Origin of the sequence: Bradyrhizobium sp. YCK136, from assembly GCF_044570075.1 — a bacterium.
GTDB classification, from domain to species: domain Bacteria; phylum Pseudomonadota; class Alphaproteobacteria; order Rhizobiales; family Xanthobacteraceae; genus Bradyrhizobium; species Bradyrhizobium diazoefficiens.
The window spans coordinates 57,672-115,342 of sequence record NZ_CP172426.1 but is presented as its reverse complement, the minus strand read 5'-3'; the positions used below and the strand labels follow the sequence as shown (position 1 = coordinate 115,342).

The following is a 57,671-nucleotide window of genomic DNA, read 5'->3' as shown; positions in this document are numbered from 1 at the left end:
TCGTCTGGTCGCGCTGACCTGGGCTTGCGGCGTCTCGCCTCGCGCGAGGCGCCGCGGCTCTCCTCAACGATATTATGCGGAGCGCCGCCATCCAAAACCCGCTGAAAAACCTGCGCTCAAATCACGCTACTCCGCATAACGCCACGCTCCGCATAATCGACGTTGCCGGAGTAGATGCGGAAGTGCGGTCCCTTGTCGGAAGGGGTGTCGACGCGGATCAGCTTGGCCTTGACGTTGAGGTTGAGCGTCTTGATCGCGCCGGAGAAGCCATTGCCCGTGGACGTGAAGGTGCCGATGGTAGCCATTGTCTCATTCCCTTGGTTTTCTCGGGCCGCGCCGATCGCGACCTCGATGGCGGTCGTGAGACCGGAGGCGATCGACCTGCACCCAAAGGGCCGAAATGAAATGGAGGGCGGCCGGCAGCGACTTTCTTGGACCGCGAGGAATGGTGCGCAGCGCCAGGTGAAGAAAGTCGAGGACGGACGTTGCAGGGACAAGATCGAGAGCCCGCGAAGCGGGATCGGCCTTCGGTCAGACCAGCCTCTATCGAGGATGGTGATGGGTGCGCCCGTCGCTAAACCACATGGAATGAAGACAGGCGGCCCCGATCCGTTCGGCCATTCGGATCTCAGGCAATGGGCGCGGCAAGCAAAATGCAGCTCACCTTAATAGGTCACCTGGACGGCGCGCATCACCCGCAATGGAGATCGTCACCGTCAGCATTTCGGCGTAGCCGTCGAAGTTGCCAGCGCAAGATCGATAACGAGGCTGGCAACGTACTCGCCATGTGGATGCAACCCGCCCACCGCATCCATGCGACCGAGCGCCCCGCGAGGCGTAAAACAGATGCTACCGTCGCTTGGCATGCCGGCCTCCGAGTCCGGGACGATTCCGCCGGCACGCGCGATGGAACGAAGCTGGGCGTTCGGGTTGCCACTCCACATCGTCGGAGAGGGTTGTGAGCGCAATCGGCCTCTGCAGCAATCCGGCTGCCGGGCTCGATTCAACCCGAACGTTATTTGGCCGGCGGTCGCAGCGGGCTTTCCGACTACTTCCGGGCGAGGGGATCGCGCAGCGGATCGTCCTCGCAGACCACGCAGACGTAGCGCGGCCCGCCGGGCGCGAGGTCGTCGGGCACGGCCGTCATCGGCTTACCGCACTTCGGGCCCAGCTTCCGGCTGAGGTAGAGCGGAGTCATGATTTTTGCCTGCCGGGACCAGCTTAGTTCCCCGTGCGCCGCGAGCACAAGTAAATCGCCGAAAATTGTCCGCATGCACCAGGCCGCTTGACGCGGAGTGCGTCTCACGTTGAAATCCGATTTTCAGTGATGTTGCGGGGGTTGCGTCGTGGAAGAATTTTATAGAGGCTTCGCACAGCGGGCGCGCGATCTGGCGGAGTACGCGGACCCGTTCACCAAGCGGCGGCTACTCGACCTGGCCCAGCGATACGATCTCAAGAGCAAACCGGGAGCCCCGGGCGCTCGGACTCTCCCGCCGCCGCGCGCGACGCCACCGACGGTGCTGTTTTCCGGCTCCGGCGAAGCTTAAGACTAATCGGAGCCAGGCCCGGTCGTCGGTTTTCTTGTTTCATCGACCGGTCCGGGTATCGGCCGCGCGCGGTCGCGGTGCTCGCGTTAGTACAAGCTGACCCTACAGCACTGAACCGCGCTGACTGCGGCGCGAGGAGTCAGCGCCTGCGCCGCGCGATCTCGTCAGCGACCATGCCCTGCGCCCGCACCAGCCGCTCATGCAGGGTCTCGAACATATCGAGGATGTCATCATTGGGTTCATTCTTGCCCTGCTCGATGGCTTCGGCGACGAGCTCATCGAGGGGCGTCTCCTTCAATTGATCTTTCTCCAGAAGATCCTCAAAAACGCTATCGCTGGTCGGCTGCGATTGGATGCGTCCGTCGGAATTGCACCAGACGGTGAAAGTCTGTTGCCCCAGAATGGCGTGCTCGACCATCTCCGCATCCAACGGAATCAGCGTCCCCCAGGCCTCGCCCGCCTCGTCCGCGAACCCTGCCACGTACATCCGTTGCTCCGCGGCGCCTTCATCGCCAGGCTGGAAAAATGGCGCGAGCGTGATTGGAGGGTGTTTTGCCATGACGAATCTCTCCGAACGGCCTTGCATCGACACAGCGCAGAAGCCGGGTCAGTGGGGGTGTTTCGATCACACGAAGAGACAAAGTCTGGGAACGGCGCCTCATCGACTCACGCCCTCTGCTTGTCTCGCCGGCGAGAATTGATCTGCGCCATCAGGATTGGACCAAGCGAAAATTCGCCGACCTCGGCTTTTCGCGTTAGACCGCGCAGATAACCGCCAGCGGAATTGATCGCCGTCCCGCGCTGCAGGATACACGCGACGACGATGGCTGCAGGCACCTCGCCCATAACCTTTTGCGCCTCCTCCCAGGCGCTCGGACTGATCCCCAGCATCGATCGTACAACGGCCGCTGTGGCCAGGAAATCGCGCCAGTTCGAAAGCCCGCCCTTCGCATAGTCGACGATGTCCGGGCATGCACTCAGGACCATTCCCAACGGATACGTCCCCTCCCCGACTCGCGATGGTTGAGGCCTTGGCTCAGCTCCCGCCGCCCTGCCTTCTCGAAGGCTAGGTTCAAGGTCAATGAGGGTATCTGGATTTGAATTCTGTATGTGGTGCTCAGAATGGGACTCATTGGCGCTCGGATTCTTGGATTTGACATGTGTTTCCAGAAGATTGAGTACGTCGTCGGCGAGCTGAGACAACTCGTCGGCGATCGGCTCGAGCTCCTGGCGCGTCGCGGTGCGCGGAATCTGATCGACGATCGCGCGGAAGGCAGCGTGCACGACCTTCCAATCGGCAGGCCCCTGCCCTCCCCTTCGCGTCGGGACGGCTTCCTCCATGCCAGTTGCAATCATCTTCCCGATGTCGCGCCGGCACAGTGTAATCCGCTCACGCACGAGCTTGAGTGCGCGGGCCTCGGCTTCGATATCCGCCGCCAGGCTCTCGAACTCTTCAGAGCGCACGACCAGCGGCGACAGATCAAAGCCGAAGGCGAGTTCAATCTCGCCGGCATCGTCCTTCCGCGCATACCGCTTGCCATTTGGACTGTCGCGCCGAACGATGAGCCCCGCGTCGACCAGCACAGCGAGATGGCGCCGCAGCGTCGATGCCGGCATGCCGTGCGCCCGCCGGGTCAGCTGATGGTTCGAGGGGAAGACAATCAGATCATCCTCCCCTGTCAGCGCGGTCTCGGGATGGAAGGTCAAGAGCGCGTTCAATACGGAGAGCGAACGCTCCGACACCCCAAGGCGCGGCCGTGCCGTGCAGATGGCGTGGAAGATCTTCCATTTGTGCACGATCTTTTCGGGAGGACGTTCCGTTGCGACCATCTGGCTTGCCACATGGGCAAGCGTCAGCGATCGCCGCCCAAAGGGCGTCGTTGGAGAGTGTGACTGCATGTCTTTGCCTCAGTTGGGCAAAGAAAATCCGCTCGCCGAAACGACGATAAAATCGTGTAGAAACTCTTGACTGCGATTCGCGAAAGTGATTCTCTGTCAGTCGCCAAACTTGAAGAGAAGGGCTTCCGGAACTCCGTTTCGGGGGCCTTTTTCTTTTGCCTTGTCTGCTCCTGGTTCGTGTTTACGGACGAGACCGTCAGGCCTCGGTACTTTCCTGACCACTGCTCTTCTTGGAAAAGGCGTCGAACAGGGCCGGGAGTTGGTCCACAAGAAATGCCGCGAATGTCGTCGAGACATTCTTGTCGATGGTAAGCTTCAATTCGCGCTCGGCCTGACGCACGTGCGCAATCTTTTCCCCGGACACGGAAAAGACCGGCTTCTCGTCCGGCTCTTTCGAGGGCTCCCCGCGAGATGGACGGGTTGCCGCGGAGAATGCTGCAAGAAATCGTGCGTCGGTTTCGCGCTCTGCAAATTTAGGTTCGGCGATCGCCGCTCTGACCCGTTTGAGCGCCGCGGAATCCTTGATCAATTCAGCGAATGACTGCCAACGGCCGCGGCCAACTTTCGGAGCTTTCCCGATCGCTTGAATGACCTCGGCAGGAACCGATCGAGCCACGGCAAGAAGTTTCGAGGCCTCCGCCCGATCGACCGACAACGCATCCTGCACGACTGAGCGGCTATGCCCGGCATCCTCGATATGCATCGCGAAGCTGGCGCGCTCAATGAAACTCAAATCTTCGCGCGGTGCGTTCTCGAGTCCTTGCGCCACGACAAGCGCTTCATCTGACAACGATCGCAGAATCGCTTTGACGGAAATACCTAGTTCGCGCGTGGCGCGGACGCGGCGATGACCATAGGCGCTCTGATAGCGCCCTTTCGCTTCAGGATGCTCCCGAACGAGAATGGGCACCTCTTGGCCACGCTGTGCGATCGACTGTTTGAGCGCTTCGAACGAGCTATCATCCTGATCGCGAAAACGGTCGGCCAGCGGTGACGGATCGACGAGCGAGGGGTCGATTTCAAGTATCACCGCCCCGGATGCAATTCGTTCGCGAAGTTCCTCGTTCTCTTTCTCCACTTCGGAGAAAGAGTCTTTCAACGAGCGAACCGAGCCCGACGAGACCCGCGGCAAGGCAGCGGGCATGTTGTCAGCTGACAACGCACTTGATTGCGGGGCCGTGAAAAGGCTCTTGATCGTGTCAGTACGTTTGCTCATCGACCCCACACCTTCTTAAGAAGTTGCGCGATTTCGGCATTGACCGCGTCGACCGATTCTAATGCCCGGTCGTAGGCGCCCCGCCCTACGGCGCCGCGCTCCAGCTCATAAAGTGATTGCTTGGTGAGACCAGCATTGGCGATCGCGGTCGATTTCCACACAGTCGCCTGGAGCACATCTGAACCAAAGAGGGTGCGGAGGAGAGCCACGATTTGAGCTTCAGGCACGTCATTGGGATCGTGACGCGTGATGACGTACCGGATGAAATCGTGATCGAGGCGCCCGCCAGCTTCTTCGATGACGGACATGAGATCCGACGTCATGAGAAGAAATTGGCTCATGGATGCGACATCGACCATCTGCGGATGGATGGTCACGAGCATAGCGGTCGCCGCGTTTAGCGCGCCCATGGTCAGGTAACCAAGTTGGGGTGGGCAGTCGATAACAACGACGTCGTATTCGTCTGCAACCTGGTCGATGGCACTGGCGACGCGGCGAAAGAACAGGTCGTGTCCGCGTTCTCGCCGCTCGACCATTGCTCGAGGCGTAGTGTGCTCAAACTCCATAAGCTCGAGATTGCCTGGAACGAGCCCTATCCCGTCAAAATAGGTCGGCCGGACAATCTCGCGCAGTGGCCGGCGATGTTCGTCATATCGGATGGCCCCGTACAGGGTTTCGTTCGCCCCAATGTCAAACTCGGGTTGGTACCCGAACATTGCTGAAAGCGAAGCTTGCGGATCGAGGTCAATCGCGAGGACCCGAAAGCCGGCAAGGGCGAGGTATTGCGACAGATACAATGCCGTCGTCGTCTTGGCGGAGCCGCCTTTGAAGTTTGCGACGGTGATGATTTGGAGCTTGTCGCCTGGGCGCCGGCGCGGAAGGAATTCCATTGCTTCGCGCGGCCGCGCAGTGGCTAGATACTCGCGCAACTCATGAATCTGACCCAGAGTGTAAGACCGTCGCCCCCCGGTTCCTGTCGCTGGCGTCGGTCCAAGTCCGTCAAGAGAGAGCTGCCGAAGGTACCCATCGGACACGCCCGCAATTCGCGCAACCTCTCCAGAGGTGAACGACCGGAGCGACTTGCTCGCCGAAGGCGGGAAAAGAGTTGTCGCGAGCGAGCGAAGCTGGCCGGAAAGAATGCCCGCGTGCCGAGTGATCCGCGCAGACGCAGTCTCGCTGATGGTAGCCGAATCTTCCGCTAAGATCGCCATTTGCCTTCTCAAGACGGTTTCTGCTCGTCAGACGCCTAGTCTCCGTCTTGAGAGATGGCCACGATTCTGTGATTTGAGCAAGAATTAAAGGGTTAACGAGTTATTAACGCTCGATGACGTGCCAAACGGCGCGCAGGCCCTTTTTTTGGTGCACCGCCCTGTTGTTGTCAGCTGACAACAACGGCTCGGCGCGAATGGGATGAGCCTCGACTATGGCGTGAGTCGGCTCGCCTTACGAGTCCCCAGAGCGTCATTTGTAGCTCGCCAACCGCTGCACTGAACGGTGCTGCCACGGCTGGAGTCCGGGCGACGGGACACGCCCCGGCTTGTAGCCTCCGTTCAGTGCTCTGATCTCAGGTCATGTAGGGCAAATTCTAGAGAATCGCGCCGCCATGTAGCGTCGGCTCCTGCCCGCCATTGCCCAACGTCTTTCGCCGCGGTCCCGCGAGAAGCACCCTCCCCGCCTCGTTCACGACAACTGCCTCAGACGCCCGCGCTGAATGGCAAGACACCGTAAAGCGACGATGTCGTCTCGCTTGGATCGGCGGCGCGCCGGACCTTCCCGGGTGTTGATCGGGGGGCTGGCGCGTCACTTCGCTGCGCCGCCGCTCGCCCCAAAAAGGGCAAGCAGAAGAACCGCACTGTCGCAGGGGGTCCACCGGGGCCGGACGAACAGGTCGCAAGCAACCGAGCAGACACATTCCAGGTCATCCGCGCTGGCCCTTCTCTTGCACTTCCGTGTGGCCACACCGACGGATCGCCAGGCGCGACATCGACCTCAGGGCTCGGCGCTGCAACGGAGACCCTCCTGACCTTTTTCTTCATCCCGGGCGATGCGATCCGACGAAGGAACGGCAACGGGCCGCCACCTCGTCCGGGATGCCGTGGTGCGGCGACCGGGGCAACAATGGACCGCGTGAGGGGCTAAGCAGGCGAACCCATTCAGGACCTTTGGGCGAGGTCCAGGCCGAGCTCGCGGTTGAAGGCCCCGTTTAACGGGAAGTTGACCGAAGGCGTCCGGCGTGGGGGTGCTCCTTTGGCGAGGCGGCAAGGCCGCCGAATGAATACGATCTCTCGATGGTGGGTGCTGGCGCGGATATCGAGCTGCGTGGCTCTCGAACGAAGCCGATCTGCCCCATGGACGCCGTTGGATCATGGCAGACAGCAGCGACCCGCCTGGGCGATTGTTGTCAGCTGACAACAGGGCCCTACCAAGGATGGATGTTGTCAGCTGACAACAATTTGGGACCTGCGGTCGTCAGTCGCTTCAATTCGCCAAGGCGCGTCGCACCAGTCGAGTCACGATCGGTATCCCATCGGTAGTCGACATCGATCCGCGCCGCGCAGAATTCAAAGCGAGGAAGGAGCGCGCGAGGGTGGGATGGTCGTTATTGTCCCGACGACCAGATGATCTGCGAGGACAGCCCTGAGGGAAGCAGCATCCGGAGAGGGAGAGGGCAGGTGTTCATAGACAACTAACCATAAAAGTTGCCCTCACACGTCACGAAGGCCGCACGTCTTCGGGGCGCAAACGACGAGGCCGGCCCTTCCCATTGGTGTATCCGTGATGATATACAGGTATACACGATGCGGTCTAGAGGAGCGCGCCATGGCCTTCCACATCAAGAACCCTGAGACCGACGCGCTCGCTCGCAAGGTGGCCTCGCTAAAAAAACTCGGCCTCACCGAAGCAGTGCACGTGGCGCTCGCCCATGAGCTCGAGCGCGAGCAGGGCAAGCCGTCTTTGGTCGACCTTGGCGTCCAGTTCTGCCGGGATCTACGCGCGAGGGGCGACGCCGCCAAGGGACAGCCCGCCGATAAGGCGTTCCGCGACAGTTTGTATGAGGACACCTGATGTTCATCGACGCTTCGGCTTTGACCGCGCTCCTGACCGACGAGGAGGAGGCACGAGAGCTTTTGGCTCGCCTGCAGCAGACCGGAACGCGTCTGACGTCACCGTTGGCGGTATGGGAGGCGGCGGTCGCGGTCGCGCGCGTGCTGGATCTTTCGGTCAGCGCCGCCGCCGAAGCGATCGAAGAGTATTTGGCGCTAATGGAGATCGCCGTTGTCGCGGTGCCGGCTGAAACGGCAAGGCTCGCTCTCGACGCCTTCGACCGATTCGGCAAGGGCCGGCATCCGGCGAGCCTCAATTTCGGGGACTGTTTTGCCTACGCTTGCGCCCGGCATCTGGGGCAGCCCTTGATGTTCAAGGGCGGTGACTTTCCGCAAACCGATATCGAAGCCGCCTAAGCGACCCGGCTGGGGCGGCCGCGGCGCGCGGAAAGAAGGGGGCTTGTCCGGACCAGGGCAGGGAGTTTACCGGGCAGCGGCCCTCGGATCGCTGATGCGCTTTAACGGCCTGCTCAATCGATAAGCAGTGATTATTGACAGCGAGCGCCACTGGGAACCAGCCTGTCGCTATGACCGAAGTTATTCCCGTGATAGCTTCCGTTTGAACGATTCTTGTTAGGGTTATCAACACCTTGCAAAACGGTTACTCAATTCCCGATCCACTGCCTTGGGCTCAGCTAGCCGGCCCACTCGCCATCGCCGAGGACGCGCTTGCCCGGCTCGACGAACGCCTGGCCAAGAGCCCGATCCGCGACGGCTGGATTGCGCGCACACATTATACTGACGCCTGCGCCAGTCTGTGGCTGGAAGGCGAATTGGTCCATCTCGAAGATCTGGTTCTCCACGACGCCGGCAGGGACATCCGCGCCCCGACCCACGAACTCACCCGCGCCCACGCCGTGCTACGGACCCGGCGCCGCATCGCCGACGCGAAGCCGGATTGGGCGCCATCGCCGGCGGGGCTCGACAGCCTGCGCGGCCGCACCGGGCAGGGCGAGTGGGAGGAGGGCAGGGGCATCCGAAAGGAAGGGGAGCGAAGCTTCGTCGGCGGCTACGATAGCGGAGACGCTGATCTCGACACGTCGCTTGGCGGCATCGAGTCCGACCCGCACCTAGCCGCCGCCTTCGCCGCGGTCGACGCCGCGAATGCCAAGGCGGAGCGGACACTCACCGGCGGGAGTCGCACCCAGTCCGAGCGGGACCCGGTGGTCTACGACCCCGACTGGGACGAGGACGCGCGTCTCGACGACTGGCGCGCCGTGGTCGAGCAGACCCGCATATTGCCGCCGACGCTCGCGGCCGCGCTTGCGACTGAGGCTTGGGACGCCATCGCCCCGCTGCAGCACACGCCCTGGCTCGGCCGGCTGCTGGCAGCCAGCGTGTTGCGCGCGCGGGCCAAGACCCGCTGGCATCTGCCCTGCCTGCATGACGGGTTGAAGGCCATCCCCCGCGAACGCCGGCGGCCGCGCGACGCGGCGGCGCGACTCGCCGTGCAACTCGAGGCCATCACCGCTGCCGCGGCGGCCGGTCTCAAGGACCACGACCGCTGGCTTAACCAGCGAACCCTGCTCGCCCGAAAACTCGCCGGCCGTCGCGCCACGTCAAAACTGCCGGCGCTGCTCGACTATATGCTGACCCGGCCGATCGCCTCGGCCGGTATGATCGCGAAGGAGCTTAAGATCACGCCGCGCGCCGCTCAGGACCTGGTCGGCGAGCTTGACCTGCGGGAGGTGACCGGCAGGGGACGATATCGGGCTTGGGGGATTCTGTAGGCGCCCTCAGTTCGGTGCCCCGCCCCGCAGCAGATCCCGGTAGCCATGCTCGGTGATCCAGCGGGCACGGGCGAGATGGGTTTCCCACGCCCGGCGCGCCCGATCCGGCTCGCGCGCGACGTCAATATGCAGCACGGTCCGCGCGACCTCTTTCCAGTCGGAGCCATTGGCTGCGGCATCGAGCAGACGGAGATAGGTGACCAGGTGCTGCTCGTCATAGTCGGTCAGAATCGGCGCGGTCGGCGCGGCATCGGCGACATCAAGATCGGCCGCTGACTTCTGCATGGGGTGTATTCGCCGGCAAGGTTTCTTGTCAGCGGAGAGTAGGCGCGTTCGTGCACCGGTGAGTAGACCCGAATTGCGCACCACGTGGTGCCTAGCGGGTATCACCGAGCACAGCGCAACCGCAGCTGACGAGTTCTTGGCCGATCTAGGGTTAGCTTAATCCGGGTTATCGTAGCCTGACTGCGACTTCGACTCCCAATTCAAGCTTGCAGAACTTTGATATTATTCTTACTATCGTAGTATGGCTACGACCCAAAGAAACAAGCTAAGAAGGCTGTACACCCGCTTGGCGCCGGGGGCGCCGCTGACCTCCGGTGACCTCGCCGCCCTCGGGATATCGGCTGACCTTGCCGTCCACTATGTCCGTGCCGGCTGGTTGCAACGGTTGGCACGCGGCGTCTATTGCCGGCCAAACGATCCGCCCACTTTGCACCCGAGCCTCGTCCTGCTGCAGCGGAGCTTCGAAGGATTGCATGTCGGCGGCAAGTCGGCCTTCGACTGGCACGGCATCCGCCAGTACATCCCCCAGCGGCCCGTCCTCCATCTATACGGCTGGAAAGCCGGACGCCTTCCGGAGTGGTTCACCCAGCGCTTCCCGGCCGAGTACCACCGCAAGCGACTCTTCAAGGAAGAACCCGGCGCGCTGCTTCATGTCCGGCCCTTCGAGAGCCGCAAGGGCGGCCCGCTCGTCTCGGCGCCGGAACGCGCATTGCTGGAGGTGCTGAGCGAAGTCGGCGTCCGGCAGCCGCTGCAAGAAGCGCGCGAGCTGGTCGAAAGCACTTACAGCCTGCGTGCCGATCTGCTGCGAGACCTGCTCAAGCGCTGCACCAGCGTCAAGACCGTGCGCCTGTGCCTGCAGCTTGGCCGCGAACTCTCTCAGCCCTGGGCCAGCAAGCTCGATCCGTCTCAACTGCCCAAGGGCAGCGACCGGGCCTGGGTGTCCCGCTCCGCTGATGGGCTCCTGGTGCTGAAGCCATGAACCAGGTCTACCTCGACAGCGCGCGGTTGCTGACGCGCGTGGCGCCGCTGGTGCTCGTCGACGATACGTTCGCACTCAAGGGCGGCACGGCGATCAACCTGTTCGTGCGCGACATGCCGCGGCTCTCGGTCGATCTCGATCTGGTGTTTCCCGACCACACACTGCCGCGCGAGCAGGCTCTGCGGCGCATCAACGAGGCCATCCGTCAGTCGGCCGCGCGCCTGCAGAAGCAGGGCTTTCTGACCCATGCGCCGGCCGCGACGGAATCCGGCGAGACAAAGCTGATGGTGCGGCGAGGGGGCATTGAGGTCAAGATCGAGGTCAACTTCGTCATGCGCGGCACCGTCCATCCGGTGCACATGGCGTCGCTGACAGAGGCCGCGCGCGACACGCTGCAGGCGGATCTCGAAATCCCGGTGGTGTCGTTCGAAGACGTATATGGCGGCAAACTGGTTGCGGCGATGGACCGGCAGCATCCCCGCGATCTGTTCGATGTCACGCAGCTTTTTGTGCACGAGGGAATCACGGCGGGCATTCGCCGCGCTTTCGTCGTCTATCTCGCGAGCCATAACCGGCCGGTGCACGAGGTTCTGTTTCCATCGCTGCGGGATCTCCGCCAGGAGTTCGAACACAATTTCGCGGGCATGACCACCGAGCCCGTTGAACTCGACGCGCTCTTGGCAGCGCGCGAGCGAATGATGCGCGAACTGCAGCAAGGTCTGAACGCCGACGAGCGCCGCTTCCTGCTGTCGCTGGTTGCCGCAGAGCCCGAATGGTCGCTACTGGGCGTGCCGCACTTGGAGCAGCTTCCCGGCCTGCGATGGAAGCTCCAAAATTTGGAACGGCTTCGGAAGGCCAATGCCCGAAAATTCGCCGAGCAATCGAATGCGCTGGCCCGGCTATTTGGATGAGCGTAGGTGGGCCGTCGCCACGCGCCGCAGGTGATGCGGTGTGACTGCCGACGAGGCCCTTCCGGCCTCCCCATCAGCTATCCATGAAGGGATAGGCGGCACGATGAGGCAGCGCTTGTCGACTTTACGCGCGCGTTCAAAATCGTTTCTCACCGCCTACGGGTGAAGGCCCCGCCTCGCGGCGGGGCCACCTGCGCGGCGTCTCAGTCGCGACTCGGGCGAGACCAGATGAGCGAGTGGCCTTCCTCGCCGTCGACCTCGACCAGCGTCGCGTAGATCGGAGCCGGGAAGCTCGGGTCGTCCAGCTTGACCGAGTGGTACTCGCGGCCCGTATCCTGGGACTTCTTCTTCCACATGGCGCCGAACTCGATGTTCGCGCCCGCGAAGATGCGGTAGTCCGGGGCCTTGTCTGAAGTGCGTTCGGCCGGAACGATCTTGGTCTTGACGGTGCCTAGAGCGAGGGTCTTGACGGTGCCGACGAAGCCGTTGCCGTTGACGGTGAAGTTGCCGATGGTAGCCATGTTCGTGTCCTCTTTCGTTCTCGGGCCGCGACCATCGCGACCTCGATGGCTGTCGTTGACCGGAGGCGATCGGACCGCACCCGAAGGGCCGCCACGCAGTAGAGGGCGGCCAGGGGGAGGCTTTCTTGTCTCGCGAGGAATGGACGCGCAGCAACCAGGGGAAGAAAGCCGAGAACGGCCGTTGCGGTCTTTTGATCGAGGCGGAGCGCAGCGACGACGGCCTTCGGTTAGACATGCCAAATCGAGGACGCATTGGGCGCGACAGGCCGAACGATGAGGATACGGCTGAGCGACAGGCAAGCCACACCGCACGACGACGGGCGCATCGGTGAAAGGCACTCGCGCGCGTCGCGTAAGCTTTCCGCCAGTCCAGCGGACGCAATAACAACCCCGGACTGTCGTATCGTGATGACACCAGCCTTCTGCGGCTTCGGAAAGACGCTCGCCCAGAAACAGACGGGCATCTCGGAAGCCAGAAGAACCCGCCCGGCGCATCTCGCCTATGCCGTCGGGATGGGAAGCGCCGCCTCTCCAGTCGCCGGCACAGGCATGACGCCGCACAAAAGAGCGGCCCCCGCCGTGAGATGAGGCCTTCGTCATTGTCTAGAAAGGTGAACGATGAGCGCAAGCGGCCGAGACACGGATCGTTGCGCCTCATGCCGCTTGGTCGATCTCGGCCGGCTCGGGCTGAAGACCGTGCAGGTAAGTCACCGCGCGTTGCGCGTGGGCGGCCGCGCTGAAGATAAAACGCCTGTCGTTGGCCAGCACCTCCAACCACGATGCAAGGTAACTCGCATGATCGGCACGCGGCTCGAGTTCGGGCACGATACCAAGGTCCGCGCTGAGGAAGCACGCGCCAAGTTCCGCAACCAGCTCTTCACGGGCGCGCTCGCTGCGATCCTTTGCGTAGCGGCTGAGATCGCGATTGACGCGATGCGCTGGCGCAGTCCAATGCACGCATTCATGCGCGAGCGTGGCGGCATAGCTCTCGGCGTCACGAAAACTTTCGAACAGCGGCATCTGGATGATGTCGAGCGATGGTGCGAAGAAAGCCTTGTCACCGCCATGCCGGATGGTCGCGCCGGTGTTGGCGAAGAAGGCGTCCACATGCGCGATGCGCTGCGCCGGCGCGATGGTCGGCGCCGGGCGCCCGTAATAGTGATCCGGCAGGTCGTCGATCTGATCGACGCAAAACACGGTATAGGCGCGCAGGAACAGAACGGTCCGTTCGACGTCGTCGCCATGCTCGTCGGTCTCGGTCTTGGTGATCTTGTTGGCGTAGACCACCATCGTTCCGCTCTCGCCCTTGCGGATATGGCCGCCGAGCTCGAGTGATTGCTTGAACGTCATCCAGATCGATGACGTGAAGCCGCGCGCGACCGCTTCCGACCACAGCAGCACGACGTTAATGCCCTGGTAGGGCATGCCGTTGTGACGCAGCGGGCGCGTGATGCGCCCAGCCGCGTTGGCCGCATTCCACGGCTTGACCCACGGACGCACACCGCGCTCAAGGTCTGCGACGATGCGATCGGTGATGCGCGCATAGATGTCGGCGCGGGGTTTGGTTTCCTTACCAGTCATAATCCTAACCTCCGTTGGAGGCCGCGCCCGCTGCGCGCGCAGCAATTGCGGGACGCCCAACAGCGGCCCGAGCTTGTCGAGCAGATGCGGCTCGACCTGCGGCGGACGGAGATGGGCTTCACCACGCTCGAATTCATCCGGGTGGCGCTCGCCAAGCATGAGGTGAGCAAGAAGGGTAGCAAGAAGCCAATCGCGTTCGCGCCGGGTCTTGCGCGTCCGAACCGCTGGTGCGGCTCGATGGAATATGAGTTGAGCAATGGTGGTGCGATCATCAGCTACGTCACGCGCCGCGACATCGCCGAGACGATCCGGTTCATTCCAGAGGCGGAGAATCCGAGCGACGAGGATCTGGCCGGCTTCCGAGCCTATATGAACCCGCCCGATGTCGAGGCGCTGGGCGGCTGATGGGATCATGAGCGACCAGCTACCACCACGACCCGGGAAGACCAAGGCCTTCGACTTGCTCGCGTCGGTGGCCGCTTTTGCGCGCGAACACGCCATCGCGCTGAACGATCGGTCGCTGGTGGAGCGATTCATCGCCGACGCTGGCCCCAAGCTGATGGAGGCATTGGCAGACCCGACTCTGATCCATGGCTCGCGAACCGAACGCCTGTTCGAGGCGACGGTCCTCAGCCTGGGGCGTTTTCGTTTACTGAAGACTGAGGACGCCGGCCGCGTTCATGCCGCTGGCACCTTCCGCGCTCCGGATTTCCGGGTGGTCCTCGACGAGGGCGAGCAGTGGCTGGTCGAGGTCAAGAATGTCCGGATCAAGGAGCCGTTCAAGCAGGAGACGCGGATGTCCGCGGCCTATCTGGCTTCGCTGCAGGCCTATGCGGACATGGTCGGAACGCCGCTGAAGCTGGCGATATTCTGGTCACTGTGGAACATCTGGACGGTCATTTCGCCGGATCGCTTTCGCACTCAAAATGGCGGTCTTCGAGTCACGATGAAGGATGCGGTTCTCGCGAACGAGTCCGAGCGGCTCGGCGAGGTAATCATCATGACCAAGCCACCGCTGCGGCTTGTGCTTGGGGCGGCGACCGATATGCCGCGTTCGCTGAGCCCGGAGGGGCTTGCCAACTTCATCATCGGATCAGCGAAACTCTTCAGCGGTGACGTCGAGCTGACCGATCCCAGGGACCGAAAGCTCGCAGAGGTGCTTCTGTTCTATGGCGAGTGGTCCACCGAAGGTCCGCTTGCAGTTACCGACGGCGGCGAGTTCGCCGGTGTCGAGTTCGTCGCCACGCCGGAAGAACCTTCCGACCAGGGTTGGGATGGCATTGGCTGGGCGAGCCGGATTTTCAGCCGTTATTATGCCGCGCAGACTATCGATGGCGACCAGGTCATCCAGCTCCATGGCGAGGCGGCGCCGGAATGGTTTGCGCCGCTATCGGATTGGGATTTCAAGAATAGCAAGTTGCCGCTTTTGCTGGGGCGGGTTCAGGCGCCGGACGATCAGGCGGCCTGCGATCCGGAGCCGTCTGTATGACGCTCATTTCTGCGGGCATCGTCTGGCCGGGCTGCCCGCGTCGGCTTAGTCGTCATCAGCCGGCGGCTCAGGGGGCGGCGGCACCCAGCCGTCGGACTGTAGGAAGGTGAGAACGTCTTCGTATTTGTCGATCCGGCGCATCCGAACAATGTGTTGATAGAAGCGATTCCGTGCGTCACGGCTCGGCCGGTCGGCGCGCGTCGCGTTGCGCAGCAGAGCAAGCAGAAGCGTATCTGTCTCGGCTGCGTCCCAGTTCTGTCCGTTGTCGATCACGGCATCGAGAAGCTGGTCGAGTTGCTGGCCGTTGAGGCGGCCGGCGAACGGCGTGATGAGGTCGCTGAAGTTCGCTTCTGATCTACGCCAGCTACCAGAGCCTTGATATTCTTCGACTGCCCGGGGCCACAAGTCGGCGAGCGGCTGTGAGGCGACCGCGTTGACGAGGTGTTCTCGATCGAGGCCGGCGATGACGGCTAGCAGCGCTGCGCGGAATTGCGGGACGGTGACACCAGCAAGGATGCGATAGTCGGTGAGGGCGGCGGGGACGGCGTTGTTGACAGTCGCCTGCAGGGCTGTCCGTGTCGCCTCTTGAAGCTGAGGCCAGAAATCCGGAAAAGCAGCGATGAATGCAATGGCGCGAGGCCGGTTCGCCGGTTCGAGATTTCGATCAGCCTGACGATGGCCGCAAAGATGTCCGGCCAAGCCTGAGGGGCGCGGTCACGCACAGTGACCAGCGAGGGGATGATCTTGCGATGGAGCGGCTCCCACTGCGCCGGTACGCCCTTGAGAAGGGATTTTGCGAGCACCGTGCCGAAATTGCGGACGTTCTGCGCGCGAACCCGCGCGAGGTAGCGTTGCTCGACGTAGTCCAGGATGCGCTCATAGGCCGTCGGAAAGCCCGGTGACTGAACGTCGACGTCGTAGAGGTCGAAGATCGCCTTGCCCTGCAGTGGTTCCTGCGACAGCACGAGATCGACCGTGTTGACGAGATGGAGCCGCACCAGCTCCGGCGATGGCTCGAAGAGATCGGCCTCGGCTGAGAAAGCGGGGTGGGCGCAACGATGTCGATCCTCGCGAAGGCGCTCCAGATGCGTTCGGGCAATGCGGTTGACGACCTGCGTGTTTGCCGTCGCATCTTCGAGGATGCCTGCCTCGAGCTGCAGCAGCTTGGCGACGTCGCCCGCGGCAGTGGCGTTGTCCCATGATTGCAGAAAAGCCGTCGCGGCCGCATCGCCCATGGCGCTGAGCTCGCGGTATTTTGCGATCAGATCGTAGGCGAGAGCAACCCAGGCGGACGTGAGAGCGCCGCGCAACGCGCCTGCCTTGTAGGCCTTCACAGCGTCGAGAAAGTGCACCTTCGACGGGGGATGCCGAATTCGGGTGAGGAGTATGTCGAGATCTACAAATCCAGAGTCTACGGTTTTCTGTCCAGGGAGTGTAATGTGCTGAGATGACAACACCCTGTCATATGCTACCGAAAATCCCGCGTCTTCACCTAAATGGTATCGATGTGGAGGTCGAGGATGTAAATGTCGCGCGTTCGCAGGCACTTAGAGGGCGGCCCACGCGGATCGGGACCGGAGTCGCCGTTGCGGACCTGGTCGCCACGGCCGTGAGGCGCGGAAACGCCGCGTTGCGACTGTCGACGATGGCAAGATCGGCCGAGGTTGGTGATACGCTGAGCGACGAAGTGAACGACGTCGTCCTCGCGCTGGATACGGCCGCGAACCGCCATCATGCTGGCCGACAGGACGGCGCGGCCGCTGGCCTCGAGCACCTTCCCAGCTGCTACGGCGACCGCTCAGGCGGCAATTCTCTGTTCATTTCGGGCTGACCGGACGCGGGGAGTGGAAATCAAGCCTTGGGGCCTTCGCTAACCGCAGCCTGCGCGGATCGCCGTTTAAAGATCATCTTAGCCGGAGTGTCTGATGCGAGTTCGAATGGCGCCCACGTCATGTCATCGACGAGTCGGTCCCGTCCGCAGATCATGTGCCGGACCCTCGGAAAGTGCGCGAACTGGCCCGCGACGCTGCGGTTGAAGCCGTGCGCCAGCTCGATCGGCATCTCCCCGTTCACGAAGGCTCCGTCGAAGTCGCCGACGACGACCAGGATCAGCGTGTGCGGGTCGACCGCCAGCACCCGCTGGAACGGCACCATTCCCGGGAGGGGCAAATCCATCGTGGCATGTGCAGGAGCAGGCGCGGGCAGCACGGGCGTGGTCGAAGACCGGAGCGGGATCGGCGACCGTGCCACCTGGATCAGCGAACGGTCATAATCGTCTGCGAACGAGCGCAGGGCCATCGCGTTGAACATGAGCTTCGCAAAGTCCGGGTTCGCACGCAGCGTCGCGTACATCTCCCGCTCTTCCTCGGTGAACTCCGTCTCGGAAGAAGGATCGGCCGCCATCGCGGCGAGCTCTGCGCTCGTTTGAAGATAGTGGGGTGTGCGGGCCTCGAGATGCCGAACGAGCGAATAGAGAATAGGCCTGTCGGTCTGGTCGAGGTCGGCGGAGCGTCCAGCGACGATCTTGGCCCAGGTGTCGCTCCGACTGATCGGCGTCTCGACGGTCCGGTTGATATCCGTCTCGACCGAAATCGGGCGATTGCCCTGCATATGTACATAGAAGTCGCGCTCGTACCCGATGCTCTTGATCGAGCGCTCCATCCACACGGCGACGGTTCCCTCCTTAGCCAGAGTGGTTACCTTCGTGCGCGCCTCGTCGATGGCGAAGTTACGGAGGAAGAATTGCGGAACGACGTGATGGTCGCGTGGATCGTCCATCAGAAACTGCTCCTTTCATTCCGACTTCGGTAGGACTTCTCCTGACCGATCCCCGATCGGCCGCAGAAGGCCTGTTACTCCGGTCCCATTGCCCTCGAGCGGGAGCGTGGCTACGACAACCGCCGACTCTACGGCGAACGCACCATTGAGGGTGGGACCGGCATCGGTAAAGCCAAGTGGTCCCCGTGGGCGGTCGCGCTGTAAACTGTATATCTCGTCGCGACTGTGATTGCGCGAAGCACCAACCATTGGTTGAATAATCGAATGGTTATGCAACGTCTTACACTTGGCTACGTCTGGAAGCAGAAGCAGATTCCCGTCTTGCTCCGTCGAACCGGACGTGGTGAGAAGCTCCGAGTGCGACTGCCGTTCGCCGATGGTAATCGGCAATGGCTGCAGAACGGCCGGCGAACGGAGCCTGAATGGATCGGCGGCGATCACGCGTACTGGGAGCTGCCAAAGGCATGGTTCAACGACGGCGTCGATCGAGCTCTGCTGCGATACGGCAAAGTCTATATTATCCAGCCCTACCGCGAGCAGGAGATCTGCGCACTGGCGTGCCAGGAAGCACTGGGGCATGAATGCCAGTGTTCTTGCATGGGCGCCAATCATGGCATCGGCAATGATGGAAGCTGGTTTGAGGTTTCCGACACCTTCCCGATCCGTTGGGGGGAGCGCGAGCTCGCCTGCCGTTTGCTCACGGCCCGGTAAGGACGAGTGGCTAATGAGCCGCCTACGTCATCGGGCAACGGATGAATTTCTCGACCGCGCCGTCGAGAAACACTCGCTCGATGTGATGCCCGGCGCCTTCAACGAGACTGCGTGCCACCATCGGCAGCTCCCGAACCGACCGCTGCACGTCATCCATCGCAATCGGTGCGTCGCTTTCCGGCACATCGATCCGTGTGACGTTGTTCTTGCCGACCAGCAGATAGGCCTGGCCGAGCGCATTGCGGGATTGCGCGCGGGCGGCCGCATTGAATGAGCGCATGAACGCCCAATCCTTGATGCCGCCGTTGCGCGCCCGCTCATCGACAGTGAAAGTGGACTCACCTGTTCCCAGGCTCAGGATACGCACGTCCTCGCGCGAAATGTTGAAGCAGGCCAGGGCGTCGACCAGGGCATTCATGACCGGATTGTTGGCCCAAATGCCGCCATCGATCATGATGTACCCGTCGTCCTCGACACCGGGGTAGTAAGACGGGGCCGCTGTCGTATGGAGCGCCACATGGGCGAACTTCTTGTGGCGGTCCTTCTGGTAGTCCGGGTGGTGCGGCGTCTTGTATAGGAACGGCTCGCCGTGGCGCCCTTCGAAGCTCGGGATGACCAGGCGGGTGACGGCATCGTCGAGCACTTTGTCGCCAAAGATCCGCAGCAGCTCCTCTCTGAGCGCGGCCTGGTCGTGCTTCGGCTTGAACACCCAGCGCAGCGCCCTCGACACCTTGCCGAGCCCAGCCGCGGGCGGAAAGATACGCTCACCGCGCTCAAGATAGATGTTCAAGGCCAGCCTAGCCGTCATCCCATGGGCAAGGGCGAGCGCGATGATGCCGCCCGTCGAGGTGCCCGCGATCATGTCGAAGTGATTGGCGATGGAGGCGCCGCCCAGGAAGCGGCTTTCGAGTTCGGCCAAGACGGCCGCAGGGAATACGCCGCGAATTCCGCCACCGTCAATCGACAGGATGCGAAAGGGGCGGGCCTGCGGCCATGATTGCTTCAGGCGAGCATGTTGGATCGTGCCGTCGGACCGGCGCGGCGGAATATAATTCATCGGGTGGTCTCCACTACATCGGCGAGTTCTGATCCGGCGTGCCGCCCGCCGCCGGTCCAGCGCCCGGTCATCAACCAAAGTTCGTAGCAGGCGAGCCAGTCGAGCGCCCAAGGGACGGTCGTGCTGGCGATGGTCATCGCCGATGACCATTCCCTCTCGCGAGGATCGAACAGGCAAAGAGTCGGATCCTCGGCAGGCGGATAGACATGGGGCAGTTGCCCCTCGGAATTGCCGGGCAACCGAACCAGTTCAGGTGAGAGGACCCGCACCTCGGGGAACGACCCGAGCCCATAACGGATTTCCAGTGAGTAGCCTGAATATTGCGGCCTCACACTTCCCACCCACCGCGCTGACTGAGCGCGGCGGTCGACGCGGCGCGCAGCGAACTGCGGCCAGGTCGCCTTCATCGCGGCGATCTGCTCGTCGATAGAGAGGATCGCCGCCACCATCAGATCTTACGCCCGAAGAAGGTGTGCGGGCGCGCCACCGAAACCGCCGGATTGACGAGCGGCGCCGCGATGGCGGCGGCCGAGGGCAACAGCACACCGCCCCGCCGTGTGTAGAGCTGACGGGATTGCTGGATGCCGCCACCGATCTCGGTGGCGATCTGGTCGGCGGCCCGGGTCACAACGCGGTCTCCGAAGTTCTCGCGCAACGCGTCCATCGTCGTGTTGGGGAACATCTCGCCCTTGCGCATCGCCTCAAGCGAACGGACCATCTCGCGCAGATGCCCGGCGAAGTCGTCCTGCTGAGCAATGGATTCCGGCCAGCGGTCGGTAAAGACGTCGGCCTCGCACACCGGATTGGCGATATGCAGGAGCCGTCCGTAAAGCGAATCCTGCTCAATGTCGCGGATGATCCAGCTCGCAAGGCGAACAAGCATGGCGCCGAGCGACATGTTCGGCTGCGCGGCGAGCCCGGCGTAGTAGGAGAGTATCACCGACGGCGGAATGCGGCCGGTGTAGCTGGCGTAGCGAATGTTGCGGAAGCGCTTGAGGAGCTGGAGGGCGAGCGTCGCAGTGTTCTTGACGATGAAGTCGCACTGATCGGGAACATCGTCCACATCTGCGTCGGCGCGAGCGGCAAGGAGCTATGGCTGATTTTGGGTGACGCGGCCTGATCAGGCGGCGTGGCTTTCAGTGTTCGGAATGACTTCGATTCCGTCGATGAACTTTACACCGGCGATGACTTTCGGCAACTGGTTCGTGCTCTTCAATCGCCGCCAGGTCTTCGATGCGGCGTCGATGAGCTTGAACACCATCAGCTTCGCAGTTTGTTGCGACAGCGATCCCTTGGTCCGCACCGTTCGGTGGCGCACCGTGGCGAAGACGCTCTCGATCGGGTTCGAGCTGCGTAGGTGGATCCAGTGCTCAGCAGGGAAGTCGAAGAAGGCGAGCAGCGCATGGCGATCCTTGATCAGGCACTCCACCGCACGTCCGTATTTGACGTGGTATTTCTCTTCCTGCCGCACCACTCCATTGATGAGCCATGTATCTGGATGCAGCGAGTAAGTGCCCATCGCGAGTAGCATTCCCTTTTTCGGCAACTCTTCACCGAATACTCGCTGCATTTCACTTAGAGCTTTGCTTTCGCCATAGAGCCGCGACCACTTATGGAATGTTGCTTCAATCTCCCAGTCCTGGCAGGTGCCCTCGCGAAGACCGTCATCCGTTCGGTATCGGTATTTGAAGAGATATGGGCAGGGAATGTAGCTGCGAACGACCTGCTTCGAGAAGAGATCGCTTTGAGCGCGTATTGCGTCGAACGTTTCCTTCTCGTCATCGATGTCCTTCTGGCCCTTTTTCTCATAGCGGAATGACGTCACCTCGAGCGGCTTGAGCAACGCAAAACTCTTCCCGGCCTGGCGCTCGCGATTGAGGCTGGTCACTATAGTCTTGGCAAGAATGTGAGTTGGCGCGGGGTCCCGGCGCCGATCGGCACGTTAAGCCGTTGACATCATTAATCTGGGCAAGGTCATTCCATCGCGCCGATTCACAAATCAATCCGCTTCGCGCTCCATCCGGCCACAAAAATCGCGGCGCTGGCTAACCCGTCTTATTCGCGAGAGGGCGCCTGAGAGGCTGGCGAGCGTGGTGTAAAGCGCTGATGCGGCGTAGGATTCGGTTGCGAAGCCACCCCATCACCTTCAACCGCGAACGCCACGCCCGCCATGACCGATGATACGATTTCAGACCACTATCGAGAAGCAAGAATTCAACACAAATAAAACCTCTGCCTCGCGCTCGATCTCTTCATGCTTGATAGTCTCGTTTCGGATCACCTACCGCGTCTAATAGGCCGCTCGCGCCGGTTTCTTTGGACGCGGCACGACCGCGACTCCACGTTTCGGCACAGAAATGATCGGGAGTCACTCAATCTTTCTTCAACTTAACCCGTCTTATTCGTAAGAGTGCGCCTGAGGGGTAAAGCGCTGATGCGGCGTAGGATTCGGTTGCGAAGCCAACCCCATCACCTCCAACCGCGAACGCCACGCCCGCCATGACCGACGATACGATTCCGCCCTTCTCGTTTCCAGCCATTCACGCCAAGAAAGTCACAGCTGCCTTCGATGGTGGGCGCCTAACCTCGAACGGGGGCGTGATGCTTCTGGCGATGGCCGAGCGGCGTCTCGGTTTGGCCAACAATCTGGCCCGGGTGTTCCCGGATCGGCGCGATCCGACGCGGGTCGTGCACAGCCTGGTCGATATGTTCCGCGCTCGCATGTTCGCGATCTGCTGCGGCTACGAGGACGCCGACGACCTCGATCATCTGAGGTCCGATCCGGCATTCAAACTGGCCTGCGGTCGCCTACCGGACACGGGCCGGGATTTGTGTTCCCAGCCGACGCTGTCGCGGCTGGAGAATGCTCCGCGCCTGCGCGACGTGATCCGGCTGACCTACACTTTGGTCGACGCATGGATGGATAGCTACCCGCGCGAGCCGGCATCCGTCACGCTCGACATCGATGATACCTGCGACGTCGTCCACGGCCATCAGCAGCTCTCGCTGTTCAACGCTCATTATGACGAACGCTGCTTCCTGCCGATCCACGTCTACGACACGGAGAAGAGCCGGCCCGTGGCCGTCGTGCTGCGGCCCGGCAAGACGCCGGGCGGCGTCGAGGTGCGTGCCCATCTGCGCCGTACGGCATATCCGGACGCGGTGGCACAACACGCAAATTACGTTCCGTGGCGACGGGCACTATGCCCGGCCGGAGGCCATGGCGTGGTGCGAGACCAACGGCATCGACTACATCTTCGGTCTGTCCGGCACCAAGCCTCTCGCCAGAAAAGTCGACGAGGTCGCCGACGACATCCGCACCCGACGCGCCATCGAGAACCTGCCGGTTCTGCGTGGCTATACCGAGACGCGCCACAAGGCAAAGTCCTGGGATCGCGAACGGCGCACCGTCGCCCGTATTGAGGCGACGATGCTCGGCCTCGACATCCGTTTCGTCGTCACCAGCCTCGATGTCGGCTCGGCCGAGTGGATCTACGACAGCCTGTATTGCGCGCGCGGCCAAGCCGAGAATCTGATCAAGCTGCATAAGACACAGCTCGCCTCCGACCGCACCAGCTGCCGTTCGGCGCTCGCCAACCAGGTCCGTCTCGTGCTCCATACGGCCGCTTATTGGCTGATGCTGACCGTGCGCGACGCCATTCCCAAAGCCCGGGAATTGGCCGCTGCCGAGTTCGCGACGCTGCGTCTTCGTCTCTTGAAACTCGCTGCCCGTGTGGTCGAGACCACGAGCCGCATTCGCCTTGCGTTCGCCGCGGCATGTCCCGAAGCCGACCTGATCCGCGGCTTGCCCGGCGCGCTGCTGCCGCTCAGTCCTTGACCGGCGGGGCGTCCGCCCCCGTTCGCCCAACCCATCCCTCAAGCGCGTTGCAAAGTACCGGTCGTCAGGCGGCGAAAAGCCGAAGGCAATCCTGTGCGCCTCGTCAGACAAGATGTGCGGCCGCATCAATCGGGCCCAAAAGCCGCACTCTCACGAATAGGACGGGCTAAGCAGCCCGAGACAATCGACGCGTGGCGCAACGAAGACGAGAACCCATGACGGGCTCTATATTTCCGCTGCAATAAACTACCTGTTGACACAGAATCGAATATGCCCCCTAAATGTAGCCGTCACGGTCTCTCGAATCACAAGATAGAGAGCTAAGAGGGAAGCCGGTACGGCCGAAAGCCAAAGCCGGCGCTGCCCCCGCAACTGTAAGCGGCGAGCCGATGTCGATAGAGTCACTGGCGCAAAATCTCCGCGTCGGGAAGGCCAGACAGCAGCAATAACCCGCGAGCCAGGAGACCTGCCGCGACAACAACAGAGTCCTCGGGCGGGGTGTCCCGGTGGTCGCTTGCCGGCAGTCGGCCGCCGAGGGCGGCTCGTTTTCCGCATGCGCCTACCTCGGCCCTGCCCCAACCCATATGGGATGCCGATGTCTGGTCTGGGTCAAAGCAATTCTTTGCAAGCCGCATTGCCGCGCTCGATCGTCAAACGCGATGGCGACACGGTTGTGTTCGATGCCGGCAAGATCCGTTCTGCGATCGCGCGCGCGGGACGGGCGACCGGCGAGTTCGACGACGAGGCGGCCGGCCGGCTCACGGGAGAGACTATCAAGGTCATCGCGCACCGCTTCGCCGGCGCAACGCCCCAAATTGAAGAGGTGCAGGATATTGTCGAGCAGGTGCTGATCGCGGCCGACTATTTCGCCACTGCGCGCGCCTACATCGTCTATCGTGAGAAACGCGGACAGGCGCGTCGGGACCACAAGACGATGGTTGATGTCGCCGCTTCCATCAACGAGTATCTCGAACGTACCGACTGGCGCGTGAATGCCAACGCCAACCAGGGCTATTCGCTGGGCGGCCTTATCCTGAACCTCTCGGGCAAGGTCGTCGCCAACTACTGGCTGTCGCACATCTACCCGCCGGAGATCGGCCACGCCCATCGTGAAGGCGACATCCATATCCATGACCTCGACATGCTCGCCGGTTATTGCGCCGGCTGGTCGCTGCGCACGCTCTTGACCGAGGGACTGAACGGCGTGCCCGGCAAGGTCGAGGCCGGCCCGCCGAAGCACATGTCGAGTGCGGTCGGGCAGATCGTCAATTTTCTCGGCACGTTGCAGAACGAGTGGGCGGGCGCGCAAGCCTTCAGTTCGTTCGACACCTATATGGCGCCGTTCATCCGGAGGGACGGCTTGAGCTACGGCGACGTACTGCAATCGATCCAGGAGCTCATCTACAACCTCAATGTCCCCTCGCGCTGGGGTACGCAGACGCCTTTCACCAATCTCACCTTCGACTGGACCTGCCCGGAGGACCTCCGCGATCAGGTGCCGGTGATCGGCGGAGAGGAGATGGATTTCACCTATGGCGACCTGCGTTCCGAAATGGACATGATCAACCGCGCCTATATGGAGGTGATGACGAAAGGTGACGCCAAGGGCCGTGTATTCACCTTTCCAATCCCGACCTACAACATCGCTGCGGATTTCCCCTGGGAGAGCGATAACGCTGATCGCCTGTTCGAGATGACGGCGAAATACGGCCTGCCCTACTTCCAGAACTTCATCAATTCCGAGCTCAAGCCGAACATGATCCGCTCGATGTGCTGCCGACTACAGCTCGATCTCACCGAGCTGCTCAAGCGCGGTAACGGCCTGTTCGGCAGCGCTGAGCAGACCGGCTCTATTGGTGTGGTTACCATTAATTGCGCTCGCCTCGGCTATCTGCATCGCGGCGACGAAGCGGGCCTATTCCATCGCCTCGACGCGCTGCTGGAAATCGGTCGCAACAGCCTGGACATCAAGCGCAAGGTCGTGCAACGCTACATGGACGACGGACTTTTTCCCTATAGCAAGCGCTATCTGGGCACGCTGCGCAACCATTTCTCGACGCTCGGCGTCAATGGCGTCAACGAGATGATCCGCAACCTCACCGCCGATTGCGAGAACATCAGCACACCCTGGGGCCATGCCTTTGCGGTACGGCTGCTCGACCATGTGCGCGCGCGCATCGCCGCGTTCCAGACCGAAACCGGCATCCTGTTCAACCTCGAAGCCACGCCCGCGGAGGGCACGACCTACCGCTTCGCGAAGGAAGACCGCAAGCGCTACCCCGGAATCTTGCAGGCGGGCACCGTCGATCTCCCCTATTACACCAATTCGAGCCAGCTTCCGGTCGGCCTCACCGACGATCCGTTCGAGGCCCTTGAGCGCCAAGACGAGCTGCAACGCAAATACACCGGCGGTACGGTGCTCCATCTCTACATGGGCTCACGCTTGTCCTCGGGCGCAGCGTGCAAGAAGCTCGTGCGGCGGGCGCTCTCAAATTTCCGCCTACCCTACGTCACCGTCACGCCGACATTCTCGATCTGTCCGACGCACGGCTATCTCGAAGGCGAGCATGCCTTCTGCCCGAAATGCGACGCCGAACGGCTCGCAGCCAAGCGGCATGCCGCCGCGCACTGAAAGGAGACCACAGATGAACGAATCCACTGCCCGTGCGACCAGCACCGATTCCGCGGTGACGCTCAGCGACGACGAGCGCCAGCCCTGTGAGGTCTGGACCCGCGTGATGGGTTATCACCGGCCGGTGTCGTCGTTCAATCGCGGCAAGAAAGGCGAGCACAATGAGCGCAGGTTCTTCGCTGAAGCGCGCGTCGCGCTCGGCTGAATTGCAGATTGGCGGGCTGGCCCGGCTGTCCACCTGCGACTGGCCGGGCGAGCTCGTGGCAACGGTGTTCTGCCAGGGCTGCCCTTGGTCGTGCGGCTATTGCCACAACCCGCATCTGATTCCGCCGAGGGGAGACTTCGAAATCGCGTGGCCGGACGTGCTGTCTTTTCTCGACAGCCGTCGCGGCCTGCTCGACGGCGTGGTGTTCTCTGGCGGCGAACCCACCCTCCAGGCGGCGCTGCCGGACGCGATGCGTGCTGTGCGACGCGAACTCGGCTTCCGCATCGGATTGCACACCGCCGGGCCCTATCCCACACGGCTGTCCGCCGTATTGCCGCTCGTCGACTGGATTGGCTTCGACGTCAAGGCTGCGTTCGATGATTACGCGCGGATCACTGGCGTCATTGGGAGCGGCATCAAGGCCAAGGCCAGCCTCGTGCGCCTGCTCGAAAGCGGCGTCGCGTGCGACATCCGCACGACGGTTCATGATGCCTTGCTGGATCGCTCCGACCTGGCGCGTCTGGCGTCCGACCTTGTCGCGCTTGGCGTTCCTGCCCATCGGCTTCAGCCGTTCCGCGCGGCCGGATGCACGACCGCGAGCCTGCTTTAGTCCCCGTGAGCCGCTGCAGTTCGGGGTGCTGGCTGCGGCACCTATCCTTCCACACTCCTTCCACCCGAGTTGCGGTCCGCCAGACACCAGGCCATTTGCGATTCCCGGACCGAAGATACCGAGACCCAACAACGAGAGTGCTGCGAGTACAGCGTCTTGTCGCGCGTCAACCGGGCAACGCCCTCCGCCATGAAACGCGCCTGCCAGCGCCACACCACTGGCTTCGATTTGCCCGACCGGCGCATGATCTCGGCAGTGCCACAACCGTCAGACAGGGGGGACTTGAGGCGATGGCCGCCTCGGTTTCGAAGTCCAGCCACTCGCAGAGGCCGCGATCAAGGCCGCCGATGGCCCGCTCGATGTCGCCCGCGGTGACGAGGCCTCTTCCGGCTCTTAAGCCAATTTCAGGATAAATGCGAACGCGCCGACGCCCCTCGCTTTCGTCCAGTTCTTCGTGGATTGCGAAATAGGTTGGCTGCCCAGCTTTCGGCATGATGCCCTGGCCTTCGAGGGCGCTGACAAGGTAAGCTATAGCTCGGCACTCCCAATCACCCGTAAGCGACGTTCGCGTCCCATTCGCAAAGGTTTGGCGTGGGGATTGCAGTCTGTTGATCAACGTGTTTGCAAATCGTTGGCGGGGGGTATGGAGGCGGCAACGACGGAGAATTACGAGGTGCGGCCGAACGACCAGGGCAGGAGCTCGTCGATCCGGGACTGCGGGTGACCGGTTGCGATCGCTTTGAGCGTCGCTTTCATCCAGACGTAGGGCTCCACGCTGTTGATTTTGCAGGTGGCGATGAGCGAAGCTATGCGCGCCCATGAACGACCACCTTCGTCGTGACCAGCAAATAAACTATTTTTACGCGTCAGAGTCAGCGGCCTGATTTGATTTTCGACGGGATTGGTGTCCATCTCAACGCAACCATCGTCGAGAAACAAGGTGAGGCCATCCCAATGGTTCAGGAGATAGGCGATCGCCTTGCCCATCTCGCTGCCCGGCGACAGGCGAGCGGCTTGCTCGCGCAGAAACCTCTCGAGTTCAGCGACGAGCGGCCGTGATCGCTCGTTACGGGTCGTTTGCCGAGCCGGGGCGTCGGCGCCACGGATCTCCTTCTCGATCGCATAGAGTGCGGCGATGCGCGCGAGAACGGCTTCGGCGATGGGTGAGCCGGCTTTCGGAGTCGCTGCGATGATCTTGCGCCTTGAGTGGGACCAACATGCGGCCAGCCGCAGCGGCACGCCGCCTTTGCGCTTGGGCCGTGCGAGCCGATGATAGCCCTGGTATCCGTCGACCTGAAGGATGCCGTCGAAGCCCTCGAGGATGCGCTCAGCATGGTCACCACCGCGTCCTGGCGCGTAGTGGTAGACCACGATTGGTGGATCAGCGCCGCCGTGGCCGCGATCGTCGCGCAGGACAGCCCACAGATAGCCGGTCTTCGTTCGGCCCCGGCCCGGATCGAGCACAGGCGCCCTGGTCTCGTCTATGAACAAGCGGCCCGATTGCTTCATCACGACGCTCATGCGCTCGACCAGCGGCGCGAGGTGGAAGGCGACCGTTCCCATCCAGTCTGCCAGAACGGCGCGATCGATGAAGATGCCATGCCGAGCCAGAACCTGCGACTGACGATAGAGTGGCATGTGCTCGCTGAACTTGGCGACCGCCACCTGCGCCAGCAGCGCCTCGGTGGGGATGCCACCCTCCACGAGATGGGCGGGCGCCGGCGCCTGAGCAACACCGGTGCAGCCCTTTGCGCAGGCGTAGCGCGGTCGCACCGTCTCGATCACACGATACTGGGCGGCCATGACATCGAGACGGCGGGAGCGATCCTCGCCGATCTGGACCATCCGGCCGCAGCCGCAGGGACACTCGAGGTTCTCGGGTTCGATCACCTGCTCGATGCGCGGCAGGTGCGCGGGAAAGGCACGGGCAGCGCGCCTGGTCCGGCGGCTGGACGGCGCCGTGCCGGCGCGGCGCGCACGATCGTCCTGGCGTTCCTGGACTTCGGCGATGGCAATCTCGATGTCCTCGAGAACCAGTTGCATCTGATCGGGATTGAACCATAACCTTCCGGGTCGGTGCCTGCCATGCCACCGATCTGCAACGTCGAGCCGTTCGGGAAGACGATGTCAGTCCAGACCACAAGGACGCGGCTTTGTCCGAATGCAACCTTGGAATCGTACCGCCCCAGGAGTTTGGCGCCCTGCGGGATCAGCAACTGATGGCCGGTGGCGCTGTCGTAGACGTTCTGGCTGACCTGGGCTGTGATGCGACCGGGAAGATCGGAATTGATGCCGGTGATCAGCGTCGCTGGAATGACGGAACCGCGTTTCAGTTCGTAGGCGGATGTCGGGGCGACCACCTTGTTGGGGAGGTAGCCGAGCTTCTTAAGGTCTGCATTGAAGAAATCCTCTTTCGCCATTTGCCCGTTCGGATCGATGTTCTGCATGCCAAAGCCGGCGCGGAGCGCCGTCGCATAAAGGTCGGACGCACCGCGTCCAAGACCGGGTGTCGTCGTCGTCTTCGCTTGCGCCGCATTGCTTACGGATGCGCTCGATGTTTGCAGCTTGCTGAGATTGATGCCGAGCGGTGAATCATAGGCGGCGTCGTTCGCCTGCACGCGGGCCATGCGCTGGCGCTGCTGCTCCCGCAAATATTGTTCATGTGCCTCCCGCTCGAGGCGCGCCCGCCACAGCGCTTCGGATTCGAGTTGCGAGCCGGCCGGCTCCGCCTGCTGTCGGCCGGTGAAGGGATTGCTTGCCGGCTTTGGGGGCTCGGGCTGCGCCGGGGCCGGTTGGAACGTCTGTGCTTCCTGTTGGTCGCCGATGATGCCGTTGGAGACGCCCTTCTTGAGTTGATCGGCGTAGGTCGATGCCGGGTTGGATGAGGCGGTGTCGATGCCGGCGGCGCGACGGAAGTACAGACCGCGCGACGTGAGGCCATAGAAGATGACGGCGAAGAAGACGATCACCAGCACGATGGCGACAATGATCGGCAGCCGGTTGAGGCGACGGATTCCTTTGCCCTCGCCCTCCGGAGCGCCGCCGAGCTTCAGGGATTGCACCATGATCGCCCTCCCTACCCGCGCTGCATGACGGAGAGCGGGCTGGCCGGCGATGCTCCAGCGGCGGTTGCGCTATAGGCGCGGCCGAGTTCGACGCTGCCCGTCGACAAGCGCGCCAGCACCTGGCCATTGTAGGACTCGATCACATAGGCGAGTGGAATGGTCTTCTCGCCGCCGGTCTTCTGATCGGTCGCCACCGCATATCCCCAGCTCTTGAGCGACATCTCCAGCGCCTGGCCGAAGGGCGTGCCGTCGGGCTTCAGGAGGATCGTGCCAGAGCCCGGCCCGACCTGCTCGGCGAGTTTCGTCACCATGTCGCCGGCGATCGCCGAGGCCGCGGGACCAGACAGATCTGAAGGCGCCGAACTCGCGACCAGGGCGCTGCTGCCGAAGGAGGCGCATCCCGCGAGCGACAGGCCGAGCAGGGAGAGAAGGAGGAGCTGACGCATCGAGGAGGCCGCGCGCATGGTCATCCTCCCCTCCGGATCGTCACCTTGTCCTGGTTCCAAAAGCCGACGCCGGAGACCAGAATGGCGGTGTCGATCTGATAATCGACCACCATCATGTCGCCCTTCAGCCGGTAGTTGACGATGCGGTTCTGGCCGCCCGACACCACGAACAGGACCGGTGCATCCTGTCCGGAGAGCGATGATGGAAACTGGATATAGGTTTTCACGCCATCGCTGTAGACGCGGGTCGGCCGCCAGGAGGCGTTGCCGTTCACGCTGTAGGCGAAGCTCAACTGCTCCGCGGGAACGCCAGCGCCCGGAATCACCTCAGTGCCAAGACGCGCGTTGACGTCCGCGAGCCGGCTGCCGACAGCCTCCGGACCTCAATATCATGTGCCCTGAGCCAGCGCGCCAGCCAGAAGCCGTCACGGCCGGCCTCGAAAGCGACAGCGATGCGTTTGATGTGATGCCCAGCCTTCGCCGCTTCATCTCGCCATCGATGCAGCAATTTCAGCAATGCGCTCTCATCGACCGCGAGCTTCTTCAATGGCTGGCGCTCGACACCAGGCACAATGCCGGCGACGAGCCAGCTCGACAGGCTCAGTTCGATAACGGCGATCAGCGTGCCGTCCGGATCGAGTGGGCTCGGGGATCGGCTCAGATCGTTCAACTTTTGCATGGGGCGCTCCATCGGTTCACATTAGCAACGATAGATGCAATATCCTCGCCACCGCCCCATAGCATCTTCCTCGCGATAAAGCCGGTAGATCCGGTTGATCCCCGATGGCTCGCCCTCCCGCCGCAGCAGGACGAACAGCCGGCGGTAGCCGAAACGCCGCCGCTCGTTGGCAAGATCGCGCAACCGGCCGCGCAGAGCAGAGCGTCCGCAGGGCGGCCGGAGCGATAGCGGATCATCTTCCGATCCGCGCCCACGATCGAACAGGCCCGCCGTTCCGACAGGCTCATGACGGCCTGCAGATGCGCGACCGCAGCGCGCTTGGCGGCGGGCCCTACCATTTTTTTGAAAGGAGCTCGCGAAGGGCGGCCGCATCGAGCATCTGCTCGGCCAGAAGCTTCTTCAGCTTCGCGTTCTCCTCCTCCAGGGCCCTCAGCCGCTTCGCCTCGGAAACGTCCATGCCGCCGAATTTGGCCTTCCCGGCCCGACCTAGTTCGACAGCGATCGGGAGATCCCAAAACTTGTACGGGCCAGCGCGACATCACCGCCTTCATCGAGGGCTTCTGCAACCGAACCCCGGCTCCATTCCGCACCGGATATATCACCGCGGTGTCGAGATGGAGGAAGATCAGTTCGGCGCGTCAGTGTGCGCACAGAGGTCGGATATTGAAGGATCCGATGCTGCGCGGCGGCACACATTCGCGACCGATCTGCTGGAGACCGGAGCCGAAGTGCGTATCAACTTTTGGAGCGAGAGATGAACAAGCTCGGGTTAGCGATCGTGTACTCGGCCAGACGCAAAGCTGGGTGCCGAAGCCTCTTCGAGTGTCATCTTCTCAAGCATCAGATCCGTGACAAGTTTGCGGAGGCGCCGGTTCTCGACCGTGAGCTCTTCCAACGCACGACGCATTTCATCCATGCTAGCACGAGGAGGAGGATCCCTGCCCGCGTTAGGCCCCTCCGAAGATTGCCCCACGTCCTTGCTGAGCGGCAGTTTCCGCCAACGATGGAGCGTCATAACGCTCACGCCAAGCGCCTCACAGATCGAGACCTGGGAGCTGCCTGCTCGAGCCAATTCATCCGCCTGAGCGAGTTTCAGTTTAATCTCTTGATGAGAATGTTTTTTCATTCGGACTAGGCCGGGTTCCGACAAAGTAACTCGCCGCCGGCTTGAACTGAGTGGCGGGTGCTGTCAAATAACATACAACGACGTCTGCTAACCTACAAAGGTATCATACAGCCCCGTTGTTAGCGCTACCAATGAAAGCGTTCAAGATGAATATCGAGTTTCGATCGGCATTTTCATCTTTCACAAAGCAATCATCCGGCCTGAACGGCAACAAAGCAGGTGGAGCATGATGCGAGCCTCCAAGTTTTGAACTCCCAGCAGGCGCTTCATCCTGGAGCTAGGCAGGAACGGGGTTGCCGGCCGAGACCTCCCGAATGGCGGGATTGCCCAAGTCGCCCATCTGAGACGGAGAAGACCGAGGGGCTGCTGACCATCGATATGATCAGCTGAAGCGGACGGCAGAAGGGCGCCAATCGCAATGTGTGTTTGGGCAGCAAATGGAGGAAATCGTCCTTGCATTACGTTTTGACATCTTCATCTCAATGATCTGGATAGCCGGCAAGTGGTTGTTGCGCAAGGACCTTCAATGGGAATCAGTGACTCCGTCACGTGCCATGATTGTTCAGCATCGATGACTCTTTCGGGCAAGCACGTCGCAACCTGGTCGCGCTTGGTCACGTGCCGTGCTGACATCGGTGTAGTTCGTGGGCCATTCTTGCACAGGAAAAGCGACTATTTGCCGCGGGTCAACCACTGCAGAAGCTATCCAACCTTCAGCGAGGGGTCGTGTTGGTGGGGATCTCATCAGGCGCAGAACAGGACTGATCCAGCCTTTCCTGGGGGATAGCAATATCCCTCCCCGACCCGCAGTGTTGGCTCAGAAACCTCCGGAGTCGCCAAGCAGATCGCCGAACTTGCGAGGCTAAGCTCGGTGAAATGAGTGCGGCCAGTTGGATCCTTTCATCCTTGACACGCACTACTCACAATCTTAACATTGAACATAACATATGCTGCGGGTTTCTAATCTTCGCAATCGCGCGCGGCGACTGGATGGTCACAGCGTGAAGCGCCTTGACGTAACCGGAGCATCGCGTCGTCCTCAATAAAAACCGAAAGGGCCTCCAATGGCTATATCTTACCTGACGAAAACTGAGTTGGACCAGTTTCTCCACCATAACGGAAATCACATTGAGGCGAGCGTCAGGTCGGCACTGATCGACTCGTTAGAACGTAGCGGAGTGTACAGCGATCATCCTGGGGATACTTCGAAGGCTGCGTTTCAGTCTGGACCGTTCGGAGGGGCTGTTCCAGCAGGCGTTCAGATCCTCGACATTACGCAGTCGACCACCGTCGAGACCACGCCAAACCTGAAGGCGATTATTTTCGACGACGCTGGCGGCAAGACGCTCGATGTGATTGGCGGGCATAATGATGTGTTCATCGCCATGGGAAAAGGTTCCGATAGCGTGAACCTATATGATTATGGGAACGACACGGTCTATGGCGGTAGCGGCAACGACGCGATCCGCGGCGGACACGGTAACAGCTCACTGTTCGGCGGCGCAGGCAACGACAGTATCTATGGTGGCAGCGGCAACGACACTTTGGATGGCGGCAGCGGTAACGACTATCTTGAGGCGGGCACCGGCGCTCAGGTGCTCGAAGGCGGCAGCGGCAACGACATTCTGCGAGATCTATCGTCGGGACACAGCACGCTTATCGGTGGCGATGGCAACGATACGCTAATTGGCGTTCAGGGCGATGTCTTTGCGGGCGGTGACGGCAATGACGTCTTCTGGGTCTATGGTGAGTCAGGAGCGAACTCGACGCTGCAGGGAGGAAATGGCAACGATACATTCCATCTTCAGACCCACACCGGAAATGATACGATTATAGGCGGCGCAGGCTCGGACACCGTGGATTTCGCCGATCGCTCCTCCTTTGATGTCACCAAGGTCGATGTCGACGAGAAGACGAACTCCTACACGCTGCACTTCGGAGACAGCCAGACGGTGGTGGTCAGTGGCGTCGAATATCTCCACTTCACCGATGGAGACGTGCACTTGCCGAAGCTCTGAATCGGCACCTGCAAGCTGCGCTGAGAAAGCCCCGCTCATGGCGGGGCTTTGCCTTTGAGCTCAGCGCTTTCGCATCTTATGTAGGATGTCCTTTCGTTGGTGGCTGTGTTGTGGTTTGCTAATGTTATCATCTGGCCCTTTCACCGCGCGGTGCGGGCACGGATTGGTCTCTCACGATGAAGCGATTGCTCAACGCGGGCTCAGGATCCGGTACGGCACAGCGCATCGCCCGGATGATGCTCAACCATGATTGGGAAGAAACCCGATTCGACATCGACCCCGGCGTCAAACCAGATGTGATCGGCTCGATCCTTGAGTTGACTGGCGCGTTCAAGCCTCAGTCCTTCAACGCGGTGTGGACATCGCATGTGCTCGAGCACCTGTATGCCCACGAGGTCTACCCTACATTGCGGCAATTCCACCAGATCCTCAAGCCCGATGGTTTCGCCTTGATCGTGAGCCCGGATCTGCAATCGGTCGCTCACTTCATAGCCCAGCATGGGATCGGCGCAATAGCCTATCATTCGCCGGCGGGGCCGATCAGGCCGCTGGACATGCTCTATGGCCATTCGCGCGCCATCGAGGAGGGACGCGTCCACATGGCCCACCGCACCGGATTTACGGCCGAGCGACTCGGTAATCTCCTGCTGATGGCCGGGTTTGCGACCGTTTCGGTCAGCAGCCAAAATTTCGAGGTCTGTGCGCTCGCGCTGATGCCTGAGGCCGACGACGAGGCCATCCGAAGGTCTTTGTTAGAGTACGGCTTCAATTTCCAGGAAGCCAAGGCCTGAGGTATTTGTGAGTGCGGCCAGCCGTTCCTCACAATTTAACGATGAGTGAGGCTGGTTTTTTTGCCGCTCAATGTTATGTTGGTGTTGACTGTGACGTCATAACACAACAGCGGATCGCTTGGCCCCAATGACCGTCCACTGCGCCGATGACCGAAACCTGGCCGATGCGGCGCCCGCATCGGCACTAGGGTGCCTGATTATCGTCGCACGACAGCACGGGCTGCACCTCACGTCCTCACAGCTCATTCAAGACAACCTTCTGCGGGAAGAGAACGTCACACTCCATCAGCTTGTCCGCTGTGCGGAGAAAGCAGGCATGCGCGCGAAGTGCGTCAAGCTCGATTGGAGCGGGCTGTCTCATCTGAAGAAGGCGCTCCCGGTCATCATTCGGCTTCGCAATGGGAGCCACATGGTACTCCAGCGTGTCGAGGGAGACGCCCACAATACCCGCATCGTGCTGAGGGACCCGAATGCCGCGGAAGACGCGCTGCTCGTGATCGACCAACCACGCTTTGAAGGTATCTGGTCCGGCGATCTGGTCCTGATCAAGCGCAGCTACGAGATATCGGACGAAGCGCAGCCGTTCAGTTTCGGCCTGGTAGCCGCGCTGTTGTTCCGCGAACGCCGCATGGTCCGCGACGTCGCGATTGCCGCCGTGATCCTCGGGCTTCTCAGCTTGGCGCCGATCATGTTCTGGCGCCTGTTGTCGGACAAGGTGATCTTCTACAAGGCGTACAACACGTTCTATGTGCTCTGCGTCGCGATGCTGGTGGTCATAGCCTTCGAGGCAGCCTTCTCGTTCTTGAGACAATTCCTTGTCCATCGCTTGACCACCAGGCTGGACGTCAAATTGTCGACCTACGTCTTCGAAAAGGTCCTCAATCTTCCCATCGACTATTTCGAGCAGACGCCCGTCGGCCTCGTCGCGCGCGACATTCGCGAAGTCTTTCGCATCCGCTCGTTCCTAATGGGGCAATTGTTCGGCACCATTCTCGACTCTACGACGCTGATGTTCTTCCTGCCCGTCATGTTCTTCTTCAGCCCCGTCATGACGTTCGTGGTTCTCGCCTTGTCGGCATTCATCGTCGCGTGGCTCGTCCTAATGTTGCCGAATTACCGCAAGGCGTCGACTGCCGTGCTGGCCGCGGAGGGCGCGCAGGGCGCGTTTTTGGTTCAAACTTTGAATGGGATCCGGACGATCAAGTCCCTCGCGCTCGATACGCGGCAGCGCCACATGTGGGATGTTCTGGTCGCACGCGTTGCCAAGGCGCGGCTTGTGGAAGGCATGACTGGAAACGCCATCCAGTCGGTGGTGCGTCCCCTGGAGCGGCTGGCCGTCAGCGGCTCCTATGCGCTCGGCGTCTATCTCGCGCTCGAAAGCAATGACCCGGTCTATATCGGGGCGCTGTTCTCATTCCTGCTGTTGTCACAGCGCGTCTCGGGTCCGCTGATGCAGATGGCGCAGCTCATCAATCAATACGACGAGGCACGAAGTGCGGTTGCAACCGTCGGCAATCTCGTCAACCTTCCTCCCGAAGAGGGACGTTCCGGCCATGGCGTGCGTTCGCCACTCGAGGGCAAGGTGGAGTTTTCCGGCGTCACCTTCAAATACAAGGGAGCGCTATCGCCAACGCTAAACAACATCTCCTTCGAGATTCCGCTAGGGACTACTTTAGGCGTGATGGGCAAGAGCGGATCTGGCAAGACCACGATTGCGCGGCTGCTGCAGCGGCTGCATTGCGACTATGACGGATTGATCAAGATCGATGGCATTGACGTTCGCGAGTACGACATCGACCATCTCCGTCGTAACGTGGGTGTGGTGCTCCAGGAGAATTTTCTTTTCAGTGGGACCATCCGCGAAAACATCACAGCGGCCACGCCGGACGCGTCGTTCGATGATGTGGTCAGGGCGGCGAGGCTGGCGGGTGCGGAAGAATTCATCGACAAGCTGCCGCGTGGCTACGAGACGCATATCTATGAAGGCTCGCCGAACCTCTCGGGAGGGCAGCGGCAGCGGCTTGCGATCGCGCGTGCGTTGATCGTCAACCCGCCCATTCTGATTCTCGATGAGGCGACAAGCGCGCTAGACGCCGACAGCGAGACGATCGTGAACGCCAACATAACGCGCCTCGCGCATGGCCGGACGCTGATTATCATCTCGCATCGCCTGTCGTCCCTGGCAAAGGCGGACGCAATTCTCGTCCTTAATCGTGGTGTGGTCGACGATATCGGGCGGCATGAGGAGCTCCTGGCGTGCAACGATATCTACAGCTCGCTGTGGTATCAGCAGAACGCGCATTTGGTGCCGGCAGCCCGCAACGATCGGTCAACATTCGGGAGTCCAACGCTTGTCTCGTGATGGTGCGCTTGCGACTGTTCGCCAATTTCAATCGGAAACGGATGCGATCCGAGAGGAGGCTGAGCCTCTGGTCGCGCGAGCAACGCTGTTTGTCCTCTCGGCCTTCCTGGTCACGATCGTTGCCATTCTGGCTCTGACGCGGATAGATCGCGTCATCACCAGCGTTGGCGGGCGGATCGTGCCGGTGGGACAGATCCGCGTCCTTCAGGCCCTGGATCAATCGATTATTAAGACGATCGACGTGCGGGAAGGCGAGCAGGTGCAACCGGGACAGCTTATTGCGACCCTGGACGCGACCTTTACGTCGGCGGACCTGACCCAGGCGAAGTTGCAGATCGCTAGCCTCGAGACTCAGGTGGCACGCGATGAAGCCGAGCTGAACCAGCATCCGCTGGTTTTTGCGAGCAAGCCAGACCCCAACGACCAAAAATACGCAGCCTTGCAGAAGGCGCTCTATGATCAGAGGATGGCGCAATATACCGCGCAGATCAATAGTTTCGATTCGAGGATCAAGCAGACCCAGGCGACGATGGAGAAGCTTCGCGGGGACGATGCGAGATATCGGCAGCGTGACGAGATCTTGCAGAAGATCGAGACCATGCGCACGACGCTGGCCGAGCACGGCACGGGCTCGCAGCTCAATATGTTCATTTCCCAGGACTCAAGGCTTGAATTGCTGCGGACCCTGGAGAACACCCACAACAGCCTAATCGAAGCCCAGAATACGCTCGCGGTGTCAACCGCAGACCGTGACGCCTTCAAGCAGCAGTGGTTTGCGCAACTGAGTCAGGATCTCGTGGCGACCCGCAACAAGCTGGACGAGGCGAGAGCGTCTTATGAGAAGGCGCTCAGGCACCAGGATCTGGTCCGATTGACCGCTGCCGAAGACTCGGTCGTGTTGACGATGGCAAGGCTCTCGGTCGGATCGGTGCTAAAGCCCGGCGATCCTTTCATTACGCTGATGCCGACCGACACCAAGCTCGAGGCTGAAATTCGCATCGCCTCGCGCGATGTCGGTTTCATCCGGCCCGGAGACCCCTGCACGATGCGGATCGATGCGTTCAATGCCGCGGAGCATGGTACAGCCGATGGCAAAGTGCGCTGGATCAGCGAGGGCGCGTTCACCACCGACGATGATGGAAAGCCTATCGAAGCCTACTACAAGGCGCGGTGCTCGGTGGACTCAGCCAACTTCAAGGATGTCCCAAAAAACTTCCGCCTGATTCCTGGCATGACGCTTGCGGGGGACGTCCATGTCGGCACGCGGGCGGTCGGAATGTATCTGCTTGGCGGAATGCTGAAGGGTATCCGGGAGGCCATGCGTGAGCCATGACGGTATTGACCCGATCGCTCCTCCAATGGCTTCGTCCCGCGTCTCGCGGATCAGATGAAAAGCGGCTCGGTCCGGCGGAGGCAGCGTTCGAGCGCGGTCACTATCTGGAGGCACTTAAGCTCTGGAAGCGTGCCTCGCAAAACGGCGACGCGGAAGCGGACTATCGGATCGGCATGCTCTATGCCGAGAACCGGGGAGTGGCAGGCAGCATTCCGGATGCCGCGGTGTGGTACGACCGCGCGGCGCAGCGAGGTCACGTCGAGGCGCAATATCAACTCGGCCTGATCTATCTTTACGGAGTCAACGCCAGCCTCGGACCGAGTAGGCCGGAGACCTGGCGTCAATCCTCAGCCGCGCGATTGGGCGATAGCGCGTCGGATGTGCATCACCTGATATTCCCGCACGGGATCAGTTTCGCGAAGGATATTTGCGCCGCGTTTCGCTGGATATCGGCCGCCGCCGGGTCCGGCAAAGCGGATGCTCAGACCATCCTGGGCAATCTCTACAGTGAAGGGCAGGGGTGCACGAAGGACTTCGCTGCTGCATTGCGTTGGTATCTGGCGGCGGCCGATCAGAACTTTGCGCCGGCCGAGTTCGCGCTAGGCGATGTCTATTACCAGGGACGCGGAGTACTCGTCGATTTCGCGCAGGCTACGATCTGGTATGGCAAGGCCGCCGCGCAGGGGCACGTGAGGGCGCAGATTGGGCTCGCATTTATGACGTTGAAAGGTATGGGCTTGCCCGAGAACCCCACTGAGGGTGCTCGCCTGTTCCAGAGTGCAGCCACGCATGATGATCCGATCGCACTCTACAACATCGGCCTGTTACGGCTGAGCGGCAAGGGCGTCGCCAAAGACCTCGACCGCGCCGAGACCGCGCTGCGCAAGGCGGCGCGGAAGGATTATCTTCCGGCAATTCAGGCACTCGCGGAATTCTATTCGAGCGGAGCCGATGCCGAGCCCGATTTGCGTGAGGCGGCGATTTGGTATGAGAAGGCGGCCGAGCGGGGCGATGTGCAGGCGCAATTCTTCGTCGGCCGGTTTTATGCGACTGGTGTCGGTGTTTCGCCTAACACTCGACAGGCCGCGAAGTGGTTCGAGCGCGCAGCCGAAAATGGCCATGCCACTGCGGCATTCAACGTTGCGATCTTCTATCTCAACGGCTCCGGCGTTCAGCGCAACGTGGAGGCCGCGATCAAATGGTTCGAACGTGCCGCAGATGGCGGCATGAGCGCCGCACAGGTGCAACTCGGAAAGCTCTATTCGACCGGTGCGGGCGTTCCCAAAGATCAGGAAATGGCTTCGGAATGGTTGAGCAGGGCCGCCGGTAGCGGAGATCCTGACGCCAAGACCGCCTATGCACTCTTTATGATTCATCAGAATGCGTCCGATGATAACGTCGCACGCGCGCACTCTTTGCTGGCAGAGGCGGCCGAGGCAGGTCATCCTCCGGCGGCGTTCCAACTGGGCGCGCTGAAGATGGGTAAGTTCGGCGGGATCGCCGATAAGCTAGGCGCGACCCCATGGTTCACGCGGGCGGCGGATGCCGGCCATGTCGAGGCTCAGTACATGCTGGCACTTCTCCATCTGGATTCGACGAGCGGCGTGGGGAATGCGCGGGCAGCATCATCGTGGATGACCAAGGCGGCGCGCGCGGGGCATGCACCAGCGCAATTCCAACTGGCCGTCATGTACTGCACGGGCTACGGAGTGGGCCTGGATCTTGCAGAGGGTGTGAACTGGTACGAGGCCGCTGCAGAGCAGGGACATAAGATTGCGCAGTACAACTTTGCCGTGATGCTCCGGAGTGGGCAGGGGCGCGCGGCTGACGTGACGAAGGCGACGGAATGGTTTCAGAGGGCCGCCGAGCGAGGAATGGCGGAAGCGCAGGTTGCGCTGGGCGACGCGTTGATGTCGGGCCGAGGCACGGCGCAAGATCGCGAAGCAGCGGTCAATTGGTATCGATACGCGGCGCGGCAACGCAATGAAGGCGCCGTGCGGCGCCTCCAGTCGATCGGCGGCGACGGGGCTGTCACACCGTACACAGAAACTTTGTGCGGAACGATGCCTCTAATGCACGAGTGAGTAACAATGGCTGATTTTCTTTCGAACCTCGCGCGCGACGCCGGTCGAAGAGGACCTCGGGCGAGGCGCAGCGCTGCTGCAAGGCTGCAATCCAAGTCAGAGCCGGTCGCCGCAAAACTGAACGGTTCTGCGAAGCTGCTCGCCGCCGAGGGATCGGCGAGCAGGCCTGCCGGCGACCTTGCAGATGCCGCGCGCACCCTCAAGGGCCTCGGGCTTTTTGACCAGGATTTCTACGCGGCCAGCTATCCGGACGTGATCGCGGTCGGCGCCGATCCGTTTGAGCATTTCTTCCTCTATGGCTACAGGGAAGGTCGAAAGCCAAATCTGATCTTCGACCCGATCTGGTACGTCACAACCTATCCCGATGTGAAGGAGGCGGATGAGCATCCGTTCCTGCACTATGCGACGGTCGGCGAGCGCGATGGGCGGCGGCCAAGTCCCTATTTTCAACCGGCCTGGTATCGGGAGAAGTACGGCATCCCGGAAGGCGAGAGCCCGCTCGCGCACTATCTGAAGAACCGCCTGGGCCCGTTCAGCCCGATCCCGGAATTCGACGCGCAGTATTATCGTCAGATCTATCCGGACGTCGCAGCGGCCGGCGTCGATCCGTTCGAGCACTTCATCTTTCATGGCTATAAGGAAGGGCGCAACCCGTCGGCGGAGTTCGACACCAAGTTTTACATTCAGCGCTACTTCAAGGGTAAGACGGATCAGAATCCGCTTTTGCACTATCTTGCGCATCGCCACGAGGATGGCATCTATCCGTCACCTCCGGAGAACGAGGCCACCATCCCGGCCGAGATCAAGCGGTTCACCCGTCCGAGCCGGCTATTCGAGGAACTGCGTCCATTGCCCGACGGCGCAAAGCCGCGCGCCAAGGTGCTGGCCTACTATATGACGCAGTTTCACGCTTTCCCTGAGAACGACAAATGGTGGGGCACCGGCTTCACCGAATGGACGAACATCGCGCGCGGCATACCTCGGTTTAAGGATCACTATCAACCGCGGATTCCGCGCGACCTGGGTTTTTACTCTCTCGCCGACATCGAAACCATGCGCAAGCAGGCGAAGCTAGCCAAGGCGGCGGGCATCCACGGCTTCGTCTTTTACTACTACTGGTTCAACGGCAAGCGCCTATTGGAAAAACCGCTGGAGAAATTCCTGAAAGCGCGCGATATCAACATGCCGTTCTGCCTGATGTGGACCAACGAGAACTGGACGCGGCGGTGGGACGGCATGGAGGGCGAGGTCCTGATTTCGCAGGACTACCTGTCTGACGATGACGAGCGCCTGTTGTCGGATTTCAATCGTCACTTCACGGACAAACGCTACATCCGTGTCCAGGGCCGTCCCCTCTTGATGATCTATCGGCCGCGCCTCATTCCGGACACGGCAAACGTCATCGCGCGCTGGCGCGCGATCTTCGCGAAACGGTTCAACGAAGATCCAATCATCATCATGAGCCAGAGTTTTGATGATTACGATCCAACTCCGAACGGCATGGACGGCGCGATCGAATTTCCGCCGCACAAGCTTACCAAATACGTGCCGCTGGTGAACTCTGACGCCAAACTCCTGGACGATACCTATGCGGGGCAAATCTACAGTTACGACGACGTCGCCAAATATTCAGTTGATGAGCCGCGTCCGAATTTTCCGCTGATCAAGACGGTGGTGCCGAGCTGGGACAACGATGCGCGCCGGCAAGGCTCGGGCCTCGTGGTCCAGGGCTCGACCCCCCAGAAATACGAGGCGTGGTTGTCAGCGCTGGTCGAACAGGCGCAGACGCACACCTTTTTCGGCGAATCGTTCGTCTGTATCAACGCCTGGAATGAATGGTGCGAGGGCGCGTATCTCGAGCCCGATCTCCATTTCGGTTCGGCCTACCTGAATGCTACCGCGCGCGCGGCCACTGGTCTGACCTCCGATCGGTCAGTGTCCAAGATTCTGCTGGTCGGACATGATGCGTTTCCCGCCGGCGCGCAGCATCTCTTGCTGAACATCGGCAAGACGCTGCGCAGCGCCTTCAATATCGAGATCGACTTTCTCCTGCTTCAGGGCGGAGCGCTGGAAGCCGAATACGCCTCGGTCGCGCCGCTCACCGTACTCAAGCAGGCTTCCGATATCCCTGCGACCTTACAACACTTCCGGGAGAAGGGCTTTACAGCGGCCATCGCCAACACGGCCGCGAGCGGGCGCGCCACAAAATTCCTCGTCGAAATGGGCTTTCGGACCGTTTCCCTGGTCCACGAATTGCCGCGGATCCTGCACGAGAAGCAGCTGGAAGAGGCCGCTGCCGCGGCGATTGGGAGTGCGCATCGTGTGGTGTTCGCCTCGGATTTCGTGCGCGACAAGCTCGTCGAAGCGCTTGGGCTTGACGGGACGGATGAGCGTTTCCTCATTCGCGCGCAGGGCAGTTACAAGCAGATTGAGCCGGTGCCGACGGAAGCCGTGCTGTTTCGCAAGGAATTTGGCATCGCCGCTGGCGACAAGATGGTGCTCGGCGTCGGATATGCTGATCTGCGCAAGGGCTTTGACCTGTTTTTGCAAGTCTGTAACTTGGTTCGACGACGCAATGCAAATGTCCATTTTTGCTGGGCCGGCGGCATCGATCCAAGCCTCCAGGAATGGCTGGGGCCGGAGATCAAGCGTGCCGAGGCCACGGGCCACTTCCATCTCGCCGGCTATCGCTCGGACATGCAGGCGCTCTATTCCGCATCCGACGTCTACGCGCTGACGTCGCGCGAGGACCCGTTTCCGACGGTGACACTGGAGGCGCTCAGCGTCGGCGTGCCCGTCGTTGCGTTCCAGGACTCTGGCGGTATCCCCGGCTTGCTGCACAAGGAGAACGTGGGGTGCGTCGTGCCCTATTGCGATGCGCCGGCGATGGCACAGGCAGTGGAGACTTTTCTACGCTGGACACCGCCCGAGTCCGAGCGGGACCGCATGGCCGAGATTATCCGGAGCAAATTTGACTTCGCGGACTATGTCCGCGATCTGCTGCGGTTAGCCGTTCCATCATTGCCCAGCGTCTCGGTCGCCGTACCAAACTACAACTATGCGCGCTGCCTTCCTGAGCGGCTGTACACCATCTTCGATCAGACCCATCCGGTCGAGGAGATTATCGTGCTGGACGACTGCTCGTGCGACGATAGCACTTCCATCATCATGAAGCTTGCCGATCAGCGCCAGCGCGATCTGACGCTCGTCATTAACGAGCAGAATTCCGGCTCGGTGTTCGCGCAATGGGCCAAAGCTGCAGAGATGGCGAAGGGAGAGTTCCTTTGGATAGCCGAAGCCGACGATCTCTCGGAGCCGATCTTCATCTCGAGCCTGCTGGCGCTGATGCAGGGTGACCCCGACATCGCTATAGGCTTCACCGATTCGAAGTCGATCGACGCCGATGGCGCTCATCTTTACGCGAGCTACAAGCCGTATTTTGCCACGATCGAACCTGGCGCGCTGTCGCGCACGGAAGTGTTTGACGGTCGCGATTTCGTAACGCGCTATCTCGGTGTCAAGAATACGATCCTGAACGTCAGTTCAGTGCTGTGGCGTCGCGAGACGTTGCTGCGCGCGCTGAACGCCTGTCGCGATTGTCTGAAAGAGTTCCGGATGGCCGGCGACTGGGTGCTCTATCTGGAGGTTCTGGCAGGACCGGGCGCAAAGATCGCCTACGTTGCCGACCCCCTCAACGTCCATCGGCGCCATGCGGCGAGCGTCACCAATTCGTTGAAGGCCCAAAAGCACATCGAGGAGATCGACACTATGCATCGTCTCGCGCGGAGGCGTTTCGGCTTCGGGGAGCGGGAGCTTGTGGCACAGGCCGCTTATCGCAACGAGGTGTCGGCGCAACTGGCGAGCGCCGCTACCAAGCCTGATGCGCCCAGGCGGGCAGCGAAATCCGCAGTGCGTGCGACGGCGACGACGTGATCGGCTAGGGAAAACAACCAGAGCAAGTCGGGGCTGTCATGTTCGTGCCTTCCGCCGTTTCACTGTTGAGTGCACTCAACGTAGACAGTGCGGCCTTCGAGAACGGAGGCAAGATCGAAATACCAGGTGCGCTTCTGAAGCTGTTGTTGCAAATCGCATTGGCGGCCGCTGAGTTTGATGAGGACGGTTATCTCAGGGACAATCCGGACATAGCGAAGGCGCTCGTGAGCGGTGAAATCGAGAGCGCGCACGTGCACTATATCGGCTTCGGCTATTTCGAGGGACGACAGGGTGGAGGACCCGAAGTCGACGAAGCTTGGTACATGGGCAAATATCCGGATGTGGCGATTGCCGTTCGGGAGGGTCGGATCAAGTCGGCCAAGCATCATTTTCATTTGGTCGGGGCGGCGGAGGGACGCAGTCCTAACCTCGATCAGGAGGAGAATGCCGCTCAATGGAAAAACGCGCTTCGCTCCTGAAGCAAAGCGCATGATTACGGATCGAATTAGGTGGAGGACCACAATTTGCCGAATTGATATGTGAGGTATCTCGGAACAGGCGTTAAATCATACCGAAGCGAGTCCGATGATCGTTGGATCGGCAGCGCAGGCTGAGCATCGTCGAAGCGCTTTCCTGACAGGGGGGAAAGCTCAAAATGTTAGAGAGATGTTTGAGATGTCGGTTCTTCAATGGGACACGGATCAGCCGGAGATTCTGAGGCGCCTGCAAAACCGGGCCAAGCTCAAGATTTGCTGCAAGACTCTCAGCGAGCCCGAATTTGTCCAGAGTTGGATTAATCATCATAGCGCCATCGTCGGTCCGCAAAATCTGATCATAGCGGACAATGGATCGTCAGATGCCGCGACGCTCGACGTCTATCGTCGGGCTGCCCCTGATATCACGATCTTCCGCTTCTCCGGGGTTCACAACGATATTCACTGGCATCCTAGGTTCCGGCCATTGTTCGATCGCTTGAGGGAGACCGTCGAGTTCTTCTCCTTCGTCGACGTCGACGAGCGGCTCGTCTGGATCGATACGAAGCGTTGGTTCGCGGATGAGCGGATCCTGGATTGCCTGAAAGAGCGTGGCGCAATCTATCCAGCAACGTGGCTAATCAACGCGATCGGACGCATGGATCAATTCACGTTGTTGGACACCGAGCGCCGGCGCAACTTCTCGAACAATCTGAAGTGGGGAAAGCCCATTCTTCCGCCCGAGCTGATTGCGGCTCAATCGGGCATTCACAACATCCAGTACGCCGGTAGCCGATTTTCGGCGAGTTGCAGCAGTAATCTGTTTCTGCTGCATTTGACACAATTTCCTGATCAGCGGATCGCGGCCAATGTGAGAAAATTGGCGAACCGGAGTCTTGTCGATCACGCCATCGATCCGGAGGCGGTTTCGAGGATGGACTTCAGCAGACATCCCGATCCAGCCGTGCTTCGGTTCCAGAAGGAGGTTGCGGAAATGATTGCTTATCTCAAGGGCGACAAATCGATTCCCGATAGCGAGACCGAGGTTATAGAACTAGGACGGGGAGGGACGGTGGTCTTCTCCAACGCGGACGCGCGCGGGATTTTCTCGAAGTTCATTGAGGATGGCCCCTCCATCATCGTGAAGAGTTTCAAGTGAAGGGTCGCGCCATCAGAGCCGCGACCGTGATTGGGACGTTCCTGCCGCTCGTGCTGGGCGGACACCGCGCGACTGAAGCGGATGATCTCCCTCACGTCGTGCCGGACGCGAAATGCGACGCCCTGGACATTTCTGATGCTCCGTTGCGGGCATTTCGCTCGCCGGATGGTTCGATTACGGCATTCGCGACGCATTATCGCAACCGGGCGCTGGTTGGCAGTAGCTTCGGTGCGATGGCGAAGAACTGCTCGGTCGCGTATGAGGGAACGTTGGATCCCGATCCCTCGCATTTCAACTACAAGACGTGGATCACGGCGACGTGGATCGGCGATGATGGATCGGTCATTGCGCTTGGGCACAACGAGTATCAGGCCCACGAGTTGGTGGGGCATTGCCGTTTCGCGGACTATTCGTCGTGCTGGTACAACAGCATCGTGCTCCTCAGGAGCAATGACCGTGGTCGGACGTTTCACCGGGCTGACGATTTGGACAAAGCAGTCGTAGCCCCCGACTTTGCAGACACGCTCGGCCAGGGCCATCCCAGAGGCTATACGAGTCCGACAAACCTAGTGAAATGGGGGGACTATCTGTACACGCTGGTTGGCTATTCCGGCGTGGATAAGGGCGATTCTGGGAGATGCGTGCTCCGCAGTCGGCTGCCGGTGACGACGAGCTCTTGGGAGATTTTCACGCGCGACGGCTTTGTGCGGCCAAACCAGAGCGCTTATGAAGATCAGGCGCGCGTTCGCTGCGAGTATGTGACGGGCATGCGAGGCTTTGTCGGATCAATTGCCAAGCTAGCAAATTCGAATCTCTTCGTCGCAACCGTCGCGGAGGACATCAATGGTGGAAGCATCGTCGCATATTTCTCGGACGACCTGGTTCATTGGCACGATCGACAGGTCCTGGAGCAGGTCCCCCTGTTCTGGTCGAAGGATTGCTCGATCGGAAAGCGGTTCAGCTATCCAAGCCTGATCGACGAAAACTCCCCTGGGCCAAATTTTGATCAGGTCGGCCGAACGCCGACGCTCTATCTAGTGCAGGGGGGATGTGAGATCGGATCGGACCTAGCGTTGGTCAAGACCAAGGTCAAGATCAAGCCGCCGTCGGAAGCTCATTGAGCTTGAGCGGGAACTGGGGTGCGGTGCTAGGACGGCTCCGTGTAATGGGAGCGAAGGATAGCTTCCGCGGCGTCCCGTCTGGGCAGCGGAAGGAAAAACGATAGGTCGCCGGCCGTTGCGATCTCCTGGGCTATCTTTCTCACGCAATGATAGGGACGCCGGGAGCTGAAGTCGTGAAAGCCGATGATGGCTGTCGGCTTGCAATGCAAGACGGTCTGCGCAAAGCACGCAATCCTGAAGCGGCCATCGACAAGGTAGAGATCAGCGTCTGCACTCTGCTCATACCTCCAGATGGCCGAATGGTAATCAGGCCAGCGCGACTTGGTGGCACCATCGGTTGGAAAACCCCAATCGCCGGTGGGACCGATGTCGACAAGCATCAGCTCGGGTTGGGTCTGGCATTCGGCGCATGCGCTGCCCACGCGCTTCAACCATTCCTGAGAGGAGTCAACGGACCGTATCGAACGTTTGACGTACTTCGAAGCGAGAACGGTGCTGCCACCCGTGCCGAATTCCACGTAGTCGCGGCTGTTTCTGACAAACGACAGGAACAGAGCCGTTTCTTCCTCTGACATTCTTGGCAGCATGAGCGCCTCGCGTTCAGGTGGACGCGGCAAGAGAGGCCTCACCGCCGTACGACGCGATCCTTGAAACCGAGTGACGGTTAATCATGAATTCAGTGAGACGACGCGGTTCGGCGACGACTCATTGACGCTATTGACTCAGTCCGACCCGCTTGGTCTGATATCCGCGCTCCAGGATCGCCTGCCACCACGGCTTCTGCTCGATATACCAGCGCACCGTCTTGTCGATGCCACTCTCGAAATTCTCCACCGCGCTCCAGCCGAGATCGCGTTCGAGCTTGGAGGCGTCGATGGCGTAGCGGCGGTCGTGGCCGGGGCGGTCGGTGACAAAGGAGATCAGGCGGCGGCGCGGGCCGTCCGTGCTCGGGGCGAGGTCGTCGAGCAAGTCGCAGATCGTCTCCACCACATGCAGATTGGTCCGCTCGTTCCGGCCACCGATATTATAGGTCTCGCCGACGGCTCCGTGCTCGAGCACGAGTGTGAGGGCCTTGGCGTGATCCTCGACATAGAGCCAATCGCGAACGTTTTTTCCATCGCCGTAGACGGGAAGCTGCACTCCGGCCAGACCCTTAATGATCATGTGCGGGATCAGCTTTTCCGGGAAGTGATAGGGGCCGTAATTGTTCGAGCAGTTGGTCAGGAGCGTCGGCAGCTCGTAAGTCTTATGCCAGGCGCGCACCAAGTGGTCGGATGAAGCTTTGCTTGCGGAGTAGGGTGAATTGGGCGAGTAGGGCGTGTTTTCCGTGAAGAAGCCGTCCTCGCCGAGCGAGCCGAATACTTCATCCGTGGAGATATGCTGGAAGCGGAACCGCGCCCGCTTGTCCGGACACAGCGCCCTCCAGTAGCGTAGGGCTTCCTGGAGCAGTGTGAACGTTCCTACAATATTGGTTTGGATGAATTCGCCGGGGCCGTCGATCGAGCGGTCGACGTGGCTCTCTGCGGCAAGGTTCAACACAGCGTCGGGCTGATAGCGCTCGAACAGTCGGCGTACACCGGGCGCGTCGCAGATGCATTGCTTCTCGAAGGCGTAGTTCGTTTTCGTCGCGCCGGTCAGGGGAGAAAGGACCGCGGCGTAGGTGAGCTTGTCGAGGTTGACGACGCGTGCGTGGCTATTACGCAGGAGATGTCGTACGACCGCGGAGCCGATGAACCCGGCCCCACCCGTCACGAAGATGGTGATCCCCTTCAAACGCATGATCAATCTACTCCGTCTGCCGAATCAGTCTGCTCGGTGCGCGCGTGCGACAGATTGTAGATATTCGCCGTAGCTGCTCTTGGCGGTTTTCGCAGCCACCCGCTCGAACGATTGAATCGTAATGTAGCCCTGTCGCAAAGCGATTTCTTCTGGGCAGGCGATGCGCAGGCCCTGGCGTTGCTCGAGGATCTGGACGAAATGGCTGGCTTCGACGAGCGAGGAATGCGTACCGGTGTCGAGCCAGGCAAAGCCGCGACCGAGCACGTCCACGTAGAGATCGCCCCGTTCCATATAGACCTCGTTGACGTCCGTAATCTCGATCTCGCCACGAGCCGACGGCTTGATGCATGCGGCAATGTCGAGCACGTCGTTGTCGTAGAAGTAGAGGCCGGTCACCGCGACGTTGGACTTCGGCTGTTTCGGCTTCTCCTCTATCGAAAGCGCGCGGCCGGCCTGATCGAGCTCGACCACGCCATATTGCTCGGGTGTGTTGACGACATAACCGAATATGGTAGCGCCTTTATTGCGCAGGGATGCCTTAGTTAACATTCCCGGCAGGTTGTGCCCGTAGAAAATGTTATCACCTAACACAAGGGCGACCGGATCGTCGCCGATGAAATGCCGTCCGACGATGAACGCGTCGGCAATTCCGCGCGGCGTCGCTTGCGTCGCGTAGGAGAAACGCAAACCGATTTCGCTGCCATCGCCGAGCAGGCGCTCGAAAAGCGCCTTGTCGTGCGGCGTGGAGATGATCAAGATTTCCCTAATTCCGCCCAGCATTAGCGTGGAGAGCGGATAGTAGATCATAGGTTTATCGAAGACCGGCAGAAGTTGCTTCGAAACGACGGTCGTCACGGGATAGAGGCGAGAGCCGGTGCCGCCTGCGAGAATGATGCCTTTCATTGCTCCTCACAGTTTACTTATCACAAGCATACCATATAATGTGAAGAGTGCAAGTTAGTGCGGACGCCGAGAGAATCGGGTCGGTCGGCAAATTCAAAGTGCTGCGGAATGAATGTGATCCGGACCGAGCTCCCCGAAGTTCTCATCATCGAGCCCAAGTTCTTCGGCGACGACCGTGGCTTCTTCGTCGAGAGCTATCAATTGACTCGTTACAACACATGCGGTATCATGCGACGCTTCGTGCAGGACAACATGTCCCGTTCGCGTTACGGCGTGCTGCGGGGTCTGCATCTGCAAAATCCCATTACCCAGGGCAAACTAGCCGCCGTGCTGCGGGGCAAGGTGCTCGACGTCGCTGTCGACACCCGCGTCGGCAGCCCTAATTTCGGACGTCACGTTGCCGTCGAGTTGAGCGAGCAGAACCGGCGCCAGCTATGGGTTCCGCGCGGCTTCGCGCATGGTTTCCTGGTGCTCTCACAGGTCGCGGACTTTTTCTACAAATGCGATGATTTCTATAATCCGGAGCACGAGGTTTCGATCCGCTGGGACGACCCGGCGATCGGTATCAACTGGGGTATCGAAAAGCCGTCGCTCTCGGCCAAGGACGCGGACGCGCCGCTGCTTGCCGACATCAAAAACCTTCCATTGTATGGGCAAGTCTGATGCGGATACTGTTGACGGGAACCGGCGGGCAGGTCGGAGGTGCATTGCAATCACTCCTGGCTCGACGGGGCACAATCATCGCGCCTGACCTCAATAAGTTCGATCTGTCGAAGCCTGACAGACTCGTCAGGGCGCTCGACACGTTCCAGCCGGATCTCATCATCAACCCCGCGGCCTATACCGCCGTGGATCGCGCCGAGGACGAACGCGAGCTCGCATTCCGCATCAATGCCGGGGGACCCGAGGTGATCGCCAAATGGGCTGCAAAACGTTGCGTGCCGCTGGTGCATTTTTCCACAGACTACGTCTTCGATGGCTCTGGGAATGCGCCATGGCGCGAGGATAGCCCAACGGGGCCGTTGTCGGTCTACGGCGCGAGCAAGCTTGCCGGTGACACTGCCATTTGCGCAGCAGGCGGTCCGCATCTAATTGCACGTACCTCTTGGGTCTACGCCGCCAAGGGCGCCAACTTCCTACGCACCATCGCGCGGCTTGCGGCGGAGCGCAAAGAGCTACGCATCGTTGGTGACCAGATCGGCGCGCCGACCACTGCGAGAACGGTCGCCAACGCCATTGCGGATATCGCGCTGCCAAATCTGTCGAACCTGAATGAGCTCTTTGCGCGCAAAGGCGGCGTCGTCAATCTCGTCTGCGCCGGCGAGACAAGTTGGCATGGCTTTGCCAGCGCGATCGTCGCCGGCCTTAGGTCGCGCGGCCTAAGGCTCGAGGTGGAACGCGTCATTCCGATCGCCACGGCCGATTTCCCGACCAAGGCGATACGGCCCGGCAATTCGCGGCTCGACCTGTCGCGCCTGAAGAGACAGTTTGGAGTGACCACGCCGAATTGGCATGAGGCGTTACCGGTCGAGCTCGACGATTTCGTTGCCTTGCAAGAAAACGCAGCACGCGCCGAGCCGGCGCGCAGCTCCCGCACCGAGCCTATTCGTGATTGAACGGCGGATCAGCGAAGGGAGCGGGCAGCGGCTGAATGACGAAGAGGCGCCGCATCAGAACCCCAACGGCACGTCACGCGCCGATTCGAGATGATTGTAGCGAGGGGCGCGCGGCCCGGGCGGCCAGGCGAGGCCGCTGTAGGGAATCCCATCGCGTGAGAGCTGCGGATTGTAGGCAGGGTCCTCGTTGAGCCATTCACCCCAGCGCGCCCGAAGCAGATTAAGTTCATGCTCGAACCGGCCGCGCCGGTCGGCGCGATCATCCCGCCCGCGGCTGGCTGATTCGGCGTGAACCAACTTCGCATGCGGCGTGAAAACGATTCGCTTGCCCGCTTGGCGCAACCGCAAGCAATAGTCGACGTCATTGAAGGCGATCGCGAAGCGCGACTCGTCCATCCCGCCAACGGCAAGATAGTCTCTGCGTCTGGTGGCGAGGCAGGCCGCAGTCACGGCGCTGCATTCGTGCGCCACAAGGAGCTGATCGAGAAACCCGGGATCATCACCGAATCTATCGGTAAAAGCGTGAGTCGCCGCGAAATTCATTCCCAGGACGACACCGCCATGCTGAACGACGCCACCAGGCCAAGTCAGGAGCGCGCCGACCGCACCGACATCAGGCTCGGCAAGCCGCGTGAGCATCTCCTCGAGCCAGTCTTTGGAACTCGCCTCGATGTCGTTGTTGAGGAGACAGAGCACGTCACTGTCGAGTGTTGCTGCGGCGTGATTGTTCAGCCTCGCGAAATTGAAGGGACCTTCGACCCGCAAAGTCCGTACGCCGCGTCTCGCCAAGCCCGCAAGATAGGCGATCGTCTTGGGGTCGACACTGTCATTGTCGACAACGAGAATATCTGCGCGGCAGAACTCGACCGCCGGCGCGATGCTGTCGATACAGGTCCGCAAGAGCGGGAGACCGTCTCGGGTCGGGATGACCACTGTCACGCGCTGGTGCGGAATCGCTCGACCAATTCGAACCGCAGGAAACAGGTTAACTTGTTGCGGGGTTACATCGGCACTGACGGCACGTGCGTCGAGGTGCATTTGGCTCGCCGCGGCGAGCAGACGGCTGGCGTACGTTCGATCGAGGTTAGGAAGCGTCGCCAGAGCTCCCGGCAGATGAAGGATGTTGTCCTCACGTGGACCAGCGTGATCGAGCAAGCAGTTGAAGAGGCGGTAAAGATTGTCGGGACGGGTCTCAAGGCCGGCGAGCAGGGCGTCTCGTCGTACAGCAAACAGATGCGCACAATAGCCTTGCTCTAGCATCCTTTCGTAATCGAATGCAGGAAAGGCCAGCGGCCAGAGCCGGCCATCCTCGGCGAGAAAATCGAGGTCGCCGTACAAGGCGATCGCCTCCGGATAGGCGTCGAATGCTGCGGCAATGCGGGCCAGGGCATTCGGCTCGAGCACCACACCCGCCATCGCGATGACGACGTGATGTGAATCGGATGCGGCGCTGTCCAGAAACTCCAACAGAGCGTCGCTGTCGACGGACAGTAGCTCGCCGTCAATCACGCCTGCCGTCCAGCTTTCGTGGGTCTGAATCGAGAGCGCGGCGAGCGTCTGCTCCGCGCCGGGCGCGCCGGCGACGACGACCGCGAGCGAAAGGCCACTTGCTCGCGGCATTGGCAGCGGGAAGCGATCGCACCAATTCACGTAGTCGGAGAACGGAAGCGAGGCGGGAATCAGTTGATCATACAGCTGACCGCGCAGGCGCTCGGCACCGTAGCCGCCGAGCGCGTCGATCATTCCGGCAAGGCCGTCGGGAAAGGCGACAAAGACGGCCGTCGATGGAATTGGCTCACCGTCCTCTCTGCGCAACGAAACGCGGTGAACGCGGCCGTCGGCAAAGCGTCGCGGGGCGTGGAAATCAAAGGCGCGCGCATTCCGGTGTGCCGCAGCTTCCCCAACATGCGTCCAAGCGGTTGCATTAACCTGAGCGACGGCCTCTCCGTCGACGATTGCCTCCAGAAAGAGCGCGGAGTCGCTATCGATCCAGCCCTGGAAATGGAGGCCGCCGAGCCAGCGCAACTGGCACGTTTTGCGCAGATCGGCGCGATTTGCGCCCTCGCTCTCCAAATTGACCGATTGGCCGACAGGCGTGCCGAGATTGGCCAGGCGGGCCTCGAGCGTGCGTGCAGCGCGCAGCAGATCGGGCTCAATCGTGATCGCGAATCCGCAACTCGCCTGGTGCGCTTGTTCAGCAAGCTCGGGAACGAAGGCGTCGGCATAGGTTGTGCTGAACACCAGGCCGTCGAGCAAAATTTCTATGCTATAGCGGCGCTCCGGCTCCTGGGCGTCGTAGACGAAGCCGGACAACGTACCATCGCGCGCGAGCTCGAGCCGGCTGACGAGCTTTGGTCTGATCGTCCGTTCGGATGGCTGGCGGGACAGACGCGACATGCTCAGGACCGCGCGACCCAGTCGACCACGAGATCGGCAAGCGCTGCCGCGTTCGCAATGGCAGAAATGGCAAGGTCGCCTTTGCGAGGCTTCAGCGCGCCGCCGGACCAGTCGCGGTAGGCGACTGGCCTCGTCGCCTGTCTGGCAGTCTCGACGAGAGGATGGCCGAAGACGGGCTGCTCAAAATCGGTGAGGATCCAGCCCGGATTGTGCGGTCTCAGGACATTGCCAAGTTCGTCCGCAGTAATCGCGCCCGTGACGAAGATATTGGGCCGTGACATCAGCCGATCATCGCCGCAGGTCGCCCCGGCGATAACGATCGGTAGCGATGGTTCGCGCCCCCACAGACAATCGGCCAATGTTTTTATCATGCGCATGGATGCGAGCGTTGGCGTCGAGGGAACGATTACAAGGGATTTATCATTGGCCGAGATCGGCGGCAGTGTCAGGAAACATGTGGGCCAGTCATGCAGCACGATCTTGCGATCGGGCCACCTGCTTTGGGCATAGGCCTCTGCCATTTTGCTGGGAACGAAAAGTGGAGTTGTGCAGGAGGGCAGGGAACCAATCTCGCCAATGCTCTCTGATACCAGCCAGCGATCGATCGGAACATCGAGGCACCGGATCAGCTCGATGAGCCGCGGCGGCGGGTTTGGCTCAAGGATCTCAATACGCATCGGGGATAGCCGCCTCAGGATGTCGCCAGAGCTGGCGAGATTTGCCTCTGCGTCGAACCTCAAACGCATGGTCTGCGGCAAACCTCCGTCGGCAGCTCGGAGATGAAGCACGTTGTTGTCCCGCGAGAGCAGGACCGTGCGCTCGCCATGCAGGCGGAGATGGCGTATTCGCGCGTCCGTTACGGCAGGGCAGGTCCGCTCGCCCGCGAGAACTAGTACCGATGGCTCAGCCGGCCATGGCAGCGCACGCTCAAGCGCGGCGCGCGCCGGCCGTAACGGATCGGCGATTTCAAAGGCGCGGCATTCCTCCCGGTAGTCTGGGAATCGCTGGTCTAAAAAGCTGAGATTGCGAAGCACGAGACCTCGCTTCTCCTCTTGAAAAGATTTCGAGCCGTGATGTCCGACATAGACCGACGGCGCGCAAACATTCCGGAAGCCGTTGGTCCGCGCGCGGAGGCAGAGATCGATGTCTTCGAGATAACCGCGATCGAATTTGTCCGAGAGCTCGCCCACACTGTCGAGGCAGGCGCGTGTAATATAGAGGCAAAATCCGATGCCGCTTGCGACATCGATCGCTTTCCCTGCATTCGTTGCGCTGGCGACGTGATCGATCGCGACAATCTCGTCATAGCGCTGCATCGGATTAACGTCGTTCGGCGTTGGAAAGGAAAAGATGTCGCCGTTGTTGGAAAGTGGTGTGACGGTTCCGATGTTTGGCGCCGAATACGCCACGTCGGCCAACCGATCGACGAAGCCGGGCGGAACGAGCGTATCGGAGTTGAGCAGTACTACGTCGCCCCTCTGGATCTCCTTCAGCGCCCGATTGATCGCGCCGACAAAGCCGAGATTGACCGGGTTTACGAGGAGACGAATCTTGCGTTTCGTCGCAAGCTCGCTCAGATGGCGCTGCAGCTCCACTTCCGGGCTGGCATCGTCGATGGCGAGAACCTGAAAGGCGTCCTTACCAGTTCCTTGTGGACGCCTTGCCTTGTCGAGGCTCTCGAAGCATTCGATCGTTGCCCGCGCATCTGCATAGACGGGGACGATAACGGTCGGCAGGTCGACGTTCGGGCCTATTCCAATGGAAGGATCGCGAGCGGCTCGGAGGTTCATCGTCGAAGTGAGGTTAGGCGCCACGCGTCGAACCTGGACGACGTCTTCGCCGCATCTCAGCGTCACGATTTGAGCTGTCGTGGACGGTGGCCGCCGAACCAAGAAGGTTGTTGCCTGCACATCTGCGCTCGCCAGCGCGTGAAACGGATTGGGTTCGAGAATGCTCGTCAGCGTGCCGTCTTCGGTTGCGAGGCTCACTTCGACGAAGAGGGCGTTGGTCCAGGCGACCCAGCCCGTCACGTGATTGTCGAACACAGAGCAGGCCGCCCAATGACGGCCCCCGGCACGCCGCAGCTCCGCGATGGCAGCTCGAAGGATGGCCAGATTGCCTTCGCGGCATATTAGTTGAGCGGCTGCGCCCAGTCGCCGTTCGTCGGCGGCCCACGCCAGCATCCGGCGGTTGGCGCCGACATCATAAGGATCGACAAGACGCGCCCGCGCAAGATCGGACAGCGCAGCTTCGGTAAGTCCGAGCCTCCAAGCAGCTTCGGCGCGGAGAACGAAGCAGTGAGCTGCTGGTGGAGGCGAAACTCGAATGCGTCGATCGGCGTATTTGTGCGCCGTCGCAAACTCCTGCGTAGTCAGCGCCTCGGCTGCGAGGCGTTCGAGCGCGATATGCGCGTGAGGCCCGACAAGCAAGGAAACATCGAGATTCTTGCGATGGTGGTCTAGCCCGGCCGAACGCTCACCCACGCTACGCGGCTCCATTTCGGATTGCCTCTAGCCGATGGAGCTCTCTTGGCGCGCCCGGCTGCGGAAGACGCGGACCCGGCTGGAGCCGACCGGCTTTGGTGACGGTTTTGCGGGAACGACGATATTGTCCGGGGCTGCTAACCGGTTGATGCCGATGCGAATGCCAACCAGAGGCTCGCGGCCGGTCGGCCCCGACAGCACGACGCGTTTGCCGAGGGCGCGCAAGGTCGGCGCGTTCAAGAACGTCGCTTCCGCCACGAACTCGAATCCCCCGGCGCCACTGATTTGCAGCACGACCCCTGTAATCGGTAAGGCTCGTCCACGCGTGCCCGCATAGGTCCCGAGCAACACCATTTTGCCGCTCCCCGCCTGGCCAATGGGGAATTGGACCGCATAGCGAATATCGAGACCCGCCGGCTTCTCCTGCCATTCAAGGGCAATTCCTTCGATGCGCGATGGCGCCGTTGGACCTGCAATCCATGCGTTAGACGCGACGACGACATCGCCGCGACCTGCGACGTGTCCGAGGATCTTGATACCGTCCACTGCAACATTTGCATGCACGGCCGCGCTCTCACCTTGCGCAGCGAGCGGCGCTCGGCCGGACTGAATCGGTTCGATACGAACCATCGCCGCGCGCGATCCCCCGGGTCGCATCGGCTCAACCTGAATCTGCAACATGCCGGGTGTGTTGACCCGAACCATCAGACCCGCATTCGGCTCCCAAAGTGTCGGCTCGGTTGCGTCGGGATGCATGATGAGCGCCATGCGCTCTTCATGTCCCCGCGTCGGTACAACCGTCACGCGCGG

The 57,671-nt window shown here is 61.2% G+C and carries 47 protein-coding genes, 7 pseudogenes and 1 riboswitch (2 of these 55 cut by a window edge); of the genes and pseudogenes, 26 read left to right on the top strand and 28 right to left on the bottom strand.

The features are described 5' to 3' along the window. A protein-coding gene (locus ACFLEY_RS48690) for a DUF736 domain-containing protein (protein WP_060912888.1) crosses the window boundary here: on the top strand, positions 1–17 show its final stretch. It extends 280 nt beyond the left edge of the window; only the last 17 of its 297 coding nucleotides appear in the window; its start codon lies beyond the left edge, outside the window; its stop codon occupies positions 15–17. Between the two features lie 138 nt (positions 18–155). On the opposite strand, the pseudogene ACFLEY_RS48685 reads toward ACFLEY_RS48690, so the two are convergent. Together ACFLEY_RS48685 and ACFLEY_RS48680 are read right to left on the bottom strand one after the other, a co-directional pair. Further along, positions 156–305: pseudogene (locus tag ACFLEY_RS48685) on the bottom strand (DUF736 family protein); the annotation flags it as partial. A gap of 743 nt (positions 306–1,048) precedes the next feature. Next, positions 1,049–1,198 carry a hypothetical protein gene (locus tag ACFLEY_RS48680; RefSeq protein ID WP_171901351.1) on the bottom strand — a complete coding sequence of 50 codons (150 nt, stop codon included), beginning with the start codon at positions 1,196–1,198 and terminating at the stop codon, positions 1,049–1,051. Between the two features lie 148 nt (positions 1,199–1,346). Between ACFLEY_RS48680 and ACFLEY_RS48675 the strand changes: the two genes are divergently transcribed. After that, on the top strand, positions 1,347–1,547 hold the full coding sequence (locus ACFLEY_RS48675; protein WP_038953878.1) for a hypothetical protein: 201 nt from the start codon (positions 1,347–1,349) through the stop codon (positions 1,545–1,547). A 139-nt stretch (positions 1,548–1,686) separates the two neighbouring features. Here ACFLEY_RS48675 and ACFLEY_RS48670 read toward each other — a convergent pair whose 3' ends face one another. From ACFLEY_RS48670 to repA, 4 genes are all read right to left on the bottom strand, one after another. Next, positions 1,687–2,106 (bottom strand): hypothetical protein, encoded by a 420-nt coding sequence (locus ACFLEY_RS48670; RefSeq protein WP_028152785.1) that lies wholly within the window; start codon positions 2,104–2,106, stop codon positions 1,687–1,689. A gap of 107 nt (positions 2,107–2,213) precedes the next feature. Next, complete coding sequence (gene repC / locus ACFLEY_RS48665) at positions 2,214–3,446, bottom strand: plasmid replication protein RepC (RefSeq protein ID WP_060913225.1); 1,233 nt, start codon at positions 3,444–3,446, stop codon at positions 2,214–2,216. Between the two features lie 196 nt (positions 3,447–3,642). Further along, the gene (gene repB, locus ACFLEY_RS48660) at positions 3,643–4,662 is read right to left on the bottom strand and encodes a plasmid partitioning protein RepB (RefSeq protein WP_028152783.1); all 1,020 of its coding nucleotides are present in this window, start codon (positions 4,660–4,662) and stop codon (positions 3,643–3,645) included. Next, complete coding sequence (gene repA, locus ACFLEY_RS48655) at positions 4,659–5,873, bottom strand: plasmid partitioning protein RepA (protein WP_028152782.1); 1,215 nt, start codon at positions 5,871–5,873, stop codon at positions 4,659–4,661. The genes repB and repA overlap by 4 nt, the downstream gene beginning before the upstream one ends. Positions 5,874–7,482: 1,609 nt before the next feature. Between repA and ACFLEY_RS48650 the strand changes: the two genes are divergently transcribed. The 3 genes from ACFLEY_RS48650 (at position 7,483) to ACFLEY_RS48640 (ending at position 9,496) form a co-directional block, all read left to right on the top strand. Beyond that, on the top strand, positions 7,483–7,728 hold the full coding sequence (locus ACFLEY_RS48650; RefSeq protein WP_028152781.1) for a type II toxin-antitoxin system VapB family antitoxin: 246 nt from the start codon (positions 7,483–7,485) through the stop codon (positions 7,726–7,728). Next, a complete protein-coding gene (locus ACFLEY_RS48645; RefSeq protein ID WP_009859458.1) occupies positions 7,728–8,123 on the top strand; it encodes a type II toxin-antitoxin system VapC family toxin in 396 nt (131 codons plus the stop codon). The genes ACFLEY_RS48650 and ACFLEY_RS48645 overlap by 1 nt, the downstream gene beginning before the upstream one ends. A gap of 224 nt (positions 8,124–8,347) precedes the next feature. Continuing rightward, positions 8,348–9,496, top strand: coding sequence for an RHE_PE00001 family protein (locus ACFLEY_RS48640; protein WP_396605031.1), 1,149 nt, complete (start codon positions 8,348–8,350; stop codon positions 9,494–9,496). 6 nt (positions 9,497–9,502) lie between these two features. On the opposite strand, the gene ACFLEY_RS48635 is transcribed toward ACFLEY_RS48640, so the two are convergent. Next, positions 9,503–9,790, bottom strand: a complete 288-nt coding sequence (locus tag ACFLEY_RS48635; RefSeq protein ID WP_373565407.1) for a DNA -binding domain-containing protein — start codon at positions 9,788–9,790, stop codon at positions 9,503–9,505. A gap of 232 nt (positions 9,791–10,022) precedes the next feature. Here ACFLEY_RS48635 and ACFLEY_RS48630 point away from each other — a divergent pair, with 232 nt between their 5' ends. Further along, on the top strand, positions 10,023–10,760 hold the full coding sequence (locus ACFLEY_RS48630; protein WP_028152778.1) for a type IV toxin-antitoxin system AbiEi family antitoxin domain-containing protein: 738 nt from the start codon (positions 10,023–10,025) through the stop codon (positions 10,758–10,760). Beyond that, positions 10,757–11,671: a nucleotidyl transferase AbiEii/AbiGii toxin family protein gene (locus ACFLEY_RS48625; RefSeq protein ID WP_038953874.1), complete on the top strand. Its 915-nt coding sequence runs from the start codon at positions 10,757–10,759 to the stop codon at positions 11,669–11,671. The genes ACFLEY_RS48630 and ACFLEY_RS48625 overlap by 4 nt, the downstream gene beginning before the upstream one ends. Before the next feature lie 203 nt (positions 11,672–11,874). Here ACFLEY_RS48625 and ACFLEY_RS48620 read toward each other — a convergent pair whose 3' ends face one another. Both ACFLEY_RS48620 and ACFLEY_RS48615 read right to left on the bottom strand, forming a co-directional pair. Beyond that, positions 11,875–12,192, bottom strand: coding sequence for a DUF736 domain-containing protein (locus ACFLEY_RS48620; RefSeq protein WP_060913221.1), 318 nt, complete (start codon positions 12,190–12,192; stop codon positions 11,875–11,877). Between the two features lie 654 nt (positions 12,193–12,846). Continuing rightward, positions 12,847–13,773 carry an ArdC family protein gene (locus ACFLEY_RS48615; protein ID WP_060913234.1) on the bottom strand — a complete coding sequence of 309 codons (927 nt, stop codon included), beginning with the start codon at positions 13,771–13,773 and terminating at the stop codon, positions 12,847–12,849. Between the two features lie 45 nt (positions 13,774–13,818). Between ACFLEY_RS48615 and ACFLEY_RS48610 the strand changes: the two genes are divergently transcribed. Both ACFLEY_RS48610 and ACFLEY_RS48605 read left to right on the top strand, forming a co-directional pair. Then, positions 13,819–14,178 carry a hypothetical protein gene (locus ACFLEY_RS48610; protein ID WP_211434220.1) on the top strand — a complete coding sequence of 120 codons (360 nt, stop codon included), beginning with the start codon at positions 13,819–13,821 and terminating at the stop codon, positions 14,176–14,178. 7 nt (positions 14,179–14,185) lie between these two features. Beyond that, on the top strand, positions 14,186–15,262 hold the full coding sequence (locus ACFLEY_RS48605; protein WP_060913233.1) for a hypothetical protein: 1,077 nt from the start codon (positions 14,186–14,188) through the stop codon (positions 15,260–15,262). Positions 15,263–15,307: 45 nt separating this feature from the next. Here ACFLEY_RS48605 and ACFLEY_RS48600 read toward each other — a convergent pair whose 3' ends face one another. Together ACFLEY_RS48600 and ACFLEY_RS48595 are read right to left on the bottom strand one after the other, a co-directional pair. Next, positions 15,308–15,667, bottom strand: a complete 360-nt coding sequence (locus ACFLEY_RS48600) for a hypothetical protein (protein WP_028181988.1) — start codon at positions 15,665–15,667, stop codon at positions 15,308–15,310. Positions 15,668–15,732: 65 nt separating this feature from the next. Further along, complete coding sequence (locus tag ACFLEY_RS48595) at positions 15,733–16,809, bottom strand: hypothetical protein (RefSeq protein ID WP_396605024.1); 1,077 nt, start codon at positions 16,807–16,809, stop codon at positions 15,733–15,735. 83 nt (positions 16,810–16,892) lie between these two features. On the opposite strand from ACFLEY_RS48595, the gene ACFLEY_RS48590 reads away from it, so the two are divergent. Then, positions 16,893–17,093 carry a hypothetical protein gene (locus tag ACFLEY_RS48590; RefSeq protein ID WP_396605023.1) on the top strand — a complete coding sequence of 67 codons (201 nt, stop codon included), beginning with the start codon at positions 16,893–16,895 and terminating at the stop codon, positions 17,091–17,093. A 20-nt stretch (positions 17,094–17,113) separates the two neighbouring features. Here the strand turns inward: ACFLEY_RS48590 and ACFLEY_RS48585 are convergent, their stop codons facing one another. Then, complete coding sequence (locus ACFLEY_RS48585; RefSeq protein ID WP_028181985.1) at positions 17,114–18,040, bottom strand: DUF4238 domain-containing protein; 927 nt, start codon at positions 18,038–18,040, stop codon at positions 17,114–17,116. A gap of 270 nt (positions 18,041–18,310) precedes the next feature. Here ACFLEY_RS48585 and ACFLEY_RS48580 point away from each other — a divergent pair, with 270 nt between their 5' ends. Continuing rightward, positions 18,311–18,751, top strand: a complete 441-nt coding sequence (locus ACFLEY_RS48580; protein WP_060913232.1) for a hypothetical protein — start codon at positions 18,311–18,313, stop codon at positions 18,749–18,751. 22 nt (positions 18,752–18,773) lie between these two features. Here the strand turns inward: ACFLEY_RS48580 and ACFLEY_RS48575 are convergent, their stop codons facing one another. The 4 genes and pseudogenes from ACFLEY_RS48575 to ACFLEY_RS48560 form a co-directional block, all read right to left on the bottom strand. Beyond that, positions 18,774–19,808, bottom strand: a complete 1,035-nt coding sequence (locus ACFLEY_RS48575; RefSeq protein ID WP_060913220.1) for a CBASS cGAMP-activated phospholipase — start codon at positions 19,806–19,808, stop codon at positions 18,774–18,776. Continuing rightward, on the bottom strand, positions 19,805–20,257 hold the full coding sequence (locus ACFLEY_RS48570) for a hypothetical protein (RefSeq protein WP_060913219.1): 453 nt from the start codon (positions 20,255–20,257) through the stop codon (positions 19,805–19,807). The genes ACFLEY_RS48575 and ACFLEY_RS48570 overlap by 4 nt, the downstream gene beginning before the upstream one ends. Beyond that, a complete protein-coding gene (locus tag ACFLEY_RS48565; RefSeq protein ID WP_249163334.1) occupies positions 20,257–20,871 on the bottom strand; it encodes a hypothetical protein in 615 nt (204 codons plus the stop codon). The genes ACFLEY_RS48570 and ACFLEY_RS48565 overlap by 1 nt, the downstream gene beginning before the upstream one ends. 57 nt (positions 20,872–20,928) lie before the next feature. After that, positions 20,929–21,267, bottom strand: a pseudogene (locus tag ACFLEY_RS48560) (transposase); the annotation flags it as partial. Positions 21,268–22,307: 1,040 nt separating this feature from the next. On the opposite strand from ACFLEY_RS48560, the pseudogene ACFLEY_RS48555 reads away from it, so the two are divergent. From ACFLEY_RS48555 to ACFLEY_RS48540, 4 genes and pseudogenes are all read left to right on the top strand, one after another. Next, positions 22,308–23,646 (top strand): annotated as a pseudogene (locus ACFLEY_RS48555) (IS1380-like element ISBdi2 family transposase). 276 nt (positions 23,647–23,922) lie between these two features. Next, a riboswitch (cobalamin riboswitch) is annotated at positions 23,923–24,135 on the top strand. 133 nt (positions 24,136–24,268) lie between these two features. Next, the gene (locus tag ACFLEY_RS48550; protein WP_283823371.1) at positions 24,269–26,278 is read left to right on the top strand and encodes a ribonucleoside triphosphate reductase; all 2,010 of its coding nucleotides are present in this window, start codon (positions 24,269–24,271) and stop codon (positions 26,276–26,278) included. A 13-nt stretch (positions 26,279–26,291) separates the two neighbouring features. Beyond that, on the top strand, positions 26,292–26,483 hold the full coding sequence (gene nrdD / locus ACFLEY_RS48545; protein ID WP_060913217.1) for an anaerobic ribonucleoside-triphosphate reductase: 192 nt from the start codon (positions 26,292–26,294) through the stop codon (positions 26,481–26,483). After that, complete coding sequence (locus tag ACFLEY_RS48540) at positions 26,440–27,093, top strand: anaerobic ribonucleoside-triphosphate reductase activating protein (protein WP_060913216.1); 654 nt, start codon at positions 26,440–26,442, stop codon at positions 27,091–27,093. Before nrdD ends, ACFLEY_RS48540 begins: the two co-directional genes overlap by 44 nt. A gap of 666 nt (positions 27,094–27,759) precedes the next feature. Here the strand turns inward: ACFLEY_RS48540 and tnpC are convergent. The 6 genes and pseudogenes from tnpC to ACFLEY_RS48510 all read right to left on the bottom strand — a co-directional run. Beyond that, positions 27,760–29,148 (bottom strand): annotated as a pseudogene (gene tnpC / locus ACFLEY_RS48535) (IS66 family transposase); the annotation flags it as partial. A gap of 2 nt (positions 29,149–29,150) precedes the next feature. Beyond that, a pseudogene (gene trbI / locus ACFLEY_RS48530) lies at positions 29,151–30,158 on the bottom strand (IncP-type conjugal transfer protein TrbI); the annotation flags it as partial. An 11-nt stretch (positions 30,159–30,169) separates the two neighbouring features. Then, entirely contained in the window at positions 30,170–30,622 is a 453-nt protein-coding gene (gene trbH, locus ACFLEY_RS48525) for a conjugal transfer protein TrbH (RefSeq protein WP_060913230.1), read from the bottom strand. 2 nt (positions 30,623–30,624) lie between these two features. Then, positions 30,625–30,984: pseudogene (locus ACFLEY_RS48520) on the bottom strand (TrbG/VirB9 family P-type conjugative transfer protein); the annotation flags it as partial. Beyond that, positions 30,927–31,283, bottom strand: a complete 357-nt coding sequence (locus tag ACFLEY_RS48515) for a hypothetical protein (protein WP_396605022.1) — start codon at positions 31,281–31,283, stop codon at positions 30,927–30,929. The pseudogene ACFLEY_RS48520 and the gene ACFLEY_RS48515, both read right to left, overlap by 58 nt. A 45-nt stretch (positions 31,284–31,328) precedes the next feature. Beyond that, positions 31,329–31,758, bottom strand: a pseudogene (locus tag ACFLEY_RS48510) (IS3 family transposase); the annotation flags it as partial. Between the two features lie 1,745 nt (positions 31,759–33,503). Between ACFLEY_RS48510 and ACFLEY_RS48505 the strand changes: the two are divergent. The 9 genes from ACFLEY_RS48505 (at position 33,504) to ACFLEY_RS48465 (ending at position 47,683) form a co-directional block, all read left to right on the top strand. Then, positions 33,504–34,427, top strand: coding sequence for a calcium-binding protein (locus ACFLEY_RS48505; RefSeq protein WP_306421922.1), 924 nt, complete (start codon positions 33,504–33,506; stop codon positions 34,425–34,427). Between the two features lie 176 nt (positions 34,428–34,603). Continuing rightward, positions 34,604–35,218: a methyltransferase domain-containing protein gene (locus ACFLEY_RS48500; RefSeq protein WP_038945027.1), complete on the top strand. Its 615-nt coding sequence runs from the start codon at positions 34,604–34,606 to the stop codon at positions 35,216–35,218. Between the two features lie 127 nt (positions 35,219–35,345). Further along, positions 35,346–37,580, top strand: a complete 2,235-nt coding sequence (locus ACFLEY_RS48495) for a peptidase domain-containing ABC transporter (protein ID WP_049807962.1) — start codon at positions 35,346–35,348, stop codon at positions 37,578–37,580. Beyond that, the gene (locus ACFLEY_RS48490) at positions 37,570–38,913 is read left to right on the top strand and encodes an HlyD family type I secretion periplasmic adaptor subunit (protein ID WP_028153474.1); all 1,344 of its coding nucleotides are present in this window, start codon (positions 37,570–37,572) and stop codon (positions 38,911–38,913) included. The genes ACFLEY_RS48495 and ACFLEY_RS48490 overlap by 11 nt, the downstream gene beginning before the upstream one ends. Beyond that, positions 38,910–40,997, top strand: coding sequence for a tetratricopeptide repeat protein (locus ACFLEY_RS48485; protein ID WP_028153475.1), 2,088 nt, complete (start codon positions 38,910–38,912; stop codon positions 40,995–40,997). Before ACFLEY_RS48490 ends, ACFLEY_RS48485 begins: the two co-directional genes overlap by 4 nt. A 6-nt stretch (positions 40,998–41,003) precedes the next feature. After that, positions 41,004–44,930 carry a glycoside hydrolase family 99-like domain-containing protein gene (locus ACFLEY_RS48480; RefSeq protein ID WP_038975105.1) on the top strand — a complete coding sequence of 1,309 codons (3,927 nt, stop codon included), beginning with the start codon at positions 41,004–41,006 and terminating at the stop codon, positions 44,928–44,930. 38 nt (positions 44,931–44,968) lie between these two features. Then, entirely contained in the window at positions 44,969–45,409 is a 441-nt protein-coding gene (locus ACFLEY_RS48475) for a hypothetical protein (protein WP_028153476.1), read from the top strand. A 106-nt stretch (positions 45,410–45,515) separates the two neighbouring features. Next, on the top strand, positions 45,516–46,562 hold the full coding sequence (locus tag ACFLEY_RS48470; RefSeq protein WP_129557684.1) for a hypothetical protein: 1,047 nt from the start codon (positions 45,516–45,518) through the stop codon (positions 46,560–46,562). Further along, a complete protein-coding gene (locus ACFLEY_RS48465; protein WP_028153478.1) occupies positions 46,559–47,683 on the top strand; it encodes a hypothetical protein in 1,125 nt (374 codons plus the stop codon). The genes ACFLEY_RS48470 and ACFLEY_RS48465 overlap by 4 nt, the downstream gene beginning before the upstream one ends. A 26-nt stretch (positions 47,684–47,709) precedes the next feature. Here ACFLEY_RS48465 and ACFLEY_RS48460 read toward each other — a convergent pair whose 3' ends face one another. From ACFLEY_RS48460 to rfbA, 3 genes are all read right to left on the bottom strand, one after another. Beyond that, on the bottom strand, positions 47,710–48,270 hold the full coding sequence (locus ACFLEY_RS48460) for a hypothetical protein (RefSeq protein WP_225006010.1): 561 nt from the start codon (positions 48,268–48,270) through the stop codon (positions 47,710–47,712). Between the two features lie 127 nt (positions 48,271–48,397). Next, complete coding sequence (gene rfbB, locus ACFLEY_RS48455; protein WP_028153761.1) at positions 48,398–49,462, bottom strand: dTDP-glucose 4,6-dehydratase; 1,065 nt, start codon at positions 49,460–49,462, stop codon at positions 48,398–48,400. A gap of 24 nt (positions 49,463–49,486) precedes the next feature. Beyond that, positions 49,487–50,365, bottom strand: coding sequence for a glucose-1-phosphate thymidylyltransferase RfbA (gene rfbA / locus ACFLEY_RS48450; protein ID WP_038975104.1), 879 nt, complete (start codon positions 50,363–50,365; stop codon positions 49,487–49,489). 108 nt (positions 50,366–50,473) lie between these two features. On the opposite strand from rfbA, the gene rfbC reads away from it, so the two are divergent. Together rfbC and rfbD are read left to right on the top strand one after the other, a co-directional pair. After that, positions 50,474–51,028, top strand: coding sequence for a dTDP-4-dehydrorhamnose 3,5-epimerase (gene rfbC, locus ACFLEY_RS48445; protein ID WP_038975103.1), 555 nt, complete (start codon positions 50,474–50,476; stop codon positions 51,026–51,028). Further along, positions 51,028–51,981, top strand: coding sequence for a dTDP-4-dehydrorhamnose reductase (gene rfbD / locus ACFLEY_RS48440; protein WP_028153757.1), 954 nt, complete (start codon positions 51,028–51,030; stop codon positions 51,979–51,981). Before rfbC ends, rfbD begins: the two co-directional genes overlap by 1 nt. 54 nt (positions 51,982–52,035) lie before the next feature. On the opposite strand, the gene ACFLEY_RS48435 is transcribed toward rfbD, so the two are convergent. The 3 genes in view from ACFLEY_RS48435 to ACFLEY_RS48425 are tightly spaced (at most 27 nt apart) and all read right to left on the bottom strand, a layout consistent with a single transcriptional unit that may run on beyond the window. Then, positions 52,036–54,378, bottom strand: coding sequence for a glycosyltransferase family 2 protein (locus ACFLEY_RS48435; protein WP_038945154.1), 2,343 nt, complete (start codon positions 54,376–54,378; stop codon positions 52,036–52,038). 2 nt (positions 54,379–54,380) lie between these two features. Next, complete coding sequence (locus ACFLEY_RS48430; protein WP_208089652.1) at positions 54,381–56,861, bottom strand: glycosyltransferase family 2 protein; 2,481 nt, start codon at positions 56,859–56,861, stop codon at positions 54,381–54,383. Positions 56,862–56,888: 27 nt separating this feature from the next. Next, positions 56,889–57,671 carry the 3' portion of a hypothetical protein gene (locus ACFLEY_RS48425; protein ID WP_028153754.1) on the bottom strand. Its footprint extends 93 nt past the window's final position, so only the last 783 of its 876 coding nucleotides appear in the window; the start codon falls outside the window, past its right edge; its stop codon occupies positions 56,889–56,891.

Excerpts from the sequence above, each read along its gene's own strand:
- repB (WP_028152783.1), bottom strand. The coding sequence starts at position 4,662 with ATGAGCAAACGTACTGACACGATCAAGAGCCTTTTCACGGCCCCGCAA.
- ACFLEY_RS48605 (WP_060913233.1), top strand. The coding sequence starts at position 14,186 with ATGAGCGACCAGCTACCACCACGACCCGGGAAGACCAAGGCCTTCGAC.
- ACFLEY_RS48495 (WP_049807962.1), top strand. The coding sequence starts at position 35,346 with ATGACCGTCCACTGCGCCGATGACCGAAACCTGGCCGATGCGGCGCCC.
- ACFLEY_RS48585 (WP_028181985.1), bottom strand. The coding sequence starts at position 18,040 with ATGGACGATCCACGCGACCATCACGTCGTTCCGCAATTCTTCCTCCGT.
- ACFLEY_RS48435 (WP_038945154.1), bottom strand. The coding sequence starts at position 54,378 with ATGTCGCGTCTGTCCCGCCAGCCATCCGAACGGACGATCAGACCAAAG.
- repC (WP_060913225.1), bottom strand. The coding sequence starts at position 3,446 with ATGCAGTCACACTCTCCAACGACGCCCTTTGGGCGGCGATCGCTGACG.
- rfbB (WP_028153761.1), bottom strand. The coding sequence starts at position 49,462 with ATGCGTTTGAAGGGGATCACCATCTTCGTGACGGGTGGGGCCGGGTTC.
- ACFLEY_RS48470 (WP_129557684.1), top strand. The coding sequence starts at position 45,516 with ATGATCGTTGGATCGGCAGCGCAGGCTGAGCATCGTCGAAGCGCTTTC.
- nrdD (WP_060913217.1), top strand. The coding sequence starts at position 26,292 with ATGAACGAATCCACTGCCCGTGCGACCAGCACCGATTCCGCGGTGACG.
- ACFLEY_RS48680 (WP_171901351.1), bottom strand. The coding sequence starts at position 1,198 with ATGACTCCGCTCTACCTCAGCCGGAAGCTGGGCCCGAAGTGCGGTAAG.
- rfbD (WP_028153757.1), top strand. The coding sequence starts at position 51,028 with ATGCGGATACTGTTGACGGGAACCGGCGGGCAGGTCGGAGGTGCATTG.
- ACFLEY_RS48630 (WP_028152778.1), top strand. The coding sequence starts at position 10,023 with ATGGCTACGACCCAAAGAAACAAGCTAAGAAGGCTGTACACCCGCTTG.
- ACFLEY_RS48580 (WP_060913232.1), top strand. The coding sequence starts at position 18,311 with ATGCAACGTCTTACACTTGGCTACGTCTGGAAGCAGAAGCAGATTCCC.
- ACFLEY_RS48540 (WP_060913216.1), top strand. The coding sequence starts at position 26,440 with ATGAGCGCAGGTTCTTCGCTGAAGCGCGCGTCGCGCTCGGCTGAATTG.
- ACFLEY_RS48645 (WP_009859458.1), top strand. The coding sequence starts at position 7,728 with ATGTTCATCGACGCTTCGGCTTTGACCGCGCTCCTGACCGACGAGGAG.
- ACFLEY_RS48650 (WP_028152781.1), top strand. The coding sequence starts at position 7,483 with ATGGCCTTCCACATCAAGAACCCTGAGACCGACGCGCTCGCTCGCAAG.
- ACFLEY_RS48485 (WP_028153475.1), top strand. The coding sequence starts at position 38,910 with ATGACGGTATTGACCCGATCGCTCCTCCAATGGCTTCGTCCCGCGTCT.
- ACFLEY_RS48500 (WP_038945027.1), top strand. The coding sequence starts at position 34,604 with ATGAAGCGATTGCTCAACGCGGGCTCAGGATCCGGTACGGCACAGCGC.
- rfbA (WP_038975104.1), bottom strand. The coding sequence starts at position 50,365 with ATGAAAGGCATCATTCTCGCAGGCGGCACCGGCTCTCGCCTCTATCCC.
- repA (WP_028152782.1), bottom strand. The coding sequence starts at position 5,873 with ATGGCGATCTTAGCGGAAGATTCGGCTACCATCAGCGAGACTGCGTCT.
- trbH (WP_060913230.1), bottom strand. The coding sequence starts at position 30,622 with ATGCGCGCGGCCTCCTCGATGCGTCAGCTCCTCCTTCTCTCCCTGCTC.
- ACFLEY_RS48460 (WP_225006010.1), bottom strand. The coding sequence starts at position 48,270 with ATGCTGCCAAGAATGTCAGAGGAAGAAACGGCTCTGTTCCTGTCGTTT.
- ACFLEY_RS48615 (WP_060913234.1), bottom strand. The coding sequence starts at position 13,773 with ATGACTGGTAAGGAAACCAAACCCCGCGCCGACATCTATGCGCGCATC.
- ACFLEY_RS48480 (WP_038975105.1), top strand. The coding sequence starts at position 41,004 with ATGGCTGATTTTCTTTCGAACCTCGCGCGCGACGCCGGTCGAAGAGGA.
- ACFLEY_RS48475 (WP_028153476.1), top strand. The coding sequence starts at position 44,969 with ATGTTCGTGCCTTCCGCCGTTTCACTGTTGAGTGCACTCAACGTAGAC.
- ACFLEY_RS48515 (WP_396605022.1), bottom strand. The coding sequence starts at position 31,283 with ATGCAAAAGTTGAACGATCTGAGCCGATCCCCGAGCCCACTCGATCCG.
- ACFLEY_RS48575 (WP_060913220.1), bottom strand. The coding sequence starts at position 19,808 with ATGAATTATATTCCGCCGCGCCGGTCCGACGGCACGATCCAACATGCT.
- ACFLEY_RS48570 (WP_060913219.1), bottom strand. The coding sequence starts at position 20,257 with ATGGTGGCGGCGATCCTCTCTATCGACGAGCAGATCGCCGCGATGAAG.
- rfbC (WP_038975103.1), top strand. The coding sequence starts at position 50,474 with ATGAATGTGATCCGGACCGAGCTCCCCGAAGTTCTCATCATCGAGCCC.
- ACFLEY_RS48625 (WP_038953874.1), top strand. The coding sequence starts at position 10,757 with ATGAACCAGGTCTACCTCGACAGCGCGCGGTTGCTGACGCGCGTGGCG.
- ACFLEY_RS48670 (WP_028152785.1), bottom strand. The coding sequence starts at position 2,106 with ATGGCAAAACACCCTCCAATCACGCTCGCGCCATTTTTCCAGCCTGGC.
- ACFLEY_RS48620 (WP_060913221.1), bottom strand. The coding sequence starts at position 12,192 with ATGGCTACCATCGGCAACTTCACCGTCAACGGCAACGGCTTCGTCGGC.